This is a genomic window from Halomonas sp. IOP_6 (genome assembly GCF_021151565.1).
Taxonomy (GTDB): domain Bacteria; phylum Pseudomonadota; class Gammaproteobacteria; order Pseudomonadales; family Halomonadaceae; genus Vreelandella; species Vreelandella alkaliphila.
The window spans coordinates 687,256-744,926 of record NZ_JAIRBO010000001.1 but is presented as its reverse complement, the minus strand read 5'-3'; the positions used below and the strand labels follow the sequence as shown (position 1 = coordinate 744,926).

The window sequence follows — 57,671 nt, the reverse complement described above, 5'->3', positions numbered from 1 at the left end:
TTATATCCATGTCGAAGATTTGTGTTCTGCTCATGCTCTTGCATTACATGCATTGAACGCTCAACAGTTGCAGGGAGCGCTTGCATATAACTTGGGTAATGGGCTGGGATATTCTGTTCAACAAGTGATTTCTGCTGTGCAAAAGGTCGTGGCTGAAGATGGTAAAGAGGTTATTGTCGAAGAAGGTCTGCGTCGTCCTGGTGATCCTGCAACGTTAGTGGCAGATGCTACCCTGGCAAAAGAAGCTTTGGATTGGCGTCCGCAATATGCTGATTTAGAGACAATTATTCGTCATGCATGGGCTTGGGAAAAGAAAGTTGTTCTTAGCGAAGAATAGTATTTATCCGGCCTGTACAGGTTTTATGTGCAAAATAATACGTTTATCGTTCTTAGCGATAGTGGCCTGCCCACAGAAGATATCTACTTTCTCGAATCAGCAGCTCCGGTGCTGCGACGTCAGGGGGCAACGGTTGAGCGCGCTGTTACTTCGCGCTCTTTTGGTGCAGCTTGGCGTCATGGCCGCTCTTTTTTGCACCAGTATGCTGGCGCAAATGTGTTGTTATGCCGCTCGTTACCGTTGAGTTGGCTGCGCTGGCTAGAACGGCATCGCCAAGCATTTGGCTATATCGGTTATCTAATTGATGATGATATTGAGGCGGCAGCTAGCGATCCAGCGCTTCCGCCAGCTTATCGGAAACGTATGGCGCGTATCGCTAAGCTTCAACCCCGCTTAGTGGCATTAAGTAATGAGGTAATTGCTTGCAGCGATATGTTGGCTGAGCGTTTTCGTCCTCATCACCAGTGCGTATCAGTCTTAACGCCGCCTCTTATTGCTACGCTGCCAATAAAGACTCACTTTGAGTCATCTCCTTCATCCTCAGCACCGTGGCGAATTGGTTTCCACGGTACTAGAGCGCACCTGAATGACTTAATGCACATTGCTCCTGCACTGCAGGCTATTCAGCAAACTCGCAACGACACACAGCTTGAGCTGATGCTGGGTAAGCATACGCCAAAGGCCTTGGTAGAATTACCTAATGTTTTGGCACCAGACCCGCTACCTTGGCACGCTTTTCGCAATTATCAGGCTAAGTGTCAGCTGCACATTGGTCTAGCGCCGTTATTAAACACACCCTTTAATCAGGGCAAGTCATTTATTAAGTTTCTCGATATAGCTGCGATGGGCGGAGTAGGTGTCTATTCTAATCGTTATCCTTATACCGATGTGGTGAGCGACGGGGTCAATGGGCTGTTGGTAGAAGATGTCCCAGAGGCTTGGCAAGCTGCTATTGAGCAGCTACTTAATAATCCAATGGCGACGGCTAAAATGGCGCAGCAGGCCGCAAAAGACGCCAGTGAAATCGGTAATCCGCAGCGTGCACTAAGGTTCTGGCAAGCGCGCGCGAACCAATCAAATGTAAATGAGGGAGCAAGTAGAATGGATGCCATCGTTAAGGCGTTTTTTGATGAAACCCCAGATGCCAATATCACAAAAGAGCGAGTGGCATTTGGAACCTCAGGTCACCGAGGACGGGCTACAGATCGCACCTTTAACGCTGCGCATATTTTTGCAATCACTCAAGCGGTGGTGGATTACCGCTCTGAGGCAGGCTATCAAGGCCCTATGTTCCTTGGCTACGATACTCATGCACTTTCAAAACCCGCATGGGAGTGTGCGTTGCGGGTGCTGGCCGCCAATAAGGTGCCTGTATTCATTGAAAAAGATAATGGTATTACGGCTACACCACTGGTCAGTCGTGCAATTTTGCAGCATAACCAACTCAATCATCAAGCAGCACCAGACACTGCGTTAGCCGATGGTTTGATTATTACCCCTTCCCATAATCCACCTGAAGATGGCGGTATTAAGTACAACCCGTCGCATGGCGGGCCAGCGGATACCGAAGCAACAAAATGGATTGAGCTTCGCGCCAATGCCTATTTGCTACGTCAGTTATGTGATATTACACCGGTGCCGTTAGAGCAGGCGTTGGCGCATGCGCAAGAGTATGATTTCACCGCCCACTATGTAGCTCAGTTGGGCGACGTGGTGGACATGGCTGCTATCCAAAACGCTAATCTCACTCTTGGCGTTGACCCCATGGGTGGAACAGCGCTGCCAGTATGGCAAGCAGTGGCTGAGTACTATGGCTTGAATCTTGAGGTGGTCAATACATCAACAGATGCCAGTTTCGATTTTATGCCGTTGGATCACGACGGTAAGATTCGTATGGATTGCTCTAGCCCTGATGCCATGGCTAACTTGTTAAAGATCAAAGATCGCTTTGATCTCGCTTTTGGTAACGACCCTGACGCTGATCGCCACGGCATTGTGGATGCCAACGGGTTGATGAATCCGAATCACTTTTTAGCGGTGTGCGTGGACTATTTGATTGGCCATCGTCCTGAGTGGGCGGAAACGCTCAACGTAGGTAAGACGCTGGTGTCTTCTTCGATGATTGATAGGGTTGTGGCTGCCCATCAACGTGAGCTTTATGAAGTGCCGGTTGGCTTTAAGTGGTTTGTTGAAGGGTTGCACGATGGCTGGCTCGCCTTCGGTGGTGAAGAGAGTGCTGGTGCGAGCTTGTTAACGCGCGATGGAAAGGCTTGGTCTACTGATAAAGACGGCATTGCGCTTTGCTTGTTAGCGGCTGAAATTACTGCGGTCACAGGTAAAACGCCCAGTGAGTACTACCGTTCATTAACCGAACGCTTCGGCGAGCCGTTCTACAAGCGCGTCGATACTGCCTGTACAGCTGAAGAAAAAGCAGCTTTTAAGAAGCTTACTGCTGACAGTGTTACGGAATCCACGTTAGCCGGTGACCCGATCACCGCGGTATTGGTTAATGCCCCCGGCAACGGCGCAGCCATTGGTGGTTTGAAGGTAACAACTGACAATGGTTGGTTTGCGGCCCGCCCCAGTGGTACTGAATCGCTCTATAAAGTGTACGCTGAAAGCTTCAAAGGCTCGCAGCATTTGGACGAGTTAATTGAAAGCGCCACCGCGTTGCTTTCTGGTGTGCTAAAGGGCAAGTAGTGGGCGTTGTCACATGTTACATAACCTGTTGAATATACGAATGTTGTAGTGCGTGGTAAGCGAAGCGCACCCGCAAAGGCAGCGCGAAGCGGTGCTGGGGTGGGTTGATTTCGACACCTCTGGATGTCGTTCCGCCGCCTCCCGCGGGTGCCACCTTCGCTCGTTCCTCGCGAGAGGCGTTACCACGCGCTACATAACTTATAGAATGCTGATGTTGTAGTGCGTGGTAAGCGAAGCGCACCCGCAAAGGCAGCGCGAAGCGGTGCTGGGGTGAGTTGATTTCGACACCTCTGGATGTCGTTCCGTCGCCTCCCGCGGGTGCCGCCTTCGCTCGTTCCTCGCGAGAGGCGTTACCACGCGCTACATAACTTATAGAATGCTGATGTTGTAGTGCGTGGTAAGCGAAGCGCACCCGCAAAGGCAGCGCGAAGCGGTGGTGGGGTTGATTTCGACACCTCTGGATGTCGTTCCGCCGCCTCCCGCGGGTGCCGCCTTCGCTCGTTCCTCGCGAGAGGCGTTACCACGCGCTACATAACTTATAGAATGCACTGATGTTGTAGTGCGTGGTAAGCGAAGCGCACCCGCAAAGGCAGCTATCGGAGTACGAGATTGCTACTCTTACTTAACAATTCTTTGTCATCCTATTGTAAACTCTCGCGTTGAATGTGATGAGGGGTGATTTGGCTTGGCTTTTGCCTTGTATATTTGTCAGGTCATCCCTTAATTTATCAAGGAAGACAATATGAACTCACCGCTTTCTAACGTAAATCCACGTGTTTATACACCCGTAAATGAACTGCATGTGCATGCAGAACATCTTTACGCCCAGTCCTTAAGTGATCTTTTAGGTAATGATTCTGCCTGTGCTCAACAGCGTGCCCGTGCATTGGCATTCACCTTCGGTAGCCTGCATATTGATTTCAGCAAGCAGCGTTTAACGACTGAAACCATCGAGCTTTTAACGGCATGGGCAGAAAGCTGTGGGCTAACTGCTAAACGGCAGGCGCTGTTTGCTGGTGAGCAGGTCAATACGTCTGAAAGGCGTGCTGCCCTGCACATGGCTGCAAGGTGGCCAGCTAACGAAGAGCCGCCAGAGGGGATGGAAAGTGCAGCGGCTTTTTGTCAGCACCAGCGTGAGCGTATGTCGGAGATGGTTAAGCGGGTTCATCGTGGTGAGTGGTATGGCGCTACCGGGCAAGCGATCACCGATATTGTGCATATTGGTGTGGGTGGTTCTGACTTGGGACCGAAACTGATCAGTGAAGCGTTAGCAGATCGCCCCAGTATTACTAAAGTGAACGTACATTATGTTTCCACGATGGATGGCGCGCAGCTGCTGCCCTTAATGGAGTGCTTAAACCCTGCGACCACGCTATTGGTGCTGGCCTCCAAATCTTTCACTACCGCAGATACTCAGTTTAACGTACGTACGGCGCTTGCGTGGTTAAGTCACGCACTAGAGGTAGATGAAGCGACCGTTTGCCGTTACCAGTTGATTGGCGTGTCATCTAAGCCTGAAAAAATGACAGATTTTGGCATTCCAGAAGCGCAGCAGCTGGTGTTCAAAGAGTGGATCGGCGGGCGCTTTTCGCTGTGGTCGCCTATTGGAATAAGCGTGGCGATGCAACTGGGAGTGGAGTACTTCGATGCTCTGTTGGAAGGGGCGCATGCCATGGATAAGCATTTTCTGGAGGCGCCGTTAGCATCAAATTTACCAGTATTGATGGCCTTGGTTGGGGCGTGGAACTCGCAGTTTTTGAATATTCCCACTCATGCCGTGTTGCCATACGATGGTCGTTTAAAGAGCTTAGCTGCGTATTTGCAACAGTTAGAAATGGAATCTAACGGTAAAAGTGTTGGCTTGGATGGGCGTTCTGTTTCCCATGCAACATGCCCCATTTTATGGGGAGATGTGGGGCCTAATGGCCAGCATGCGTTTTATCAACTTTTACATCAAGGTAGCCATACGGTTAGTGCTGATTTTGTGGCTGTTGCACAGCGCCCAGTGGCGGCCTGTGAAAAAATCAGCCGTTCACTCGAAGCCCAGGAGCAGTTAACCTTAGCCCACTGCCTAGCTCAATCCCAGCTGTTCGCATTAGGTGATGATGCTATCCCTCAATCACTTCGTGGTTATATGGCGCAGGGGTATCGCGGCAATCAGCCCAATTCTGTTGTATTGTTGAAAACGTTAAATGCATGGTCAATTGGTGCCTTGTTAGCGCTTTATGAACACAAGGTGTTTGTTCAGTCGGTATTGTGGAATTTAAATCCCTTTGATCAGCCAGGTGTAGAGCTTGGCAAGCGATTGGCAACAAGTTTGTATCAAACGTTGGCTGATGAGCCGGTTGAGCATCAAAATGTAGAAGATCCGAGTACTACTCAACTGCTGCATAAAGTGAATGAGTGGCGTAAGCAACGAAACGATAAAGGAAGTAATTAATGACTCAAGTGCGCAAAGCGATTATTCCGGTCGCCGGTTTTGGCACACGCCTGCTGCCCATCAGCAAAGCGATCCCTAAGGAGATGGTGCCCGTTGTGGATCGTCCATTGATTCAGCATGTGGTGGAAGAAGCGCTGGCGGCAGGCATCAATGAAATAATCTTGGTGACCAGAGCGGGTAAGTCGGCCATAGAAGACCATTTTGATGCGCACTTTGAGCTTGAGCATTCACTTGCCAGTAAAGGTAAAGATGCGTTATTGGAAACACTGTCTGCTATTTCTCCCAAAAAACTTAAAGTGACCAGTGTTCGCCAGCCCAACGCAAAAGGTTTAGGCCATGCAATTTTCTGTGCTGCGCATCTATTGGATAAAGACGAGCCATTTGCCGTCATTCTTCCTGATGTGTTGGTAAAGCCCCAGGTTGGTAGCAATATCTGTGATTTAGGTAGCATGGTAGAGCGCTGGGGTGCCAACGATGCTTCGCAAATTATGGTGGAAGCGGTACCTCAGGAGGATGTTGATCGTTATGGTATTGTGGACTGTGATGAGCCTGCCGCTGGCGAAAGTGCAACTATGCGTGGCGTCGTAGAAAAGCCATTGCCTGAAGAAGCACCTTCTCGTCTTTCAGTCATTGGTCGTTACGTGCTTCCTTATCGCGTCATGGAGCTGCTACGTGATCAGCCGCCTGGTGCGGGTAATGAAATTCAGTTAACGGATGCTATCGACCGCTTGATGCAGGAGGGTAAAATTGTACAGGCGTTCCGGATGCATGGCCGGACTTTTGATTGTGGACACATTGAAGGGTGGCTAAAAGCCAACACGACGCTCGCTCGCGAAGCGGGCTACGACGTGTAAGGTTAGACAGAATCGTATTAGTAAATAAAGCCGCTCAGCTCATGCTGCAGCGGCTTTTTTTTGGTCGTGCTCAAAAAGGAAACACCATCGGTGTAATCACTAAGACTGCGGCCGAGTAGGTGATGCTGACGGGTAAACCAATCTTGAAGAAATCAGTAATCTTATAGCGGCCCGGTGAATACACCATCAGGTGGGTCTGATAGCCAAAGGGAATTAAAAAGCAGGCGCTGGCACCGTAGGCAACTGCCATCACAAATGGCAAGGGGTCGACACCAAAGGCTTGGGCGGTGCTCCAGGCAATAGGGAAAGCCAGGGCGGCAGCGGCGTTATTGGTAACTGTTTCGGTTAGCAATAGGGTTAGTAGGTAGCAGCCAATAAAGGCAGCGTAAACGCCGTAACCGCTAAACATCCACTGCATTCCCCCTGCCAGAACAGCGGCGGCCCCTGAATTTTCTAACGCTTGCGCTATCCCCAATGCAGAGCCAATAATCAGCCAAAGCTCAAACGGAAAGCGGCGGCGTAATTCTGCCAAGCTAATCACTTTTAATAGCAATAGGCCGCCCAGCAACAGTAGCAAGCCATGAAACAGCGGTAGCAAGTTGGCCGTCGCCAGTGCGATAACCGTTGCAAATCCGCCCAGGGTAATAGCGCTCTCTTTTCGCGTGAGCTGCGGGCGTGTGAAACTGCCACTGAGCAGATGGAAGTTACGGTCTATATTGCGGTGTTGACGAAAGTCGGCACTCACAGCTAGGAGCAGGCAATCGCCCACCCGCAGGGGGATTTTGCCAAGCTGACCCTCCAGGCGTTTCCCGCCACGGCGTATGCCGACAACCCCTGCACTAAACATACTGCGGAAATCGACGTCCTGTAGGGTTTTGCTGGAAAGTTCTGATTCGTGGGAAATAACCACTTCTACTAAATTGGTGGCGAGTAGGTTATCGGCTTGATGGCCAAATAGATTGAGCCCAGGAAAGCGTTGTAGTGCCTGAACTTTGCTCACTTCTCCAGTAAACACCAGCGTATCGGCCGCTTGAAGGCGTTCTTCTGGCGCAACCGGGCTGATTAGGCGGCCTTGGCGTTCAATTTCTAATAGATAAAGCCCATTTAGGCTTCTTAAGCCGTTCTCTTCAATACTCTTGCCAATCATCGGTGAGTCGGCTTCTACATCTGCAGCAAGAAAGTAGGAGAGCTTTTCGTCGGTGTCTTCCAAGCGATGGTGAGGTAGGGCATTCGCCCGCCAAAGCAGTATGCATAGCGTAATTAATGCGACAGGCACGCCCACTAAACTAAATTGAAACATGCCTAGCTCACTACCGCTGGCGCTAAGATTAAATGAGTTCACCACCAAGTTAGTGGATGTGCCTACCAGCGTAGTGATCCCTCCTAAAATCGAGGCGTAAGAAAGCGGAATTAATAGCCGTGATGGTGCAATCCGCTGTTGGCGGGAAATAGCCCCTAAAAAAGCTGCAACGACTGCGGTGTTGTTCAAAAATGCAGAAAGCACTGCAGTGCTGCCCATTAGCCGAGCCGTGGCTAAGCGGGGGTGGCCTTTGAGTAAGTGGCGGGAAAGCCAGTCCAGCAGTGGCGAGCGCTCTAATGCAAGTGATACCAATAGTAGTAAGAGTAGCGTAGCCAAGGCGGGGTTGGTGTATTGCATTAGCAACGTGCTGGTATCAACAAACCCAAACAGCAAAAACAGGCCTGCAAGGGTAACAAAGGCAATCGCAGGCTTAACCTTGCCGCTGATTAGTAGGACGAGCAAAACAGTAATTGAAAATAAAACGGCCCAGGGAGTCATTGTGGGTCCTTATAAAACCAAAAAATACGCTAGGTGCTTGCTGGATTTTACGCAGGCTTTTATGATGGTGTCTAATAATTGCTTTAAATAGTATTTTCCAATGATAATTATTTTTTAAAAATCAAAAGGTTAAAGGATATATTGAGCACTAAACATTTATCGCCTGAATTGTTGAATGCACGTCGTAAGCAGGCTGTTCAGCTACGCTTAGATGGCTACACCGTCGCGGTGGTCAGTCAACAAACAGGGTTGTCAGCGCCTACTGTTTCGGCAGCGTGGAAAGCCTTTCGTGAAGGCGGGTGGGCGGCTGTTCCTGTTAAGCCACGTGGGCGGTTAAAAGGTCAGGCAAACGTGCTTAGTGCGGATGTTCAATCGTTATTGTGGCAGGCGCTTTTTCAACAACCTGCTCAAGTATCAGATCAAGTTCCAAGCCAATGGGCAGCAGAGACGCCGCATTTGATTGAGCCAGGCTGGAGCAGTGCCGGATTAGCCGAGTGGTTGGCTATTCAGCATGGTGTTGTGCTCTCTCAGCGGGCCATTGAACATTGGTGGGAAGCGCAGGGGCTAAAGCATGAGCCTTGGAAACTAAGTGCCTTAGCAACGCAGCGCTCACAACAGGGTCGCTGGTTTCGAACCGCAGTAGCTCCGCGCTTCAATAAGCTGAAAGAGGCTGACCAGCGGTGGCAGGGGGGCGTTCGACATGTTGCTCATCCTACGAAGTCGCTGTTCCAGATTTATTTGCATGGGTCGAGAGGCCGTTTGCTGATGCGCTGCTTTGAAAGCCCGCCAGACGCCCAGGCATATCTATCTGTATTTGCTGCCTTGAACGCCAATGGCGTGAAGGTGCTGGTGTTTCAGGGAGCGTTGCTAACCGCTAGCCCTGAAATTACCGATTGGTTGGCGCAGCAGACGCCGTTTTGTCTAGTGCCTGTGCCTGCTAATTTAGCGCTTAGTGCCTAACAGCACCTGAGGTAAGCAAGGTAAATCGTTATTCAGCATCAACATGCTGCTAATTTTGCAGGGTTTTTAAGGCGGTGCTGCGAGCGACCACTTGAAAACAGTTTTTAACACAACGTCGGGAAAGATGATGACATCACTCACCCATTTACAGCGACTGGAAGCGGAAAGCATCCAGATTATGCGCGAAGTGGTCGCCGAGGCCGAAAACCCGGTAATGCTTTACTCCGTAGGTAAAGACTCTGCGGTCATGCTGCACCTGGCACGTAAGGCGTTTGCGCCTGGGCCGCCGCCGTTTCCATTGTTACACGTGGATACGCGCTGGAAATTCCGTGCGATGTATGAATTCCGCGATAAAATGGCCGAAGAAATTGGTATGGATCTTCTGGTGCATATCAACCCAGAAGGCATTGAGAAAGACATTAACCCGTTTACGCATGGCTCGGCGATTCACACCGATGTGATGAAAACCGAAGGCCTGAAGCAAGCACTTGATAAGTACGGGTTCGATGCGGCCTTTGGCGGTGCTCGTCGTGATGAAGAGAAGTCTCGTGCTAAAGAGCGCGTGTTCTCTTTCCGCTCTGCTCAACACCGTTGGGACCCGAAAAATCAGCGTCCTGAGCTGTGGAAGCTGTACAACACGCGTAAGAATCCTAAAGAGTCTATTCGTGTGTTCCCCATCTCTAACTGGACCGAGCTGGATATCTGGCAGTATATCCATCTGCAGAATATTCCCATCGTGCCGCTTTACTACTCGGCAGAGCGCCCTGTGGTTGAGCGTGATGGTGCGTTGATCATGGTGGATGATGAGCGCATGCCGCTGGAGCCGGGTGAAGTCCCGATGATGCGTAAGGTTCGTTTCCGCACGCTTGGCTGCTACCCCCTAACAGGGGCGGTGGAGTCTGATGCCGATACGCTGCCAGCCATTATCCAAGAGATGCTGCTGACTAAGACCTCTGAGCGTCAGGGGCGTGTGATTGATCATGACAGCGCAGCGTCCATGGAGAAGAAAAAGCAAGAGGGGTATTTCTAATGTCGCACTCATCTGAACTGATTGCCGAAGATATCGAAGGTTATTTGAAGGCTCATGAGCACAAAGGCCTGCTGCGCTTTATTACTTGCGGCAGCGTCGATGACGGTAAAAGCACCCTGATTGGCCGCTTGCTGTTTGAATCCAAGCTGCTCTTTGAAGATCAGTTGGCTGCTATTGAAGCTGACTCTAAAAAGTTCGGTACTCAGGGCGGCGACATGGACTTCGCGCTGCTGGTTGATGGCTTGGCAGCAGAGCGCGAGCAAGGCATCACTATCGATGTAGCGTATCGCTTTTTCTCCACCGAAAAGCGCAAGTTTATCGTTGCTGATACGCCTGGGCATGAGCAGTACACCCGTAACATGGTGACCGGTGCTTCCACGGCAGACGCTGCTATTTTGATGGTTGATGCGCGCCACGGCATTTTGACACAGACTCGTCGCCACAGTTTTTTAATGTCTTTGATGGGCATGCGGCATGTCGTCGTTGCCATCAATAAAATGGACTTGGTGGATTACTCTAAAGCGCGTTTTGACCAAATCGTTGAAGAGTACCGTACGTTTGCCAAACAGCTCGGTTTGGAAAATATTACGTTTATCCCCATGTCGGCGTTGAAAGGCGATAACGTTATTGAGCCAAGCCCGCACATGCCTTGGTATCACGGCACTACGCTGATGGGCTATTTGGAAACCGTAGAGCTAGATGCCGAGCATTTGCAGCGCTCTCCCTTCCGGATGCCAGTGCAGTGGGTGAATCGTCCTAACCTGGATTTCCGTGGTTTTTCTGGGATGGTAGCCAGTGGTGTTGTTCGCCCTGGCGATCAGATTCGTGTTCAGCCTTCTGGTAAAACCAGCACGGTGTCACGCATCTATACCTTTGATGGTGATTTGGATGAGGCGGTGGCAGGACAGTCGGTAACACTGTTGCTGGAAGATGAAATTGATATCTCTCGGGGTGATGTCATCTCCGGTGTAGAGCAGCCTGCGCATACGGCTGATCAGTTCGAAACAACGTTGGTGTGGATGCATGAGGCGCCGCTGCTGCCGGGTCGCCCTTACTTAATGAAGCTAGGCACCCAGATGGTGTCAGCGACCGTTACTGATATTAAATATCAGGTTAACGTTAATACGCTGGAACACACGGCTGGCAAACAGCTTGATTTGAACGGCATTGGTGTCTGTACGATTAGCCTCAACCGTGCGGTTGCTTTTGATGCTTATCAAGATAACCACGATACCGGTGGCTTCATCCTGATTGACCGTATGACGAATAATACGGTGGGTGCAGGTATGCTGCATTTTGCCCTTCGTCGTAGCCAGAATATTCATATGCAACATGTGGATATTGATAAGCAGGCACGTGCGTTGGCGAAGGGCCAGAAACCGGCAGTTCTATGGTTTACAGGCCTTTCTGGTGCTGGCAAATCAACGATCGCTAACCTGGTTGAGAAAAAGCTATTTACCCAGGGCCAGCATACCTACTTACTGGACGGTGATAACGTTCGTCATGGTTTAAATCGTGACTTAGGCTTTACTGATGCTGATCGCGTTGAAAACGTGCGTCGCGTAGCGGAAACTGCCAAGCTGATGGTTGATGCTGGGTTGATCGTTATGTCCGCGTTTATTTCGCCTTTCCGTAGCGAGCGTCAACTAGCGCGAGATTTGCTGGAAGCAGGTGAATTCATCGAGATTTTCGTAGATGCACCGCTAAATGTAGTAGAAGCTCGTGATCCTAAAGGTCTTTATAAAAAGGCCCGTCGAGGTGAGTTGAAAAACTTCACAGGCATTGATTCAACGTATGAAGCACCTGAGTCGCCAGATGTTCATCTGAAGACCTCAGAAATGAGTGCCGAAGAAGCGGCTGATAGCGTGATTAAGACGTTGCGTGAGCGTGGCCTAATTAGCTGATTTCCATGCAGTGTAGGTTAAACACGTAATGTAAATACTGATAAGCCACCAAGCAGCCAGTCGTTGTTTGGTGGCTTAATCATAAGGAAATGACAAAATGATTGATCAAGCGTTATTGGATTCTGTGGAACGTATTGCTCGTGAAGCGGGCGATGCCATTATGGCGGTTTATGCACGCGAATTTAGCGTGGAAGAAAAAGAAGACAAAAGCCCATTAACTGAAGCGGATCAAGCTGCTCACCATGTGATTGTAAGCGGCTTGCAGGCGCTTTCTTTACAGTTGCCTATACTCTCTGAAGAAGACGCAGAAGGCTTTGCCGGTGTAGACGGCAATGGCCGCTATTGGTTGGTAGACCCGCTTGACGGGACTAAAGAGTTTATCAAGCGTAACGGTGAGTTCACCGTTAATATTGCGCTGATTGAAAACGGTAAGCCCGTGTTGGGTGTTGTTACCGCTCCGGCGCTTGAAACCGCTTATGTTGCCGCTGAAGGTTTAGGTGCATTTAAAGTGGAAGCGAATGGCGAACGCCATGAGATTCGTGTTGCGGGCGAGCCGGAAGCTGCTTCCACTTGGCGTGTTGTGGGTAGTCGCTCGCATCCCAGCCCGGACTTGGCAGCGTGGCTTGAAAAGCTAGGTGAGCACGAAATGTTGCCCATGGGCAGTTCGCTTAAACTATGCTTAATTGCAGAAGGTAAGGCCGATGCTTATCCTCGTTTAGGCCCTACCTGTCTTTGGGACACTGGCGCCGCTCATGCGGTCGTGCTTCAAGCGGGTGGCCGAGTTGAAACGCTAGAGGGTAAACCGCTTAGCTACGCCAACCCCAGCGAAAAGCTTAATCCGTATTTTGTTGTTTGGGGAAATGTGTGAAGGCCATGTTTTAAAGACCGAGCTTTGAAGACCGAGCTTTAAAGACCGAGTTTTAAAGACTCTGAGCTACGGGGGAGTGTAATATGCTCCCCTTTAAGAAGAGCCAGTTCACGGGATGCTCGCTATGACGGGTCTTTGTAAATAGCTCTCTGCAAATGGCCCTTTGCTAGTTGTGTTTTGCAAATAGTTCTTTGCACATGGCTCTTTACATACGATGAAAGCTATCGTCGTTATAAGTCGTTATTAAAGGATTGAGTATGTGCGGAATCGTTGGCGCCATTGGCGCAATGGAATGTACCCCGTTTTTGCTTTCAGGCTTGAAAGTACTTGAATACCGTGGCTATGACTCTGCTGGGTTAGCTGTGCTAAGTGACTCTGGTACGCTATCGCGTGCCCGCGCCAAGGGGCGAGTGTCAGTTCTTGAAGCCCGCGTTGAAGAGGAGGGAGTTGAGGGGAAAGTGGGCATTGCTCATACCCGTTGGGCAACTCACGGTGTTCCTGCTGAACGTAACGCTCATCCACATATTTCGAGTGGCTTGGCGGTGGTGCATAACGGCATCATTGAAAACTATGAAACCCTACGTGAAAAGCTTCAGGGGTTAGGGTACGAGTTCACTTCAGACACCGACACTGAAACCATTGCCCACCTGATTCAAGCGTGCTTTAAAGGCGAGATTGGCGAACCAGCCGAAAATCTTTTTTCTGCTGTGCGTTGTGCCGTGGCGCATTTGCATGGTGCTTTCGCGCTGGCGGTGATAAGCGAAGAAGAACCAGGTTGCTTAGTCGTGGCTCGTGAAGGTTCGCCGCTGATGTTAGGTATTGCTGATGACGGCCACTATGCCGCTTCAGATGCCTCGGCGCTGCTGTCGGTCACCCAGAAGATGATGTACCTGGAAAATGGTGATGTGGCGCGCCTAACGCGTGACTCGATCACATTAGTCGATGCGCTTGGTCAGCCCGCTCAGCGGGAAGTGATTACCTCTAGCCTTGCTGCGAATGCAGTTGAGTTAGGTGAGTTTAATCACTACATGCAAAAAGAGATATTTGAGCAGCCACAAGCGTTGGGGAATACGCTGGAAATGCTGAGCGGCGCAGGTCAGTTGCAGCCGGGTATTTTTGGCGCAGAAGCGCAAGGTGTTTTTGAGCAGGTTGATTCCGTATTGATCCTGGCCTGTGGTACGTCTAGCTATGCGGGTATGACGGCTAAGTACTGGATTGAGCAAGTGGCCGGTATCCCGTGCAATGTCGAAATTGCCAGTGAATACCGTTATCGCCAAAGCGTAGCGAATCCTAATCAGCTCGTCGTGGTTATTTCTCAGTCCGGTGAAACCGCTGATACCCTTGCCGCGTTACAGCACGCTAAATCAATGGGGCACATTCATACGTTAGCAATTTGTAATGTGCCTGAGTCTGCCATTGTGCGTGAAACACTGTTGCGCTTTATTACCCGTGCTGGCCCGGAAATTGGTGTTGCCTCTACTAAAGCCTTCACCACACAGCTCAGCGCACTATTTTTGCTTACGCTCTTGTTAGCAAAAGCGAATCAGCGGCTAGATGAAGCAGATGAAAAAGCTTATCTGGATGAGCTGCGCCACTTGCCCATCGCGGTTAAAAAAGTGCTGGCACTAGAGCCAAGCATCAAGGCGTGGTCAAAGCATTTTGCTAATAAGCAGCATGCGCTTTTCTTAGGCCGAGGCCGCCACTTCCCAATTGCATTGGAAGGGGCGCTGAAGCTAAAAGAAATCTCTTATATTCATGCAGAAGCTTACCCTGCTGGGGAATTGAAACACGGCCCGCTAGCATTAGTTGATGCTGATATGCCTGTGGTGGTAGTGGCGCCTAACGATGAGTTGTTAGAAAAGCTAAAAGCCAATATGCAGGAAGTGAGTGCCCGTGGAGGTCAGCTTTATGTGTTTGCCGATGGCGGCAGTACCGTTAAGCCAAGTGAGGGCATTAATGTGCTGGTTATGCCGGAAAACTACGGTTTGCTTTCCCCTGTGCTGCATGTCGTGGCACTTCAGTTGTTGTCGTACCACGTAGCGCTGGTAAAAGGTACGGACGTAGACAAACCACGTAACTTGGCGAAAAGTGTCACCGTGGAGTAATTCAGGGGCGGCTTAGCCGCCTCTGCAGGTGCCTTAGTAGGAATGTGGGGCATTTCCGCTGTTCTATCATCCCCGCATCCCCGCATCCCCGCATGCCCGCTGTTCTGTCATTCCCGTATGTCTGCTGTTCTGTTATTCCCGCATGCCCTTAGCGGGAATCCAGTTTGGTTCAGGCATTCGGGGTCCCAGCGGGTAAGGTCAAGGTGGATTCCCGATAACCCCACTCGGGAATGACGGTTGTGTGGGGAGCCGATATTTTGGGGTCGAGAAGAGCCTTGCCGGGATCTCATGCTCTGGTTCGCTTTGGTAGGTAAGACAGAGAGGAGACCGACGCTAGCCCTCCTGTCTCTACCTTGTGATCTAAAGTGCTGCGCTTATTCTATGAATCCAGGCTAAAAGTACTAGGTTTTTCGCGCTTACTGATAAAGAAAATTAGGTGATAACTATCTTGACACTGGAGGTTGCTAGTTAAAGATATCAATTTAACTAAATTCCAACCTGTATAGTGAAATCTTATTTGATGCTAAGTTATTCATAAAAAATACAACATGTTGTTCGTTTTTTGAGAGGTTGTATTATTTTTGTTTGCTGCAATATTTTTATAATATGTGTTTTTTTGATTCTTGAAGGTATAGCTTCATGTTATAGGTTAATAATCTTAATGGGCTTTCAAGTTATGAGTAATGGCCATAAAATGTTCGGACATCAATAAACAATAAACGGGTGTTCTATGAGCAATATTGACTGGGCTATGATAGCCCTGTATTTCCTGCTTATGATTGGCATAGGGGTTTATAGTGCTTTCAGAGTAAAAGATAGCGATGACTTCGCCGTTGCAGGGAATAAAATAATTTGGCCAGTGCTTTTCGCTACGCTCTCTGCGTCTTTTTTAGGCGGCGGTTCAAGTATGGGAAGGGCTGGACAGACTTTTAACGATGGATACGTATTTCTCTTTGCAGCGTCTGGATTTACTATTCAAACATTCCTAACCGGTTGGTTAATCGCACCAAAGTTAAAACGCTATCCCGGCGCTCAAACGTTAGGCGATATAATGGAAGTTCATTATGGTGGGTTTGCGCGTTTGCTTAGTGCGGTTTTATCTTTAGTGTTTTGTATAGGCATACTGGGTGCTCAAGCACTTGCCATCGGTACTATCTTCCAAGCAATTCTAGGCATCAGTATTACTGCTGGAATTTTGATCGGTATGTGTATTGTAATGGTCTACTCGGTGGCTGGTGGTATGTGGGCAGTCATTCAGACTGACGTAATTCAGTTCATGCTTCTAGGTATCTTCTTGCCTGTCACGCTCATCATCGGTCTATATCAGATCGGTGGGCCTGCTGAACTAGTCGCAGCTCTACCAGTGGGGCACTTCAGCGTTATAGGTAGTTATGAAATTGCAACATTTATAACAATATTTGTTGCCTTTATGCTCGGGGAGGCGCTTGTTCAGCCCTATGCCCAACGTGCTTTCTGCGCGCCAGATCCTAAAAATGCGCAGAAAGGGTACATGCTCTCAGGTTTGTTTGGTTTACTTTTCTTCACTATTACAGCCACTCTGGGTCTAGTCGCTGTTGTTCTATTCCCAGATATTGCACCAGATCAAGCACTGCCTACATTAGTCAAGAGTATCTTACCTATTGGTGTCACAGGGTTGGTGTTAGCCGCACTATTGGCGGTAGTTATGTCAACGGCCGACTCTTACTTGAACTCAACAGCTGTTGTCTTTGTAAGAGACATATACTCTAAGCATGTAAATACCAAGGCGACCTCTAAACAGCATTTGAAAATTGAACGTTGGGTTAGCTTGATAGTGGGCGTTGCAGCTACTCTATTCGCCTTAACAGCGACTTCTATCGTAGATGCTCTACTCATGAGCTATGCGCTATGGGCACCTACCATGATTATTCCACTTATCGGTGCGGTTCTATTTGACGTAATGAGCAAACGTGCTGCTATTTCAGCCATCGTTCTTGGTGGAGCAACCACAGCACTATGGAATTGGGGGCCATTTCCGCTTCAGGAGTTAACCGGATTTACGCCTCTACTTGCTGGTGTGTCTGTGAACCTAATAGTTTTTGTACTGCTTGCGATTACTGACAAAAAAGTTATTAGTATCAATACTGTTCTGGGGAGTGAATCATGATTTTGTACTCAGCGGTTATCTACACTTTCAGCGCTCTATGTATTGCTACTTCTTTATATATTGGGATTGTTAGTCTCAAGTTTTATATAGATGATGCAAAAAATATAAAATAAACAATAGTGCGGATGAGCAATGCTTTTCCGCACTGTTTTTGGAAGAATAAAGTTATGGATTATACTGTCATTGTAGTCGGTGCTGGTGTTGTAGGGCTGAGTAGTGCTATTTCACTTGTAAAGATGGGATATGATACTTGCTTAATCGACAAAGGTCTCCCAGGGGCAGACACATCCTATGGCAATGCGGGTATCATCGCTAATTATGCTGTTATGCCATTAATTACCCCCAGCTTGCGAAAAAACTTAGTACCAATGGTGCTTGATAAAAATAGTCCTCTATCTATTCGTTCAAGCTACGCGCTGAAATTATCGAAGTTTGGTAAGTATTTCTTACGTGCTACGAGGCAGCGAGAATGGGAGTCGAGCGGTTACAGTATGGGGTCAATGATGAAGGATGCCTGGAACTGCTGGGAAAACTTGCTCGATGATGCAGGCTGTGCATCTTTAGTAAAGTCGTCTGGTGTTGTCGTTGCATTTGATAAACCCGGCACCTTTCAGGACTTTATGAAAATTGAAGCACAGTACAAAAAAGCTTTTAATATCCCATACTCTATCTTGAGTGGTAACGAAGTAAAGGAGAATGTCATAGGGCTAAGGAGTCATTATAGTGGTGGCGTTTTTTATCCAGACGCTCGCTTTTCTACTGATCCTTATGAATTAAGTAAAAAACTATTTGACCATTATTTATCTATTGGTGGCAGGTTTCAGAAATCTGAAATTGAAACAGTGCGAACGATAGAGGGTGGGCAAGCTGTCACTGCTAAAGGTGGTGAGTTTTGTGCGAAACATGTAGTTCTTGCAACAGGTACCTTTACCGGATACCTGCTAAAAAAAATGGGGATAGATTTGCCCATCGTATCTGAACGCGGCTACCATGCGATTGTTGACGAGCCAATTGAAATATCTCGGCCTGTAGGGCTAGCTAATCATGGTGTTTTTGCTACTCCTATGAATGGGGGCATAAGAATTGCTGGATTATCAGAGTTTGCGTCGCATAATGCGCCGGTGAACAACGATCGAATAACTCAACTTGATAGGATTGCGAAGCGTCACTTAGGAGCAGGTGTTCGCGAACCATGGGTAGGGGCTAGGTCTACCACGCCGGATGGTGTTCCCTATGTTGGTGGTTTGCGGCATCACCCTGGGCTTTGGGTCAATACGGGGCATGGTCACTTGGGATTGACCCTTGCGGCAGTCACGGCTAAGACTCTTACTGACGAGATAAAGTCAGGCTTTAATATGTTAAATCCACTTTCCCCACACCGACACCTTTAGCAGCCCCACAATATGTTAAATCCCCGACAATTAACGTTGTTTCAAGCGATTGCCATGACTGGAAGTATCAGTGGCGCAGCCAGACAGTTGGGTATATCACAGCCTGCAGCGAGTAACATGCTGGGCAGGCTAGAAGAAACGGTTGGTTTTGTATTATTTAAACGAATGAAAGGTAAGCTGGAGATTACTCCTGAGGGGGCGACACTTCTAATTGAGGTGACGCATGCCTTGGATGTGCTGAATACCTTGGAAGTTAGGGTTGATCAGCTAGCCAAGTTAGAGTACGGAATGCTGACAGTAGGAGCGCTAGGTTGGGTGTCCATGGGGGTGTTGCCTTACGTAATTTCCGAATTTATGCGAGAACATCCTGGCATCAATGTTTCGCTCCAAACGCATGCCTCAACGAAAGTTATAGATGCGGTCCTCGCCGGGCATTTTGACATAGGTGTTGTAGAGACGCCGTCGCCAACACCATCGCTAAGAATAACGCCTTTTCAAGTCAATTTGATTGCCGTGTTGCCCAACAAAAGTGATCTTTTTGAATTGGAAACGTTGACGCCGCAGCATCTAAGTGGTCTTCCACTGGTTACATTAGATCGTAGGCATGCAACAACCCAGCGTTTAGTACAAAATTTTAATTTAGTTGGTGCTGAATGTAATATTGTCGCTGAATCACATCTTTTTTCGCCAGCGTTAATCATGTGCCAGGAGGGTGTGGGTATAGCGATTGTCGCTGAGCATACTGCAAAACAGCACCAAATCGAGAGCCATAGGTTAAAGAAGCTGTCGCCATTAATACCATTTCCTATCTCTGTTATTACTGCAAGATACCGTCCGCGATCGCGAATCTCTCATGCGTTTGAAAAATATCTGATGCAGTATATGGAGAATATCTCTATTCGTTGTTAGTACTGGATTTGGTTGTTTTAGATAAATTTAATTGATTGTTGTAAGAGTTTCTATCTACGATAAATGCTATTTTTTGTCTAAGTTTTGATGTTGTAGAGAAAACGTGCGCCTGGTAAAGAATCCTTCTGTTTAATAAATTACCAAAGTGAAAATTATCTTTCCTAAGTTTCGGTGAACTACTCCAGGGCGGCATTCGATAAAGGCATTTGTAATGGCAATGGTTGGGGCGGTTGCATAGTAATAATAGTATCAGGCTGCCAAACAACAGGAATCAGCGGATTCAATTAGATTCGCGGTAATCCCCCTGAAAAATAATCGCGTTGCTTACGTTGCCATGACGCGGGTGCCTCATTGACTCGTTCCTCGCGAGATTCGTTACACCGCGCTATGGTAAGTGCAGTTGGTTAGCCGGTATTTTGGGTTCGAAAAGCGCCTTGGCTAAAAAATAACATCGACAACAATCATATCGGTGTAGGTACCTGCCGGTGGTGTGTTTTGCCCCGGTAGAATGTCGCCTCGGTAAGTGAAGCCCTGGCTTGTTACGCCACTGGGTGTGCCGGGGTTGGTATCGGCGGAGGAGGAGGGGCGTCGTTCGCTGCCAGTATTGCCCCAGCGGTCGTTGCCGGTAGTGCCTTTGTAAAGTTGGTATTCCAGGTAGTGACCATTGTTCTCCATGCGGCGGATGTTGGCAGCAGGATGCTGACCATCACTCAATCCTACTGAGTAGTCGCTGCCTTTTGTGCAGGTAATATCGATGGTTTGCGTTACTGGGTTGAATCCGGCGACCAGTGGGGAGCTTCCGAAGTTCAGGTCGGGTGCTTGAATGGCGCAGTCGGGGGTAACCGTCAGGCTTAGGTTGATCGTATTGGTGTCGGTGCCTGTCCTTGCCAGACAGATCCCTAATAGGCCAATGTCGCAGATTCGCCAGTCCCAATTAACGGTTAGTGTGTCCGTGTAAGTACCGGCTGCCACGTTATTAGTGGGCAAGGTGCGAAACTCCATGGGGATGTCGATGCTTTGGCCGCCGATAAGCCCCAGCAGGTCGATAAGCACCGAGTTAAAGTAGTTATACGGTGTGTTGAGAAATATCTCTTCGTTTTCTGTGGCTAGGGCAAAGATGCGAAAAGGGATTGCATCGCCGCTTGCAGTATTAGCGAGTGTTCCAGCGTTGGCGCTCGACACCGTGGCGGTGATGCGCTGGTTGCTGGCGAGTGCTAGTAAACTACCATTACAGACAATGCCTGCATTGGGTTGGGCGGATGTGTCGTGTGGTGTATTAGTGATGGCAAAGGAACTGATGTTACCAAAGTTAGCGCTGGTGCTTGGGCTTACCGTGCACGCCCAAGCCGTAGGCGTAATCAATAACAAAACCAGCAATAGAGCTCCGGCCAGCCAGCGGTGATAGCAGCGATGAGTTGTGAGTGGCATTGGTTGGCGCTCCTCTAAGTACAGGGTTTAGGCCCTAGCTGCTGGATATCATCGATGTGGGTATCAATAGATAGGCTGAGCACGCACGCGCTACCGTCGGGCAGTGTCACTTGTAATTGGTTGTCACTCTGTAGGCCTTCGAGATACGTCAGTCCATCCCAGCCCACCAGCGCGCTTGAACCGTTGTCAGTGATAACACGAGAGCCTAACGGCAGTGGCTCGCCTTGCCTGTCTAGAATGGCCATCGTTGCGGCAATAACACGTTCAACCGGGAAGCGCAGCAGGTAGCCGCTACCTGGGTTTATCGCTACGCGCTGCTCAATTGTTGGGACATTGAGGTTGGCGGAAAGAACCAGTGGGTCGATCTCGTATTTACCAGCGTAGTAGGCACGGGCCCAGGGGACGAGTAGGTGGCCGCTATCACGGGTATGGCCGACTAATTGATTCTCGTAGCGAACTGGCACGCCTGCCTGGCCATCGGTACTGACGACGACAAATCCATCGCGCACGTAATTGGTCGCGAACCACTGATTGTCCATGTATACCAGCGATCCTCTGGCATCGGCATAGCGTGTGTCATTGTCGCCGGTGCCGAAAATGCCACCTCGTAATTCAGTGGAAGCTCCCCGCCAAGCCACTTCAGCCTGACGGTAGTTGCTTTCGGTGTCGCGGTGTTCATAGGCGAGGTTCCAGCCCCAGCCGCCTTGTATGGGTGGGGTGTGGGCATATTGGATTCTGCTGGTCATTTCTCCGTTATTGTCTCGGCGTACGCTGGTGCTTAATGTGCCAGGACGGCTGCTTAGCGGCACTGTTATCTGGGCTAGGGTGTTCCAGCCGCCGCCTATCTCACGGTTGGCAGAGAGCGAGAGATGCATGCGATCCCATAGAGAGCGGTTGTACGACAGGTTAAACAACTGAGTACGGCTATCGTCACCGGTCTGGATGTCAAAGTAGCCGCCAGCAAGCGACCCATGCGTGCCAAGGTTTAAACCCCCGGTAACCTGGGTAACTTTCGCTGCGTATTTTCGCGTGTCGCGCTGTGAATGTGGCGAGATAGATCGGTGAAACCAGCCTGCTCTACTTGGTGGCGCAGAGCGATGTTAAAGCGGCGGCTCCGGTAGCGGTATCCGGCCGTGTAGGCATTACCGGTGACGCCTTCGCTGCGGCTTTGGCGGTAGGCTGTCTCTAGCGTGCCTAGCTGCCATAAGCCAAACGTGCCGCCAGCGCCTGCAGTGGTTAAATCGTCGCTGACTTCAGTTTGCAATTCCATGGTGAATTGATTGTTGATGCCGCGCCGATAGCTGCCGGTGGCGGCCATTCCGCTATAGGCAAAATCACGCTGGCCGAAGTGGCGGCGCGGGGCACCTGCACTGAAACTGAAGGTGCTTAAACCGGGTTGTAGCAGTTCGCTGGAAACGTAAAACGGCAGGCTAGTGGAAACTCGTCTTCCCAGGCTATCGGTGGTCACAATGGTGGCTTCGCCAGCGCCGGTGACCATGGGCATATTGGTGACAGTGAAGGGGCCCGGCGCTAGTTCCATTGAGGATTGCTGCGCGCCATCGATGAACAGATCGAGGGTCGTGGGAATCGCTACTTCGCCGCTGAACTCAGGTAGTGGGTGGGTGATGATATCGGGACGAAGGGCAAAGTTTCGAGAAACCTGAATGCCGCCAAGACGAACTGCATTTGTCCAGCCCAGTGGTCTGGTGATGACGTCTCCTGCGCTGTACTGAAGCATACGCTGTTGATCGGCGTACTCCCAGCGGGTGTCGAAGCGCCGGTAGCCGTTGTCTTGTCCACTCTCTCCCGTCACTATCTCGCGGTAAATGCCAGAGGTGCTTAGTGTCCCCGCTGCACCAAACAGTCGCGCTTCGTGCCCTAAGCTGGCAAGTGTCGCGCCACCCTGAGTGTCGCTGATATAAGCGTCGTAGTTAAGCAGTGCGCCAGGACTGGTGTTAAGTGCGAATGTCTCGTTTTGAGGTAAATTAGTATGAAACTGATGTGGTAGCCAATGGGAAGGTACTTCCAGATATAGCCGTTGGCTGGGGCTGTGATAGCGCGCTTCTAATCCATCTAATTGGCTGATATTAATGATGTTATCTTGACGCTGCAGGTGTTCATTAGGAAGGCCTAGTTGTTGGAGTACCTCACGCTTGATGAACAGTTCGCCATTCTGCTGGGTAACGTGCTCGATACGCTGGGTGGAGCGTTGATTGACGATGATCTCCAGGTGGAGTTCCGAAACTGCCTGGAGATCACCCGCGCGTGGCGGTGGCGGCAATGCCTGGCCGATAGCAGGAAAAGACACCGCCGTTAAAAGTAAAGCGCAACTGCCCAACATGAGCCATGCCGGGAAATGCCAATGGATACGCGGGAGCATGCTGGCGCCTACTCGGCCGAAATGCGATGACTGACTCCCGAAATATGAGCGCGAAGCTCGCCAGTAGGTCTTATGTTTTGGGGTAGTGGCCAGCGTCGTACCTGCCTGGGCAGTACATAGCCAAGCAGCCCGTTGGTGACTTCGTTGCGCTGCCCTGGTTGCTCAAAGGTAACTTGGCTTAGGCGCACATGATGCTGACCCGCGTTGTGTATTTCTAGTTGCGACTGTCCCTCATGTGTTACGAGTCTCCAGGTTAGGCCGGGGTAGGGGATATTACTGGAGGCGATACGTTCAGGGGGCAGTGCTCCTTCACCATAAACGAACAGGGGAAGAGAGTAGCGCATTTGTAATTGCACAGCGGCACGAGGCGAGCTTTCTCCTCCGCTATTAGGTGCTAGGGCCGGAATTTCGTCAACAATAATGCGATAGGCTTGCTCTTCGCCAATTGGTGAGGGTTCTTGGCGGATCAGGCGCACTATCTGGCGTTCCCCGGGAGCAATTGCCGTCATGGGTGGGCTACCCACAACGCTTTGTTGAGATTGGTAGTGATTTTCTCCTCCTACCTGAGACCAAGAAAAAATCCGCACCTGCATATTGACCGTTTCGCTACCTCTGTTTTCCAGCCAAAGTGCACTTGCCTGCTGGTGACTCTCAATAACAGGGTAAATGGGCCAAATCAACAGAGAGTTAGCTGATGAAGGGCCCGCAAGAAGGCTTAGCAGGATGAAAATACCAATGATGTGGCCGAAGCGCTTTTCCAGCATAGATGTTCTCCTAAATCGAGCTTGTGCCCTTCGCTGCGATGTCACCACTCCAGCGTTACTACGAGTTCGTCGCGGTAACTATCTGCTGGGCGGTTGCCTGGCAGCGTTAACCTGCCCCAGATGGGGAGGGTAATATCATTAGGACTGGTCGTGGTTTCTAAGGTGATAGGCTGGTCAATACCAATCGCGTTCTGTGAAGCGGCATCCTGGTAGAGTTGGTAGGCCAGCGTTTCGCTGCCATTTTCCCGCTTGAGCTGTCGATCACCATCCGGCTGAAGTCCACCATCAATACGCATGCTTAATGAAATTCCTGGTGTACAGCTGAGCGTAAAAGACCCGGAGGCAAGCAGCGATACATTACGCGTTTCCTGTGAAAGCGCTGAGGCGGTGCCAAAGGCTAGGCTTCCTAGTGCCCCAACCTGGGTGCCTGCCGGAGGAACTTCGTTATTGATTAGGCAGCCAGGCGTAATGGTAGCTGAAACCATGAACGTGTCGGTGGGAGAGGCCTGCGTTAGCCCCGCCACTATCATCATCGGGGCGATGAGTCTCAAGCGCCGAGCCATTCGAGAAGCTACCAGGACAGCTCAACATTCAGTGTGTCTTCGTAGGTGCCTGCAGGTAGGTTGCCAGGGTCGCCAAAGGCTCTTCCGTAAAGATCGATTGTCTGGGGAGTGCTGGCGAATGCGCTGAGTATGATGGTGTCGTTTACAGCCAGCGCCTCCGTTCGTGCTGTATCTGTGTACAAGGTGTAGCCGACAAATGCCGTTGCGGCAGTATCTTGCATGGCATGGGTAGCAGGTGAGGCTTGGTTATCATGAAGGCCGCTGAGCAGAGTGAAGGTGGGGGTTACTCCAGGTGAGCAGAGCACTGTAATACCACCTCCGCCAGCTACTTGGGCATCTGCCTGATCGAATAGGGCAGAGTGGGTGCCGAATGCCAAGCTGCCGAAGTCGACTGCAGCGCCTTCTTCCCCATTAACTGAACAAGCGTCTTCAAGAGTAATTGAAGCGTCGATGGTTCCGCTAACGGTCTGGGCTTCTAAAGTGGAGTTAGAGAAAGTGAGTGCGGCAATGACAGTGCTTAATCCAGTGATTCGAGAGTAGCTTGTGCGAGAGTAGTTTAAGGTCAGCATAATCAACTCCTTAGAGATTAATTGCTTATAGCGTTGCCCGCAGAAAAGAGCATTTTGCTTTATTACCTCAAGGTCTAACTCAAGACCTGACTCAAGACCTGACTCAAGACCTGACTCAAGAACTAAAATGCTCAGTAATATTTGTTAAAGTTCACGCCTATTTTTAAGTTAGCACGTAATACTAAAAAAGCACCGTTGGAGTATTAGGGAATTAAAAAATGGATAGGCGGCATCAACTGTGTTTAAACACTTACTTAAACTGACTTCCAAGCAGCAATGTCGTTTATTTTTCGTTTATTAGTATTTATTGATTGCACCAAAACTGGGCGGAAAAGCTAGCACTTTAGTCTATTGTTGATGTGTTTCTGGCCTATACCGAACCTGCATAGGGTATGCATATATTCGTTGCCGCAGTTAAATACGTCATCGCTCTGGCCAGCAAATCGACGTTTTTAACTATAAAAGGGTGACTGTATATGCCTTATGTTCACGATACGCTGACACGTTTAGCGAAAAGTAGCCCTGCACAAACTGAGTTTTATCAAGCCACTGAGGAAGTGCTTGAGTGTCTTCGCCCATTGTTCGAGCGTGCGCCGCATTACCATCAGCACAGTATTATTGAGCGCATTGTTGAGCCGGAGCGTCAAGTTATGTTCCGGGTGAGCTGGGTGGATGATGCTGGTCGTGTACAAGTCAACAAAGGCTATCGCGTGCAATTTAATTCGGCGCTTGGCCCTTATAAAGGCGGTTTGCGTTTTCATCCCAGCGTGACGTCGGGCACCATTAAATTTTTAGGGTTTGAGCAAATCTTCAAAAATGCGTTAACGGGGTTGCCGATTGGCGGTGGTAAGGGCGGCGCTGACTTTGATCCAAAAGGGAAGTCTGACAACGAAATCATGCGTTTCTGTCAGGCATTTATGTCGGAGCTTTATCGTCATATTGGGCCACATACCGATGTGCCCGCTGGGGACATTGGCGTTGGTGGACGAGAAATTGGTTATCTATTTGGTCAATATAAGCGTTTAACGGGCCGTTACGAGGGCGTGTTGACGGGGAAAGGCCTAAACTGGGGTGGTTCCCTCGGTCGCAAAGAGGCGACTGGCTACGGTGCGGTTTATTTTGCCGAGAACATGCTGGCAGCGAAAGGCGAAGCTTTGCGTGGTAAAACCTGCTTGGTATCTGGCGCGGGTAATGTGGCGATTTATACGATCGAGAAGCTCTATGAACTGGGTGCCAAGCCCGTTACCTGTAGTGATTCCAAGGGGACTATTCACGACTCTAGCGGTATCGATTTAGGCCTGCTAAAACAGTTAAAAGAAGTCCAGCGTGTATCGTTGGAAAGCTACCTGCATGAGCACCCGGAAGCTCACTATATTTCGGCTCGGGATTACCCGCAGGATGGCCACGCGGTTTGGCGTATTGAAGGCGAGGCAGCGTTCCCTTGTGCGACGCAAAACGAGCTGACCGAAGCCGATGCCAAAACACTATTGGCGAATGGCGTTACCTGCGTGAGCGAGGGTGCTAATATGCCTTCCACCAAAGAGGCGGTAGATGTCTTTTTGGAGGCCAAAATTGCCTATGGGCCCGGCAAAGCAGCGAATGCAGGTGGCGTGGCGACGAGTCAGTTGGAGATGGCCCAGAACAGCAGTATGGAGCAGTGGCCGTTAGAGAAAGTTGACCAGAAGCTTAAACAGATTATGGCGGATATTCATCGTCAGTGTGCGGATACGGCAAGTGAGTTTGGTGAACCTGACAACCTTGTATTGGGTGCCAATATTGCGGGCTTCCGCAAAGTGGCCGATGCGATGATTGAGCAGGGCGTTATCTAATCGCTTTTATTAGCTAAACCACATACACTGTTGTGACACAGTCCTTTCCCTCTGGGGAAGGGCTGTTTTCGTTGGTGCGTTTTATGCTCACTAACATCACTATTGATTGCTTTCCAAGGAGAGTAGAGATGGGGCAGCGTCCTTCTATTATCATTAATCGTCTTGATGCTGAACGACTTCAGCGCCTGATTGATAATGCATCTGAAAAAGACATGATGGTGGCGGAGCTACTGGAAGAGGAGTTGGAGCGCGGAGAGGTGCTTGACCCTCAGGATATCCCTGAGGATGTGGTTAGTATGAACAGCCAGATACGCTTTACTGACCTGACCCGCGAACGTCAGATGATTCGAACGTTGGTGTATCCTCATGCGCTTGAAAGCGTTGAGGATGGAATTTCGGTGATGGCACCAATAGGCGCAGCGTTAATTGGCTTGCGCGTGGGCGATGTCATTGAGTGGCCGCTACCCAACAACACCGAAGTACGCCTACGCATTGATGCGATTTTCTGGCAGCCCGAGCGGGAGAAGCAGTTCCATCGCTAAGTAAGTAGTGACAAGTAAGTAGTGACTACTCTCCGTCCTGGAGGGGAGTGTTTCATTAAAGCTTTCAAGTACGAACTGATGCCTAATGGCGAACGGGTCGCAAAGCGTGCCAGTTCGCCGTGTCCTTATCACGACTGTCCTTAAACTACTGGCCTTATCACTACTGTCCTATCAGCTCCGCTAGCTGTATCGCGGAAATCTTTACCTCGCGAATTGCTCGCTCACTATCCAAGTCATCCATCGCGACGACCCCAACACACGCTTCCATACCACTACGAGACTGGGTAGTCGGGATGTGGGTGGCTACGCCAACCGCGCCGCGCTGAAGCTGTCCCCGCGTAAGGCTATAGCCATCAGCGCGGGCTTGCTTGACCTCTGGGCTGTCTTCTTCCTTTGGTGCTCGTCCTGCCAGGATTGCGATACCAGCCGCGCCTTGTGTTAATGGATGGCGGCTGCCAACGCGATATCCCACACGCAGCATTCCTTCTTCAGGCTCAGCGACCAGCGTCACCATGCACTCTTCCCCTTGGGCTAGAGAAATAAACGCAGTCGCACGTGTTGCTTTGGCCAGGGTTTTTAACAATGGCAGGGCGACCGTATGGAGCTGAGGTTCAAAACGCGAAGCTAGCAAAGTAATGCCTGCGCCTAACCTAAGGGTGCCTCCCTGTGTGCGGGTAAGCAGGGCATGTGACTCGAGCGTCGCGACGATGCGGTAGGCGATAGTCCTGTGGACTTCAAGCTCCTCAGCAAGCTTAGCAATGCTGATACCTTCATTATGCTTGGAGACTATTTTTAAGGCGAGCAGGCCGCGATCAAGCGTTTGAAGCGTGGACGACATCAGTGGAGAACCTCGAACAGACGTTTGCGTATGGACAATGAAGGACCGACAAGTATGGCGCAGTACCTTGGGGCTGCAAACATGTATTGACGGTGCGCGACACTTCATCTATTTTTTGTTTCTATAATAGATAATTATTGTGCGTTAATAGAGACAAAAATAAAACCAACGTCTTGTCGAGCGTTCCCCCTTGGAGACATCATGACCACACCTGCACGCCAACCCGATAAAATTTCAGAAGGCTGTCCTTTTCATCAGCCAGCTTATGCAACTAGCCAAGCAACAGTGACATCACCAACGGGGTGCCCCGTCTCGCGTGATGCTGCTGCTTTTGATCCTTTCGGCGCGTCTTACCAGCTCGACCCCGCCGAGGCGCTACGCTGGTCTCGCGAGCAGGAGCCGGTGTTCTTTAGCCCTAAGCTTGGGTATTGGGTCGTAAGCCGCTATGAAGAGGTAAAAGCTGTTTTTCGTGACAATCTGACCTTTTCGCCCGCTATCGCGTTGGAGAAGCTGACGCCAGCGCCACCCGAAGCGGTAAAAATTCTCGAAAGCTACGGCTTTGCAATGCGTCGCACCATGGTCAATGAGGATGAGCCAGACCACATGGAGCGCCGCCGCCTACTGATGGATGCTTTCCTGCCTGAAAACCTCGAGAAGCATGAGGTATGGGTTCGCGAGTTAGCGCGTAGCTATATGGATCATTTCATCGATAAAGGCCGCGCGGATCTGGTGGAGGAGATGTTTCGGGAAATTCCCATGACCGTGGCGCTGCGCTTTCTGGGGGTGCCCAGCGAAGATGCCAAAGAACTTCGCAAATTCTCGGTCGCCCACACGCTCAACACCTGGGGCCGCCCCTCGCCAGAACAGCAGCTGAAGATTGCTGAAGACGTGGGACAATTCTGGCAAACGGCGCAGGCTATTCTCGATCGCATGCGTGAAGAGCCAACGGGTGAGGGGTGGATGTATGATTCGATTCGTATGCACAACCAGCACCCCGAGATTGTGCCTGAGAGTTACCTGCGCTCAATGATGATGGCGATTTTGGTAGCTGCCCATGAGACGACGGCTTTCGCCACCACGAATGCTTTCCGCATCCTGCTATCGAATCGTGCTTCTTGGAATGATATCTGTGAGAACCCGACGCTAATTCCCAGTGCCATTGAGGAGTGTCTCCGTGCCGCTGGCTCTGTGGTGGCTTGGCGCCGTATCGCTACTGAGGATGCTGACGTAGGGGGTGTGACGATCCCCAAAGGTGGCAAACTGTTGTTGGTACAGGCATCGGCTAACCGTGATTCACGACATTTTGAAAACCCTGACGAGTTTGATATATACCGCCATAACTCAGCAGAGCACTTCACCTTTGGTTATGGTGCGCATCAATGTATGGGTAAGAATATTGCCCGCATGGAAATGCGGATTATTCTAGATGAGTTTGTCCGCCGTTTACCCCATATACATCTCATCGAGGACCAAACGTTCGAGTATCTGCCGAATACGTCTTTCCGTGGTCCAACCTCGCTTTGGGTGGAGTGGAATCCTGAGCAGAACCCAGAGCGTCGTAACCGTGCGGTGTTAGAGAACCCGACGCATTTCCATATTGGTGCGCCTATTAAAGAGGATATTTTGCGTCGGGTTGTAGTCGCTGAGGTGGAGCGTGAAGCCGAGGAAGTCGTTCGGGTTGATCTTGTCGATCCCTATGGCCGTGAGTTGCCGGACTGGTCACCTGGCTCACATATCGAGCTGGTCTCAGGCGAATGGCGGCGCTATTACTCGTTGTGTGGAAAGCGCAATGACCAGCATCGTTTGTCTATTGCTATTTTACGTGAGCCTACGGGGCGTGGCGGGTCATTATATTTCCATGAAATGATCAAACCAGGTGACGTGCTGCATATTGCTGGCCCAAAGAACCACTTTCACCTGGATGAGACGGCAGAACGCTATACCTTGATAGCCGGCGGTATTGGTATTACGCCGATTCTTACCATGGCGGATCAACTTAAGGCATTAGGCAAACCTTACACACTCCACTATTGCGGCGCCGGGCGGCAAACCATGGCCTTTTTGGAGCGCGTCGAGCGTGACCACAGCGAAGCGCTAACCGTTCATGCAAGCGATGAGGGCTGTCGGCTTGATATCTCGACCGCACTTAGTAACGTAGCCAAGGGTGACCAGGTCTACTGCTGTGGCCCTGAACGAATGTTAGAGGCGCTCGAGGTATTGGCGCAGAACTGGCCTGAAGGCGTCTTACATGTTGAGCATTTTTCGGCTCGCTCAAACATCCTTGATCCTGAGCAAGAGCATACCTTCGAGGTAGTGCTTAGCGACTCTAACGTGACGCTTCAGGTCGGGAATGATCAGACCTTGCTGGAAGCACTGACGGCGTTTGGCGTGGATGTGCCCAGCGACTGCTGCGAAGGTTTGTGTGGTACCTGTGAAGTCGCTGTTGTCGAGGGGGATATTGATCACCGTGACGTGGTACTCAGCCGTGCTGAGCGGGCTGCCAGTGATCGGATGATGGCCTGCTGTTCGAGAGCTAAAGGGGAGCGTCTTGTTCTCGCTCTCTGACCGCTAGCAATTTACAAACAGCAACTAACAATATTAAAACGCATTACGTTGCACGCTAATCCTGTAATCAAAGAGAGGAAATTAATAATGAAAAAACTCGCTACACTGACAACGCTTTCTGCCTTGGTGGCATTAGGCACTTTACAACATGCCGCCGCCGCGACTGAATTACAGATTAGTACTTGGGCGGGCCCTAATCACGGCGTTAACACTATTGTTTGGCCAACATGGGGGAGTTGGGTTGAGGAAGCTACCGAAGGGCGCGTCACTGTTAACGTTGTTCACGATATGGGGCCGCCAGGCTCGCAAATGGAATTAATCGCAGATGGCGTTGCCGACGTTACTTGGCTTTTTCATGGATTAATGCCGGGGCGTTTCGAGCTGACCAAACTGCCCGAGCTACCCACGTTTGAGGATTTCTCGTCCGAGTCTGCGTCGGTGGCTTATTGGCGCACCCATAACGAGTTCCTAGCCGAGGCTAATGAACACCGAGGGGTTGAGGTGATTGGGGTTGGGGTACATGGGCCGGGTGCGCTTTATCTTACCGAAGAAATTGATAGCCTTGATGACCTAGACGGAAAGCGTGTTCGTATCGGTGGCGGCATTATGGCGGACATTTCGAATGCACTTGAGCTTACCGGCGTAGCACTACCCCCCGCTAGCACTTATGAGGCTGCTACACAGGGCGTTATTGACGGCGCAATGCTAACACTTGAAGGGCTCAAAAGTTTTCGTCTAGCGGAAGTGTTGCCCTACACCGTTCAGATGCCGGGTGGTTTTTATCGGGGGAGTTTCTCGCTGGTCATCAACCCTGATACATGGGCCTCGCTTTCTGAAGAAGATCGTGCGGCCATTGAAGACGTGTCGGGAGAAAGACTCTCTCGCTTGTTTGGCTACATGATGGACGTGGTGGATGAGCGTGGCGTCGAGTTTGCGCAACAGCAGGGCAATACGTTTGTGGAACTGCCGGCCGAAGAACTTGAGCGCTTCCAACAAATAGCCGCAGATCTTCCAAGTCAGTGGGAGGCCGGGGCTAAGGAGAGTGGCGTTAACGGTGAAGCCGCGCGCAGCTTCTTCCTGGAACAGCTCGACGTTGTAGATAGTGAAGAAGGATTGAGTGCTGAGGAAGTGGTTGACCAGAGCATGTAATGTATCCCTGCCCGAGGCGCTGTTTTGCCTCGGGCAACGGGTTATTTTTTCTGTAAGTTATCGACAGATATCTCGACATCCTGTGGGCGTTGTAGCACGTTAAGCAGCACAATGGCGCGCTCTTCGCCTTTGCAACGTTTGAAAACGGCTTCTAAATCTTTGAAGGGGCCGTCGGTGATCGTCACTTTTTCCCCTGCGCAGAAGTAGCTGTGGCTGCCTTCTTGATGATGCGGCTGTGCGCGAAGGGTATCTACCAGGGCATTCGGTACGGCGATGGGCGTGTTGCCAAAGGTGAGTAGGCGCAGCACACCGCGGGTAGAGCGAATTGGCCGCCAGTTGCTGACGGTCTGATCTAGCCGAATAAACAGGTAGTAGGGGAAAAGTGGCTCGGTCACCAGGGTAAGCTTGCCTTGGCGCTTACGTTTAGCGTTAAGCACTGGATGGAACACCTCATAACCTTGGTTGGTGAGGTGTTCTGCGGCGCGAAATGATTCGCCGCCTTTGCATTGAATTACATACCAGCAGGGGGTAGCCCGCTCTGCTTGGGTTTCGAACTCCTCCATAAATCACCCTTTGGCGTTTGCGAGCAGTAGCGCGAGTGCATCCAGCGTTTGGTCAACATGGTCTTTCGTGTGTTCACAGGAAAGAAAAAAGCGTAGCCGAGCACTTTTTTCAGGAACCGCAGGATACAGAATAGGCTGCACGTTAATGTGCTGTGCAAACAGCGCATGGGAGAGGTGTGCCGCGAGCGGCGAGCTACCCACAATAACGGGTACGACGGCAGAGCCAATGCTATGACCGGTGTCCATTCCCCTAGCTTGCGCCTGCTCCAGGAAGTAGTGCGAAATTGCCTGTAGCTGGGTAACCCGCTCGGTTTCCTGGGGCATTAATTCCAGTACTTTAAGCGATGGCGCGGCCACTTGAGCGGGCATGCCGACGCTGTAAAGAAAACCGGGTGCAAAGTAGCGCAGTGTTTCGACCAGCGCTTTATTGCCTGCGATATAGCCCCCGCAGCCTGATAGCGTTTTGCTCATAGTGCCCATCCATATATCAACATCGGTTGGGTCAATCGCAAAGTGCTCTCGTAAGCCTAGGCCAGTGTCACCCATGACGCCAAACGAATGCGCTTCATCGACCATCAGCCACGCCTGATGACGCTGCTTTAGTTCAATAAAGCGGGGTAGGTCGGGGATATCGCCATCCATGCTGTAAAGCCCTTCAATGACGACAAGAACGCGTTCAAATTGATGGCGATGACGGCTTAACAGAGCATCGAGTGCGGCGGGATCGTTATGGCTGAAAGATATACGCTTGGCGCCGGAAAGCTGTGCGCCGACTAACGAGCTGTTGTGGATGTACTCGTCGTGAAGCACAAGGTCTTTCGGGCCCAATAGATAGCCAAGGGTCGACACATTGGTTGCGTGACCGCTGACAAAAACAACCGCGTCTTCAACACCATAGATGTTGGCGATCGCTTGCTCTAGTTCGCCGTGAATAGGTCGTTCACCCGAGACGACGCGACTGGCAGAGACGGAGGTGCCGTAGTGAGCCGCTGCGTCGGATGCCGCTTGAACAACCCGTGGGTCACCGGAGTAACCCAGGTAGTTGTAGCTGGCGAAATTAATGCACTCATGTCCATCAATCACGCTGGTAGCACCGGCGAGGCCGTCATGGACTTTAAAGAACGGGTCTATAAGCCCGAGCTGTTTAGCGCCCTGGCGCATCATGACTAGCTGCTGATAACCCGGGTGGGCATCAAATCGTGTAAAGCGCTCGGGAACAGTCCGAGTTGCCTCGACGCCTGAGATAGCAGGGGCCTGGGTGCTGGTGGCACGGGGCGTTGGGCGCTTGCGTGCCTGTTCCAGCAGCTGTCGTTTCAGTTCAGAGCGCTTTACGGTCATGGTGTCTCGGTGGTAGATGTTGAAGCCGACTCATTGTTGAGCCCGTCCGCCCCGTGGCGAGCGGCCAGAGAGGCTAACGCATCTTGTGGCGCTTCTTCAACATCATTGTCATGCTGATGTAATTTTTGAATCAGCACACCTGCCAGTTTGTTCAGCGTTGACGCTTCACTCAACACCATCACCGGTACTTGCACGTTCAGGCGGTTCTCGATGGCGGTCATCAATTCAACGCCCATGAGCGAATCAAAGCCCATATCGTATACCGAACGGTTGATGTCGATTTTCTCTTCATCAATCAGCAGGATACTGGCTAGTTCTGCGCGCAGTAGGTCGATAATGGTGCTATGCAGCTCTTCTGGCGAGAGGTCGGCCAGTAGCGCACTGATATCGTCATCGTGGTCAACGCTGCCATCATCATCGCTGGTGCGGGCAATTTCGTTAAACCGTGGTGCCTGGGCGGTGGGTAAGAAGCGTGCCAGTGCGCCCCATTCAAGTTCAAGAACACCAAGGCTTGGCCCTGGGGTCAGCAACATTTGTTCGAGCACTTTGAGGGCGTCATCAGAGCGCAGCGCAGAACCGCCTAAGCGCTCTTGCAATGCATCTCGTGTACGCGTATTGCGCGCCAGGAAACCGACATCTTCAATGGCCCCCCAGCGTACGCAGGTAGCAGGAAGACCCGCGGCGCGACGGCGGGCAGCAAAGGCTTCTAGCCAGTGGTTGGCGGCAACGTAATTGGCCTGTCCTGGGTTACCAAATAGCGTCGTCGCTGAGGAGTAGAGCACAAAGAAGTCGAGTGGGATGTCCTGGGTGAGAGCATCCAGGTGACGGGCACCGTCAATTTTAGGAGCCAGCACCTTTTGAATACGCTCGGCATCTAAGTTACGAATCAAGCCGTCGTCGATCACTGTGGCGGCATGCACGATGCCACGCAGCGGGCTAAGCTCGCGTTGCACGCGCGCCATAACGCTTGCTAGCGCATCGTAATCGGTAATATCGCAGGCCGCAGCCAGTACTTTCACGCCTTGGGCTTCAAAGGTTGCGATAGCGGCTTGGGCTTCTTCGCTAGCGGGGCCGCTCCGGCTTAGCAGGATAAGCTGACGTGCGCCCTTGCTGACTAACCATTGAGCCGTTTTTAGGCCAAAGCCCCCCAAACCACCGGTCACTAGATAGCTGGCGTCGGCTGCTAGTGTCATAGCGCCGGTGCCTAATAGCTCGTTACGCGGTGGAGCAATAGGCTGTTCGTAGGTGACCACCACTTTGCCGATCTGGCGTGCTTGCTGCATATAACGGAAGGCATCAATCACTTGGTTGTGACTGAACGCCGTGAACGGCAGCGGGCTGAGTGTGCCATCGTTAAATAGCGCCATCATTTCACCGAACAGGCGCTGGGTGAGGGCAGGCTGCACTTTCATCAACTGGTCAGAGTCGATGCCGAAGTAGCTTAAGTTGTTGCGGAACGGACGTAGGCCAATATGAGTGTTTTCATAGAAGTCCCGTTTACCTAATTCCAGGAAGCGACCAAACGGGCGCAATGCGCGGAGGTTTTGGTTAATCGCTTCGCCTGCCAATGAGTTCAGTACGACATCCACGCCTTCGCCTTGCGTGTCCTCTAGGATCTCTTCGGCAAATGTCAGCGAGCGGGAGTCGTAAATACGCTCTTCACCCATAAGGCGCAGGAAGTCGCGCTTCTCTTCAGAGCCAACGGTGGCGTAGATATCGGCGCCCAGCCACTGGGCAATTTGCAGCGCGGCAATACCCACACCGCCAGCGGCACCGTGAATCAGTACTTTCTCACCGGGCTCCAAGCGCGCTAGATGTTTTAGCGCGTAGTACACGGTGAAGAAAGTGGTCGGTATCGTCGCGGCAGCAGCAAAGCTGACGCCTTCCGGCAGGGGCGCGACGGCATTCTGGCTAGCAATGAGACGGTCGCTGAAGCTGGCGGGTCCAAAGCCCACGACCGCCTGACCGGGCGCAACGTGCTGAACATTGGCACCCACCGCGATAATCTCACCCGAGAACTCAAGCCCTAGAGTCGGGCCAGCGAAGCCATTTTCAATCGCTTCATCAGACAGTAAGCCAAGGGTGTACATGACATCGCGGAAGTTGAGACCGGTCGCTTTGACGCGAATTTCAACGTCATCCGCGCCAAGTTCAGGCAGTGGGCGTGGCCGCCACTGCAGCTGACGCAGTTGCCCTGGTAGGGCAAAGCCCAGCGTCATTGCCTGATGAGGCGCAGCGCTTGCCTGCTTGACTGGGTGAGGAGCGGGCAGGGTACGAAGGCGGGTAGCAAACCGCTCGCCTTCAACCGTTATTACCAGCTCGTTTTCGCTATCTGGCGTAGCAAGCGACGCTGCAAAGGCGTTTAACGTCGCATCGCTGGGAACGTTTGGTAGATCGATCAGCGTGACGCTATGGCCAACCGCTTCATTGGCGAGCGAACGACCAAAGCCCCATAGCGCGGCGTCATCGCCTGTACTGGCAGACTGGGTCGGTAGCCAAAGCGTGACACGGCTGCCTTGGCTTTCCAGCCCGCTTGCTTCTAATGCCAGTGACCACTGTTGTGCCATGTAGCAGAGTTGGGTTTGAGCGGCGGTTGTACAGCCCTTAAGCCCACGCAGATCAATCACATTGAGTGCAGCAGGTACGTCTTCGCGTTCACCTAGCGCTGTATTTAACAGTGCTTGCGGGGTTGCGTCGCTGACGGTTAGCCATGTGTTGGCGGTGCCTAACCGCTCTGCAAGCTGGGCAGCAAGTGCTTCGTGCTCCGCGTCAGAGACAAGCAAATGGTAGGCCTCTGCTGCCGTTTGCGTCAGCGAGTCATTGCTTGCTGCGTATTGGCCATGCAGTAGGTAAGCACCATTCTCTTCCAGCTCAACCGGCGGCGAAACGCTGAGGCCTTGTTGCGCTAACCACTCGACTAGGTTGTCTTGTTCCAGGGCGGTTTGGTCGATGCCGGGTGTGGCCAGTAAGTCATCAAGCCAACGGCTCGGGTGAACACCAATCACCATTACCTGAGCGCCTGGCGCAAGCTGGCCTGGCAGCGCTTCAATCAACTGGCGGGTGCGTTCAGGCTGGGTCACGTCCACGCTGATAAACGCCAGCTGGGCTTTCTCTGCAGGACTAAGCGTCGGCAGTGAATCTTCCAGTGGCTGAATATCCATCAGCGGGAAACGTTCTTGAAGCTGTTCCGCTTGATGGCGAGCCGTGTCGCTGGTGGTGATGGCGCGGTAGTGGTGCGCATCTTTAGAGATAGTCGTATTCGCTAGCTGTTCGAGCAGTCGCTGGCCCAGAGCGGGAGTACAGGGACCTGCTTCTAACAACTGCAGCCGCTGACCGGTGGGCATCGTGGCTAGCGTGGCTTCCATTAATGCGCCAAGCTCGGCGGCTAACACTTGCCAGCCGTTTTCGCCGATAAGGACGCGATTAATGCCTGCTAGGTGCTCAGTGGTAATGCCTAGGCTTTCAAGGGTGTCGTTGCCGCTGGACAATTGCTCACGGTGTAGCCCTAAGCGACCCACCATATGAATCGGGGCAAAATAGTCGGGGTAATCCTGTACCAGTAACTGCCAAATGGTTTCCGGTGCGAGCTGATCTTCGCCGACGTTAACATTAACACCAGTAAAGGCTTCGCTAAGGCTATCGAGCAGCGGTGATACTTCTTGGGCATAGCGTTGGCCGGTGCTGGCGGTAAACGCATCGCTTAGCCCAGCCAGCCGGGCGAGTGCACTGCCTGGCAGCGAAAGCGTCGCCGCGTTTAGCGGAGCAGGCGTTAACTCAACATCCAGGTAGCTAAAATGCTGGTGATGAGCGCGGTTTAAGCGAATCGCCTTGAAGCGGGTTTCACTAAGCACGGCCACGGCGTTACCGGCGGCGTCATACAGTTCGAAGTCGGCGGTGAAGGAGTGGGGCGCGCGCTTACCCATTACTGCTCGCGCCAGCACCGGTGCACCGGCTTCAGCGTTCACCTGGATGCGCCCAACACGAACTGGCACAAAGGCTAGCTGGGCTGCAAACTCGTTGTGTTGAGCTAGCAGCGGAATGAACATCTGAAAAGCACTATCCAAAATGCCCGGATGAACGTGCAGCGTATCGAGCTGCGACTGGACACTATCGGATAGGGTAATTTCACCAATGACGCTGTCGCCTTCAATCCAGCCACGGCTAATGGCTTGGAACGCAGGCCCGTAATGCAGTCCGATACGTTCGGCCATCTGCAAGTGCTCGGCCAGGGTATAGTCTGGCGCGCGGCTTGGCAGGCTTGGTGCTTTTCGGTTGAGCAAGAAGCCGCGGCTTTCGCGCATGCGGCGAGCAACGGCATTTAGCTGCCATTCGCTACCGGTGGCTGGCTCGCGGGAGTGGATGGCTAAGCGGCCGTCGTCTGGATCCAGCGTCAAGCGCATGGTGCGCCCATTGGGCCCATCCAACAGTAAGGGAGCGCGAATCTCCAGCTCTTCAATGTCTAAAAGCGGTGTATCTTTCTGCTGTAGGGCTGCTGCTAGCGTAAGTTCCACAAACCCCGCACCCGGGAAGACTGCACCTTCGCCAACGACGTGGTCGGCCAGCCATGGCTGGCGCTTGGTATCCAGCTGGCTTTCCCAGGTGTGATCCTGCTGCGCCAATGGGTAGCCAAGTAATGGGTGCTGATAATAGCGGGAAAGCAACCCTTGGCCATCGTTGGTGCCTTGCACCCAAAGTTGGGTGCGTTGCCAGGCGTAGTGTGGCAGCAGGACGCGCTGGCCTTCTACAGGGAAGAAGTGGTGGCTATCGAGGCTTAACCCGCTTAGCAATAATTGGCCGAGGCAGCGGGTTAAACCATCTGCGCCTGACTTATGCCGTTCAATGGTGCCTAGCACTAATCCGCTACGCTCTTGCTGGCGTAAGGAGTCGTTCATATAGCGACGCAGGATGGGGTGCGCGCCGACTTCCACAAATACGTTGTAACCCTGCTCAATAAGCACCGTAGCGGCGTTGTCAAATAGGACGGGTTCACGAATATTGAGCCACCAGTAATGGGCATCCAGCTGTGTGCCTTCACTGATGGTGCCGGTCACGGTGGACACATAAGGAATCTGCGTGGTGCCTGGACGAATGTCAGCCAGGGCTTCCACGACGCCTGCTTTGATACTGTCCATGGCGGGGCTGTGGAAGGCGTAATCCAGTGGCAGGCGCTTTGCAAAGGTGCTCTGCTCGCTAAGGGCTGCCTCAATGGCGCTTAGTTGGTCACGATCACCTGCTAACGTAATGCCTTTGGGACTGTTAATGCCTGCCAGGCTAATGTTGCTAAATTCGGGTTTTTCAAGCCAGGAAGCGATCTCTTCCGCGCTGATAGCGACAGCCGTCATTTCCCCAAGACCACGGGTTTTGCCCTGGTAGAAACTGCGGTAATAAATAACTTTAACGGCGTCTTCTAACGTTAATGCGCCGGATGCCCAGGCGGCAGCAACTTCGCCAACGCTGTGGCCGAATACGGCGGTGGGCACGATACCGTTGGATTTAAGCCATTCGGTTAACGCGACCTGCAGTGCAAACAGGGCGGGTTGAGCGATTTCGGTGCGCTCAAAGCGGCCTTCGCTGGACTCTTCCTGGTTACGGCCCGCAAGCTCGTCACGCAGCGAAAAATCACCATGCTTCTGGAACAGGGTATCCACACGATCAATGGCGTCGCTAAACACGGGGTCGCTGTCTAGCAGGTCATGACCCATGGTTTCCCATTGGCAGCCGTTACCGTCGTAAACAAACACCGGGCCTCGGGCGTTAGCTAAGCGCTCCAGTGTCACAACGCTGTTGGTTTCACCTTCAGCAAACTGGCTGAGCGCGCTGGCGGCGGCTTCCGATGTTTGGGCGAAACAGAGCGCGCCAAACGTGTGTTGTTCGCGGTGGCTGTTCAGCGTGTGGGCGGTATCATAGAAAGCATGGTCGCTTTCGCGTAGGAAATTAGCTAGGGCACGGGCATTAGCCGCCAGTGCTTCCTGGCTTCGTGCGCTTATACGAACGGGTAGCGCAGCATCGGGCACTTGGCGAGGTGCTGGTGCTTTTTCGGGGGCACTTTCCAGTATGACGTGAGCATTGGCGCCACCAAAACCAAAGGAGTTGACGCCAATGACCAAGCGGCCCTGTTTTTTGAGCGCTTGGGCTTTGGTGACAACGCTAATGTTCCACTCATCAAATTTGATGCGTGGATTAAGATTGCGTATACCAATCGTAGCAGGCACTTCGCGGTGCTGCAGGCTGTACAGCGCTTTAGCAAGCCCGGCAACGCCAGATGCCGTTTCTAAATGGCCGAGATTACTTTTCACTGAGCCAATCAGCAGCGGTGTTTTACGATGCTTGCCGAGTGCTTCGCCGATAGCCCGGGTTTCAATGGGGTCGCCAACGGCGGTGCCGGTGCCGTGAGCTTCAAGGTAGTCGATCTCGTCCGGCGAAATGCCAGCCTGTTCGTAGGCGCGGCGCATTAATTCAATTTGGGCGCTGGGGTTGGGCACCGTAAGGCCAGATTTGTGGCCGTCAGTGTTAACTGCTGAGCCTGCTACCACGGCCAGGATATTATCGCCATCGGCCACGGCTTGATCATTATCTTTTAGCAAAAACAGCCCAGCACCTTCTGAGCGAACGTAACCATTACCGGCTTCATCGAAGACTTGGCAGCGGCCAGTGGGCGAGAGCATGCTGGCCTTAGAAAAAATAATAAAACCATAGGGGTGCAGGTGCAGGCTGATGCCACCTGCTAGCGCCATATTAGTTTCGCCGCTGCGTATCGATTGGCATGCCTGGTGGAATGCCACCATGGAAGATGAGCAGGCGGTATCCAGCGACATGCTGGGGCCATGTAGATCAAAGACGTAAGAGAGCCGGTTAGAGGCGATGCTTGATGTATTGCCTGTCGCGGTCGAGGCATCAATCGCCGACATGTCATCGGCAAGACGATAGGAATAATCAAGGCTGGCGACGCCAAGGAAAACGCCGCATTGGCTACCGCGCAGGGTGCTGGGCACGATGCCCGCGCTTTCCATGGCTTCCCAGGTAAGTTCTAACAGCATGCGCTGTTGCGGATCCATGTTCGCCGCTTCACGGGGCGAAATGCCAAAAAACTCTGCGTCGAATCCGCTTATATCGCCTAGGCTACCCGCGGCAAACGTGACGCTGGTGCCGGGATGGCGTTTGTCGGGATGCAGGAAAGCATCGTGGCTCCAACGGTCGGAGGCCACTTGGGTGACGAGGTCTTTTTCGGCTTGCAGGTCCTGCCAGAACGTTTCAGGTGTGGTGCCGGGGAAACGATGGGCGGCACCGATAATGGCAACGCGTTTAGTCATTCTTGCTCCTGAGGTTCTGGTTCTGCCTTGATCACATCGCTACTTATATCGCGTCCAAACGCCCGTTTAAATAGGTGGACGCCAAGTTCGTTTGCTTCCAGCATGTACGACGCGCGCTCAATTGGCGGCTGGTCGCATAAATTACGATCTACTTCCGTTGACCATATCATGTACGGGGTGCTGCTAGCAGGAGGCGAATAGTGCCTATATGCGGCAGGCAGTATGGGTACGTGGTCACCGTACCAGCCCAGCAGCCCTGGTCTTATAGCAGAGTTTAGCGCTGCTTTAACGCTTCCGAGCATTTTATCTGATTCACCTAAGTGGTGCAGGTAAACGGCCAAATCGCGTAAATGATGCGGTAGTGGCCACGGCGCTGCTGGCAATGTTGACGCTACTCTGGCCTTTTCCGGTGCTTCTAAGTGTAAAGGGCCGTGATTCTCCATGGTAATAACAAACACAAAGAGTGGCCTATTATCGTTATCTTCAAGCAGGCGTCCAACTCTACGTGCAACGGCTTGGTCACCAATATATTGACCATGCTTATCCTGGCTTTCGAATGCGCGAATGTCGATAAACGTCTCAAACCCTAGTTTGGGAATAACGCTGTCACGCATGTAGAAGGTAGCCGGGTAAGGGTGAACACAAACAGTTCGATAGCCTTGGGCTTTGAATGCACTGGCAATGCTGGGCAGTGTGTGGCGCGACAGCGTACGATAAGGATTAAACTGGCGCGGTCCCCAGGTGTCAGGCGCTATGCCAGTTAAAACGGCGCATTCGGTGCGCACAGTGTTTGCGCCCCATGCGGGCACATTCAGCGCTCCCTGCACGACAGCTTCCTGGCAGGTAGCGTCATAATTCGGCAGTAAGTCAGCGGCAATCTCGCTACACCAGGGGCGAGGATCAAAAAACGATTCACTTTGTACCAGCACAACGTTTGGCTTTGCCGCATCGGCTTCTAGCTCAAGGCTATGTTGAGCAAGTGACTGATGTTGAGAAAGTGGCTGAAAGGGCGATGCGTCGGGCGTGGGCGGTTGTGAGCGCATCAGGGCAATGCCGTATGCCCACAGGCTTGAAAATAGTCCCAGTCGATCTAGGTCAATGTTAGGAGTCAGCGTGATAGGCGGCAGTTTTCGCCACCCCAGCCAAACGAGCAGCGCACCGATTGCTATCAGCATTAGGCTATTCACTAGAAACGCAGTGCCGCCCCATTGGCGAATTAGCGATGGTTCAAAAACCAAAAAGCTACCAATCGCAACCGCACCGGCGCTGCTGGCAGCAATGGCGAGACCAATGCCGAAAAAAGGCACATACAGACGCGGGTGCAAAATAGCATCCCAGAAGTATTCAAAATCATGGCAGATAAAGGGTTCGTTCAACGTGCGTGATTTAGTATTGCTGGACTGCACGACCACGAGTTGCAGCGATAAGATGAAAACAACAGCAAACCAAGGGCGTTGCAGAAGCAGCATAAAGGCGCCAAACAACAGTAACCAGCTACCAAGGTGCAGCGTGTTTGCGGCTATGCCGCGTTTCCAAAACGGTTGTGGGCGAGGGCTCAGCAGTGCCTCGAATAGCACGCTACCTAACAAGCCTACTAAAAGTGGGCTAATAAATGTGGATGATAGAAAGAACTCCACGCTACGCGCCCCCGGTATGATTGAAGCCAAGGCGTTTGATGAGCCATTGAGAAATGCCCGCCGGTAGCACGGCCAGCCACCAAGTACCGAAATTCAGCGGGAAGGGAAAACTGATGCGGGCGCGGTTAGCGGTGATACCACGTTGTATGGCGTTGGCGGCCCGCTCTGGCGGCCATTCCCAAGGCTTGGGGCCAGGCATGGCATTGCACATGGCGGAAGTGACGTAGCCAGGCATTACCACGGTCACACCAATGCCATGGGGTTCGAGTAAGCCTCTTAGGCCTTCTCCATAGGCTTTGATGCCCGCTTTGCTGGCGCTGTAGCTTGGCGTTGTCGGTAGGCCGTGCCAGCCCGCCAACGAGCTAATAAATACCAATTGACCGCTGCCGCGTGCTTGCATGGCAGGAACCAGACGCTGGGCCATTGCAATGGGGGCTTTCAAGTTGACATCGAGTAGCGCTTGAACCTCGTCCCACGGTTCTAGCGTGCTTGCGCTTGGATGAGTATTAATGCCCGCGTTGGCAATCACAATATCTGGAACGTGCTCGGCACATAGCGCATCAAGCCATGCGTTGAGTTCGCTTTCGTCGGTCAAGCTGGCTGATGATAGCGACACCTGTGCGCCTTTTTCTCGACACGCCATCGCCAACCCTTCAAGCGCCTGCTGGTTGCGGCCATGTAGCACCAAGTGCGTTGTAGGGGCTGCATAAGCAAGGGCTAGCGCCCCGCCTATTGCACCGGTGGCACCGGTAATCAATACGCAGCGGGGGGCATTAGAAGAGAAAGAGGTCGTTACATCAACGTTCACACCAACGCTCACAGCAACGTCTCCAGTGGTGAAGGGCAAGCTTCTAGTATACCCGCTGCATTGTTCACCGCTAAATCGATACTGGGTTGGCAGTAAAAACCACCATTAATTTGCGTCGTGTACATCACTGTGTTGCGAAAATAGCCAAAGAGCGCTTGGCTAGGCAGCGGCGGTTGGTGCCAAAACTCGTCTAGAGAGCCTTCGTAGGTGAGGCCCGCTAAATTGTAGATGGGGTCGCTGAGCGCAAAGGTAGGGCACTGTTTTTCAAGGGAAACAATGCCGACCGTGCTGTTTACTGTGACGGTGCCCGTGGCGTGTTTCAGCAATGGATTGAGATTGCCTGACTCCAGGTAAACGATGCGCCCATGTAGGCCGTAAAAATCTTCCAGCCTTTTAATGATGTTCGGGTAATTAACCAGCCCCATATCCAGCGGGTGATTTTTTATACACAGCAGCGCATCACTAGGGGCATGTAGCGCAAATGATCCCATCACGTGATCCATCACCTCTTCCATATTGGCATAAGGTGAGTGGTCGCGAATCTGCGCATCGGTGTTGAGCTGCAGCGGCAACATAAAATAAGGCTTTCCGCCTTCTATAAGGTTTTTAATCCGCGCTGCATCGCGCTTTTTCCAGTATCGAAGTAAGGTAAAGCGTTTGGCGTAGCCCGCATACTCCACCGGCGCAGTGATGGGTGCATGGTTACGATAGTGGGGAGCCACCAGGGGATTCGCTAACCCCGCTAGGTGATAGCACATGTCGTGAGCGGCACGGATTTTAAAAGACGAGCGAAAGCGAACCGGTGCAGGGAGTTTGGGCAACGCTTTGCCAGTTTCAAAAAACCACTTGGGGTCTCTGGGCAGCAGCGAGTGACCATTAACACCCTCGCGCTCAAGGGTGACCCAGAAAGGGCGAAAGTAGCCTTCTTCAAAGACGTGGGTGCGAATGCCAGCCGCGGATGCTAAGTCAACCGCGGGGCGGTGAATCGGACGCCGGTCACCAAACAGCACCTGATCGGTAATGTCGTAACGTTGCCACAACGACTGGATATAAGCCGGTAGCTCGCTTAGCGGGCCGCGAAACAAATGGTTCTGGCTGTGGGTGCGCTGCCAGTAGACGATATCGCCAGCGTTGAAGTTAACCTTTACCACGCGGTGACCATCGTCGGTTAGCCGACGGGCGAGACGCTGGTAAAAGGGCGAGCAGACGCCTTGGAGAAATAAGAATGCACGCTTTTGCTTCAACTTAATGACTTCCAATGAATAAGTTACGATAGGAGCGATATAGCCGCTGTTTCCATGTAAGCATGTGTTTTTGAGATTTAACTTGTTCTAATTTAGCCTGTTCCAACAGGCTGACTACCGTTTCAGCATTACACAGCTGCCGAGAGCCAGGATCGACATAGTTTGGGTATAGCAGCAGTGTTCCTGCGACTAGCGCATCCAGCGTCAGCGCTCGGTTGCGTCGCGGGCAGTGCATGGCATCCTGGGTTAACCCCCAGCCAGCGTAAAACGGAAGACCATAGGTACACACTTGGCGTCGACGAAGTAGCGCTTCAAAGCCAGTGAGCGAGCTCATGGTATGCACTGCATCAACGCGTGCTAATAATACGGTGATATCGATATGACTAGCGTCGAGATCATACAGGCGTTTGGCGTTGGTATCGAGTGCTCCGATACGCGCACCGGTAATCACGTCAGGGTGGGCTTTGTAAACAATAAAAGCATCGGGGTTGGTGTCCCGTACGGCGTTTAACAGCGCACTGTTAGTACTTATTTCTGGCGAACCTGTGGCAATGGACGCATCGCTTTCTACCTGACCAGGCACCAAAATAATGTGCTTGTTAGCGGGTAATTCAATGGCTTCTTTGCCCGGTACATTATATTTGGAAAGCTTCAATGCGACCAACCGTTCGCGCAGTTGTGCCGCTCGCTCTAGTAAGTCATCGCTGAAATCGGCGGTATTCAGCAACGTTTCTAGCTCGCTGGGCTGGCTGGGGTCGTAGTATATGCCCTGGCGATCAATGACCAAAGAGAGTGGCTGGGTGAGGTCTACCCCAAGGCCTACGGAGCGTATAAAGCCGTCTTCCATTCGCCATAATGCCGCTATATGGTCACGGTGGCGGGCTTTAAAATCATCGTTAATACGGCTGGACCACACCAGCAGATTGGGTTTTTCAACATCCGCTGAGAAAGCGGCTGGCAGCTCTTTTTGATAACCAACCTTTGCCGCGGGGCCAAGAAAATGGCCAATGAAGCGCTTCTTCCATGAAGAGAAGCCACAGGCTAACCACTCACCACGCAGGCGCTCTTGCTGGCGCTTTTGGTCGGCAATCAGGGCAATCGTTTCTTCCAGCGTCGCAGCCTTGCCCGTATAGGGGTTGGCGTATCGGGTGTAACGAAGATAGGCGGCGGCAAATACCTCTTCTAAGCGCCGAGAGACTCTTCTACGTGTACAGCTGAGCTGATCCTGCGTTAATCCCCATCCTGCATAGAAGGGCAGGCCAAAGCAGTGTACTTTCTTACCTGCCATCAGGGCTTCGAAACCTAACTGGCTGGTGACTACATAAACGGTTTTAACTCGGTCAAACAGTGCCCAGGGGTTAATGTTATCGCTGATGATATGGCAACGAGGGTGATCGTGAGCGTCTGCTAGATGCCCCTGCTTTTTACCTGCGATAACGTCAGGATGTACTTTAATAAAAATATCGGCATCAGGATGGTTGTTTATAGCGCAGGCTAACATTTGCCGAAAACTGTCTGCGTTAGCGCCGCCATAGTGAATAGAGGCATCGCCTGCCGTTTGATCCACGACTAATACATGGTTAGTCCCAGATACAGTGTCAGTCCCAACATTGTCAGTTCCAGCAACGGGAAACGAGCAATCAGGCGCGTGGTTGTATTTCGATAAGCGATAACGCGATAGTTGCTCAATGCAGCGCGTGGCCTGGGCAAGCTCTTCGGCGTCGAACGTGGCATGATTGAGCCAGTTTTCTAAATCACTAGGTCGAGAGGCGTCATAATAGATGCCCGTGTAATCGACGACCATGCTATGAGGCTGATAGCCTTCGACGCCTAGTCCTAAAGAACGAAGAAAGCCATCCTCAAGAGCGACATACGGTAGGCCATGACGAGCGGCATAATTTCGCGCGCCATCACTTGTGGGCTTAAGCCCCCAGCCAATAACCGCATTCGGTTTCGAGCTCAGTGGCCTAATGCGTGAAAAATGCGAGTATTCAGGCAAAAAAGAAGCAAGCGCGTTGATCTTGGTAATACCGGGAGATGTATAGCCTGCTATTAGTTTTGCCATGAAAGAGCCGAATTAGTGTCAAAAACAAGCGGAAATATAAACGCAAATAATCAAAGCGGCGAACATACGTGAAAAGGTCTAGCTTATCAATTAAGCCTAAAGTGGTCTTACGGTAAGAGGGCTCCTTGTTACATAATGATACATATCAACAGTACAACCACGTTGAATTTCACCAACGCGCACTTCTTCCTCTATTTTGGTAAGTTGTCGGTTTATAACGCGATTGGGACAGGCTCATTGGACGCAAAGGTAGCAAACGTTAATAAGAAGGTGGTGATTGGTGCGTCAGGCTCCTGCCTGCAAAAGATCGATGTTTAGGGAATCGATGCTGAGTAAGTCAATCCTTAGCTCTTTAAAAGGCCGGCTGCTGCTGGGGCTTTTGTGTGCGCTGTTGATACTGGCTGGGTTAGTATTGGGGATGGCGTGGCAGGTGGGAAAAACCATGGTGCAAGAAGCTAATATGGCCCACATGCGTTATGAAGCCGACCTGATTGCGGATGAAGTTACCCAGCAAATCGATCACCGTTTTCAAGCGCTAGAGCGACTAAGCGATGTCCTTGGTATGTCCAATGACCCTGAATGGCTTGGTTATGAACTGCGCAAGAACGATGCACTATTGGCGTGGTTCGACGCTATCGTTGTTAGCAATAGCAGCGGCAGAATTGTGTCTGATTGGCCAACGGTTGTCGGGCGTGTGGGCCTCGATACAGCGGAGCTTGAATATTTTAGAATGCTCAGAGGCACGCGAAGGCCTTATGTGAGCGAGCCGTTTGTTGGCCGAGCAAGCGACATGCCAATGGTGTTAGTAAGTGTGCCCCGGTTAGACAGCGACGGGCGGTTCGCGGGCATGATTGGCGGGGTCGTCAGTTTAAATAGCAGCGGGTTATTCAAACGCCTAGCAACCATTCGATTAGGTAGTGAAGGCTATGCTGCGGTTTCTACTGCAACTGGCCAAATGTTATATCACCCGAATAGGGCGCTAATTAATAACGATAGCTTCGATGCAACGGCTATCCCGTTGTTGGACTTAGCGCTCGATGGCTGGCAGGGCGATGGCGTTGGTAAGTTGCTTGATGGCCGAGTTGGTCTACAGTCCTATGCACAGGTATGGTCTGCGAACTGGGTGGTAGGGCTTTATCTTCCTCTAAAGCAAGCTCAATTACCGTTATCTGGTTTTATCCATAAGCTATGGTGGATTTGGTGCGCCGCTGCGGTCTTAATGATGCCTGTTTTATGGTGGTTGCTGGCACGTATTTTAATGCCATTAAATCTTCTGGAAACACAAATTGGTGAAGTAGGGCTTGGACGCCGTTCTGGCGTTGATCTTGCGACCAATATGCAAGAGCTAAAACAAGTAGCCAGTACCTTTAATCGTGTTGAGAATGAGCGTCAGCTGCTAGTAGGTCACCTTCAAGAGCGTGAAGCATTTTTGGATTCGGTGCTCAATGCCTCGCCCCAAGGAATGTTTGTGGCTGACTTTGGCGGCAACATCACCTATATGAACCCCGCGCTATTAGATATCTTGGGTATTGAGCCTGATATGCCTATGGAAGCCTGGCTTGAGCAAATCCATATAGATGATCGTTCCGGCGCGAAAGATATGTGGATGCATAGCTTAAAAACCGGCAATGACTACGTGCGTCAACTGCGCTTTATACGCAGTGACAAAGAGATGCTTTGGCTTGAGATTCACGCCCGTGTGGTTATGCTTTCCCAGGGTGGGAACTCGCTTGGCTTGGTGGGTGTGGTAAAAGACATTACCGAACGGCGTGAGCAGGAAGCGCTTCAACGCTGGGAGGCAGAGCATGATCCATTGACTGGCTTGCTCAACCGCCGTGGTTTTGAGCGTCGTCTTGAAGAGGCCTTTGCCGACTTCCGGAAAACCAGTACACCGTCAGCGCTGCTGCTGTTCGACCTTGATCACTTCAAACCCATTAACGATGAAGGTGGACATGCGTTAGGGGACGAAATGCTGCGCCGTATTGCCCAGGTAGTCGCGTGGGAGGTTCGTCGCAGCGACCACGTGGCACGTCAAGGTGGTGACGAATTCGGGGTGTTGCTGCCGAGTTGTACCTTAGGCCAGGCGCAACGCATTGCTGAATCGCTACGCCAAGCGGTGAGCGAAGTGTCGGTTTCCCATGAAGGCAAAGAGTACACCGTGACGTTGAGTATTGGTGTGACCAGCTTTGATGAGAATGACACTAACTACAACGTGGCACTTTCCCGAGCGGATGCCGCCAGTTACGAAGCCAAAGGGCATGGGCGTGACAGTGTGGTGGTCAAACTGCCAAAGGCACTAGACCCAATGTCGTTATTTGAATAACACGTGGTCTTTGGGTTCGCCTTCTATATTGCGTCTCTTATTCATTCCCATTAGTCGACAAACCTTGGTTGACAGTAGAATATAAGCGTCTGCTTATTCGAATGAGAGTGCTTTCGTGAACCTACTTGAGCTATTTTCCCGCACGCTGGATATCACGTTGCCTGTTTTTGCCATGGTGTTCGTCGGTATCGGCTTAAAGCGCCTAAAGTGGATCGACAGGGAATTTGTCTCTACAGCGTCAGCCCTCGTCTTCAAAGCAACGCTTCCCACACTGATTTTTTTGAGTTTAATAAAAGCCGATCTAAGCGTTGCATTAGATGTGCCGTTGCTGCTGTTTTTTGCCGCCGCGACACTCGGCCAGTTCCTGATCAGTTGGCTATGGGCGAGCTATCGGGTGCCTAAAGCCGACCGCGGTATTTATGTTCAGGGCGCGTTCCGTGGTAACTGCGGCATCGTAGGGTTAGCACTGGCGGCGGGAATGTACGGTAACTACGGGCTTTCTGCCGGTAGCCTGCTGCTTGGCGTGGTGATTGTAATGTATAACGCACTTTCGGTAGTGGCGCTGGCAGCCTACCAACCTGGGCAATCGACAAATTGGCGTAGCCTGTTAAAGCATATCGTCACTAATCCACTGATTATTTCTGTGATCGCCGCGCTGCCATTCACAGCGTTTTCGATTCCGCTGCCCAGTTGGCTAATTACTTCCGGCGATTACTTCGCCTCGTTAACGTTACCGCTGGCATTGATCTGTGTCGGCGCCACACTCTCGGTGGCCACCATGCGCAGCGGCAGCCAAATCGCATTAAGCGCCAGTAGCATGAAAATGATTGTGCTGCCGCTGCTCTCCACGCTAGCCGCATGGGCCGTGGGGTTCTCTGGAGAGCAGTTGGGGTTGTTATTTCTATTCTTCGCCAGCCCAACCGCCGCCGCCAGCTTTGTAATGGTAAAAGCAATTAACGGCAATGTAGCGCTGGCCGCCAATATCATCGCCATAACCACCTTAATGGCCAGCGTCACCGTCACCAGCGGTATCTTTGTGCTGCGCCTGCTAGGATGGATTTAACTGCGCGGTTGGCTGACACTCTCCGACACGCTATACTATGCGCCCCATAAGTCCCTGTAGCTCAGTAGGATAGAGCAGCCGCCTCCTAAGCGGCAGGTCGCAGGTTCGACTCCTGCCAGGGACGCCAATAAAATAGTTATGTTTTTCATTCCTTTCTAGAATTCACCTTCTTTGTGTTTCGACCCCACAGACGACACCATAAGAAACGCTTGCTTAAAAGCTCGTATAAGCTGCTTCCATCAGCAGGGCTAATTAAGTACGAGTGCCAGCCAGACGGCCAGCCCTAGCTTATTTTGGGATTGGGCATCATGTGGTTAATCGTTAATAACCGCACTACACTTTGACCCACGTTGGGTTTTTCAATGGGCCTAGTCGCATTAATGGTGTGCTCAGCATCACTTTGGATACCGCATGACTACTCCCAATTGATCCAACCATACGAAGTCCTTTAACTCCACGCGATTGAAGTCTCCTGTTTTGGCCGTTCTTTCTTGCGATTAGCTCTCTGTTTTTAGTAAGCAGATAATCGGTTTTTCCGAGTATCAAACACATCCATGAGGATAGGAGATACGTCCTTGAGCCATCACGAAATTCATAGAACTAATCGCGTCGGGTGGTTGCGTGCGTCTGTGCTTGGTGCCAATGATGGCATCGTTTCTACAGCGAGCCTTATTATTGGCGTGGCAGCAGCTTCAGCGTCACAAGAGAGTATTCTTTTAGCAGGCGTTGCTGGTTTAGTGGCAGGCGCTATGTCCATGGCAGCGGGTGAGTATGTATCCGTAAGCTCCCAGTCAGATACTGAAAATGCAGACGTAGCACTGGAAAGAAAATCGCTGGAAGATGATTTTGAGTTCGAGCAGCAAGAGCTTGCCGACATCTATGAACAAAGAGGTGTAGAGCCTCGGCTGGCACAACAGGTTGCAGAACAATTAATGAAACACGATGCACTTGGTGCGCATGCCCGGGATGAAATTGGCATTTCTGTCGATGGCAACGCACGGCCAATACAGGCTGCTTTGTCGTCAGCAGGGTCTTTTTTAGTAGGTGCGGCGTTGCCGTTAGGGATCGCATGGTTAGCACCTGTGCATCTACTTATTGTGCTTGTCGCACTTTCATCATTAGTTTTTCTGGCGGTTCTGGGTAGCGTGGCTGCTCGTGCAGGCGGTGCCTCCACTATGATTGGCGCTATCAGGGTAACCTTCTGGGGGGCTTTAGCCATGGCATTAACGGCAGGTGTCGGGCGGATTTTCGGCGTCGTTGCATAACGTTAGTTGGATAAGGCTGGTTTTCGTTCAAGGCGGTGCTTCGTGGTTATGGATAAGCAATTGCCAGCCCTAGACTGAACACCGTTGGCTGATGTCCAGCTCGCTCTGGTAGACCATCGTCGATATATCCAGCAGTTCCAGTACGCTGTGAACAGGTTGCCATGCGATGCAGGCGTTTCGGCAATCTGGCTTAAACACTCGATATCAATATTCCCGCGTTGAACAAAATCAGATGATAGCTACAGAGTACCAAAATTAACGGACGCTTAGCGCAAGAGTTTCCTAGTTAAATTTAGCTGCTGTAGGGTGCTTTATTAATTTTTTATTTTGCATCGGCGATATTAAGATCAGCTTCGAATCCATCTTGTTTGCCTTTTGCAGGAGACTGCAGGTGTAAATGTATGTTGGCACCTGTGGCAATGGCATCTGCAATAGCGAGACCGAGACCAGAGCCAGACGCATCGGTTTTTGAGCGAGTAAAGCGGTTACGTAGCAGGTTGAGTTCATCTGCTGGCACGATATTTCCGCTATTGCGTACCCGAAAGTTACCGTCAGCGGATAGGATGACCTCCACAGGATGTTGGTGTGAGCCATGTTTGATCGCATTCTCGATCAGATTTCGAACCAGAATGGCGAAGGCATCAGGGTCGAGAAAAGAGTTCATTTCTCCCGCGGGCAGTGTCAGTGAAATTCTTCCCGGAGTCTGGCTTTCAAAATCCGCCACTATCAGGGCCAGAATGGGCACCAAGTTGTGCGTACGTTGCGCAATAGCGCCACCGCCTTCGGCTTTGGCCAGTTCGAGTAGTTTCTCCGAGAGTGCTGATAGGCTACGCAGTGCGACCTCTACTTCAGTAACATTATCCCTTAGCGCGTCACTATGGAGCAGGGTTTTCAAACGTTGAACCTTGGCAAGCGCCGTTGCCAAAGGGGTGCGTAATTCATGGGCACTATTAGCCGTAAAGCTGCGCTCAGCCTCAAGCGCACGCTGTAATCGTTCCAGCAAGCGGTTGACTGCGGCGGCGATGGGTTCAAATTCTCTAGGTAACTGATCAGCCGCTAAGGGAGTAAGATCTCCCGCCCCTCGGGATTCTATCGATTGCTTGAATTCAACCACTTGCCGCAACGAGCGGCGGACAATCCACCAGACCCCCAACAGGCTAATCGGAATCAACAATATCAGTGGCAGTAGCAATGCCAAGCCTGCTTCCAGGGCGGCTTCGTGTCGGTGGGTTAGCGGCTCGGCTACTTCTATGAAGAGGGTGCCACTAACAGCGGATGCTCCGTATATCCTGTGTGTAGAGGTATTTGAAAATCCTTCCAGAGGAGATGCGTTAAAAGCGCTGAGGTCGGCATCGTGAGATTGTAATAATAGGTTGCCTTGACTATCTCTCACCAAATAAGTGAGGTATTCGTCGTGCTTTTTTAGGGTGGGTGCTATTCGATTTCTCGAATTGTTTTCTCGGTTCAGAATGTCAGTAACGGCCAATGGCAGAATGCGTTGGGCGGTTTCTTCAAGGGCGCTGTCGAAAACTTCATTCATTTCGTGTTGTGCGATAAGTCCAGAGGCCGTCACACCGCACAACCAGAGTAAAGTGACGCCCAGGGTGAGGCCAACGCCGAGGCGTTTTTGTAAACTATTTTTATTGGCCATGTATTTCCAGTCGGTAGCCCATACCTCTCACCGTGACAATAGCATCGTGCCCCAGCTTTTTACGCAAACGGCTGACATAAACTTCGATGGTATTACTTTCTATTTCTGCCCCGAATGCGTAGAGGCGATCCTCAAGCTGTGAGCGTGACAATAAAATGCCGGGTCGCTGGATGAAACCTTCGAAAATCGCCCACTCTCGGGCAGTAAGTTCGACAGGCTGACCGTTGCGATGAATGCGGTGATCGTTCAGATCCACCACCAGGTTCCCAACATGGATGATTGGATTGGGATTGCCCCGGTAACGACGAGCTACCGCTGATACCCGAGCAGAAAGTTCAGAAAGATCAAAGGGCTTTATCAGATAGTCGTCGGCACCGGCGTTAAGTCCTTCTACTCGGTCAGAGACTTGGTCTCTGGCCGTTAGAATAATGACAGGTGCTGAATTTCCAGCGGTCCTGAGCTTGCGTAAAAAAGTCAGGCCATGGCCGTCCGGCAGCATAAGGTCGAGCAGGATAAGGTCGTAGGCAGTGGCCTTAACGCTGGCATCGGCAAAGCCCAGGGTTTGTACCCAGTCTACTGCGTGACCGTCATCGGCGATCTGATCGCGAACCGCTTCGCCAAGGCCGACCGTGTCCTCAACCAGTAGTACCCGCATTATTCACCTCTTATCTCACTTTCATATCTTCTTGTGGAAAAGATATTACCGCAAGTACCTGACATTGGCCTGAACAACACGGCCATGTCTGTTCTTTTGTCTGTCTTGCTTACAGCCTGCATTTCAGCTTTCTGCGGATTATTAGCCGCGTTCAGGTCAGTGTCAGGTAAAGCTCATAACGTACGCGTTGTGACCTCTCGAGGAGATATCAAATGAAGACGAAAACAGTGGTTTTAAGCCTTGCCTTAGCCTTCATGAGCGCATCGCTGCTGGCAGATGATGACTGTAATGATCCGATGACCAACTGGCAGCCCCAGGAAAATTTACGCCAAAAACTGGAAGCTGAAGGCTGGACGGTATACCGCATCAAGGTGGACGACGGTTGTTATGAAGTGAAGGGGGAGGCACCTGGGGGCTTTCGTGCGGAAGCATCGTTTTCTCCCGCATCACTGATGTTGATGGAATTGGAACGAGAGGATGACGACGAAGATAACGATGACGATCGTTACCGCAATAACAGCGAAAAACGTGAAGGTACGCCGGGCAGTAATCCTTCGGCAGTACCTCGTAATGGCATTGTCAGTGGACGCCCCAGCGTAACGGTTGAATGACCGGAAAGATTTTTGCTGACCACCCTTTTATCAGGAGAGCGAAGATGAAACAGATTTTATCAGCCGTTGGCTTGGTCATCGCACTCGCCAGCGCTTTAGCCATGCCTGCTTTTGCTCAGGCGCGTGAAGTAACTTTTACGATTGAGATGAAGAACTACGGTGGCGATGGTGCGTATCTGGCTCTGTACCTTGCTGATGGGGAGGGACAGTATCAAGGGACTCTCTGGGTAGCTGGGGAAAAATCCAAATACTACAGTCACTTGAGTGGCTGGGCGCGTGGGAGTGGGTTGAATGCGGTCGAATATGATGGTCTAACCGGTGCGAGTTTAGCCAGTGGGCGCACTCTGAAAATCAACCTAGATCTAGATGATGCATTGATCGACAGTGGCTACGAGATACGGATTGATACTGCCGTTGAAGATATGCGCGATCATCGTGACGACATCGCCGTGCCGCTAACCAGCGAAAGCGCCGGACAACCGCAGGCAGGGCGTGGTTATATTCAATCGTTTCAATATGACCTTTGACAAGTGTGAGCAGGAGATAGCGCTATGTTACGACGGCTGCATGGACTCCCTGGTCTGCTTGTCGCATTGATTCTTACGGTGCTGACCATTTCGGGAGCAATTCTGGCACTAGCACCTGCGATGGATCGCGCTGCAGTAATGATTCCTGCTGCTGGTGAAGTGAGCGTGGCTGAACTGGCAGGGCGGGTGGTGACCCATTACCCGGGAACCGAGCAGATCGTGCGTGGCGCGTCTGGTGAGGTGATCGTCTATTACTACCGCGATGGCCAGCCTGGAGCAGACCTAGTTAGCCCGTTGACCGGAGAGGGCATTGCACCCTTTGAGCCTTCGGTGTTTTTTATCTGGATGAAGGATCTGCATCGTTCGCTTCTGCTTGATAACGCCGGGCGAATGCTGGCTGGAATCATGGCCGCGGTGATGGTACTGCTGTGTATATCGGGAGTTTTGCTACTGGTTCGGCGTAGCGGTGGCTGGAAGGGACTGTTAAAGCCATTAACCGGTTCCGGTGGCACACGTATTCACGCTGAACTGGCGCGATTTGCCGTTCTTGGGTTGCTGTTGTCGGCATTGACTGGCAGCTATATGTCAGCACAGCGTTTTGGTCTATTGCCCGAACCTATTGAGGCCGAGCCCATCTTTCCGGCTGAGGTCTCGGGCGGGCAGCCAGCACCGGTGGCAAGCCTGAATGCCCTCAAGAATGTTGACCTCAGTGATCTGCACGAATTGGTGTTTCCTTATCAGGGTGACATCCAGGATGTCTATTCTCTAACGACCCGAAAGGGAGCTGGGTTTGTCGATCAGGCGAGTGGCGAGCTGCTGAAGTATCAGCCGCGCTCTAAGGGTAGCGTGTTCCAACAATGGATGGTCAGTCTGCATACCGGTGAGGGGCTGTGGTGGTTGGGCCTAATACTGGGTGCGTCGGCGCTTACCGTACCGGTGCTTTCATTGACTGGGGTGAGCATCTGGTGGCAACGGCGGCGGTCATCAGGGCTGATGCTGGATAACGCCGATGTTGCTCAGGCGGATATCATTATTCTCGTCGGCTCTGAAGGTAACACCACCTGGGGCTTTGCCCGTGAGCTTCAGGCGAGCCTGAAAAAAGCAGGTTTTCAGGTGCATTGCAGCGAGATGAACGCATTGGCTGATCACTATCCACAGGCGTCCATGCTGTTTGTGCTGACGTCGACCTATGGTGACGGCGATGCACCTGGGACAGCACAGCGGTTTATGACCAAGCTTAATGATTTCGAGGATAAGAAAGCGCTGAAATACGCGGTGTTGGGTTTTGGCGACCGCCAGTTCCCGAAATTTTGTCAGTTTGCTGTGGATGTGGATGTCGCGCTGGATAAAAAAGGGCTGGCACGCTTATATTCCCTCGAACGGATTGATCGGTGCAATGCTGCGCAATTCAGTGAATGGGGCGACAGAATCAGCGAGCAGATAGGCGTTCCATTTACGCTTACCTATGAGCCATTGCCACCAGCGACGGTAACGCTGGAATTGGTAGAGCGCGCGGATTATGGGCTGGCTGTTCAGGCGCCGACCAGTATCATGCGTTTCAAAGCGACAGGCGCGAAGCAGGGTCGGTGGTCGACGTTTCTCTCGCGAAAAAGCTCGCTACCGCTATTTGAAGCTGGCGATCTGCTTGGCGTTATACCTCCTAATGGGCAGACCGCTCGGTTCTATTCTTTGGCATCTTCTGATTCAGACGGGCTACTGGAGATATGTGTCCGCAGACAGCCCGGCGGCTTGTGTTCTGGTTATCTTCACGGGCTTAAATCGGGGGACTCTATCAATGGCTTTATTCGTCATAATCCCGAATTTCGACCAGCGATGGGGAGTCATGCGACTATCTTGATTGGGGCGGGGGCTGGGATTGGCCCGCTGGCGGGGTTTATTCGCCGTAATACCGCCCGCAATCCGATGTATCTATATTGGGGTGGGCGCAATGCAGAATCGGATTTTCTCTATCAACCCGAACTGGGTAATTATCTCAACGACCGCCGTTTGACCGGGCTCAGTACGGCATTCTCTCAGTCTGATCAGCGAGTTTACGTTCAGGATAAGCTTAGACAGGATCAGATAGCGGTGCGTCGCATGGTCGATGCTGGCGCTCAGATTCTGGTTTGTGGTGGCAGAGGGATGGCTGCTGGGGTTAAGCAGGCTCTGGAAGATATTCTCAGGCCGTTAGCTATTGACGTTGCAACGCTAAAGTCCCAAGGACGATACCTTGAAGACGTTTATTGAAATGATGAGGCAACTGATACGCCGATATTGATCTCGATCAACTAACGGTGCTGCGCTGATTGAAACTCCTCGTACAAGTGCGGTCGGTGAACTATCTTTTTCAAGCAGATTTGAGCTGGGCAATGCCGCTGACTGCCGAGTTGTTTAGAAGCTCAGAAAGGCTTTGAGTGTGAAGTTGACGAAAGGAGACGCACCATGGCTAAGGATGATAAGTCAACGCCTGTATCGGAAAGTGATCTCGCCTCGCGGTTCCCGACTGCCTATACCATCCTCTTCGGCCTGATCATTGTCGTCG

40 protein-coding genes and 1 tRNA gene (2 of these 41 only partly in view) are annotated in these 57,671 nt (G+C 51.6%); 24 read left to right on the top strand and 17 right to left on the bottom strand.

Going from position 1 to position 57,671, the window contains the following annotated elements:
• From galE to K7H08_RS03435, 4 genes are all read left to right on the top strand, one after another.
• Positions 1-337 carry the 3' end of a UDP-glucose 4-epimerase GalE gene (gene galE / locus K7H08_RS03450; protein WP_231657198.1) on the top strand. It extends 662 nt beyond the left edge of the window, so the window shows 337 of its 999 coding nt (coding positions 663-999); its start codon lies off the left edge, out of view; it ends in the stop codon at positions 335-337.
• A 1,023-nt stretch (positions 338-1,360) separates the two neighbouring features.
• Entirely contained in the window at positions 1,361-3,037 is a 1,677-nt protein-coding gene (pgm, locus tag K7H08_RS03445) for a phosphoglucomutase (alpha-D-glucose-1,6-bisphosphate-dependent) (protein WP_442908334.1), read from the top strand.
• Positions 3,038-3,779: 742 nt separating this feature from the next.
• Positions 3,780-5,477: a glucose-6-phosphate isomerase gene (pgi, locus tag K7H08_RS03440; RefSeq protein WP_231657197.1), complete on the top strand. Its 1,698-nt coding sequence runs from the start codon at positions 3,780-3,782 to the stop codon at positions 5,475-5,477.
• Complete coding sequence (locus tag K7H08_RS03435; RefSeq protein WP_231657196.1) at positions 5,477-6,331, top strand: UTP--glucose-1-phosphate uridylyltransferase; 855 nt, start codon at positions 5,477-5,479, stop codon at positions 6,329-6,331. The genes pgi and K7H08_RS03435 overlap by 1 nt, the downstream gene beginning before the upstream one ends.
• A 70-nt stretch (positions 6,332-6,401) precedes the next feature.
• On the opposite strand, the gene K7H08_RS03430 is transcribed toward K7H08_RS03435, so the two are convergent.
• On the bottom strand, positions 6,402-8,129 hold the full coding sequence (locus K7H08_RS03430) for an SLC13 family permease (RefSeq protein ID WP_231657195.1): 1,728 nt from the start codon (positions 8,127-8,129) through the stop codon (positions 6,402-6,404).
• A gap of 141 nt (positions 8,130-8,270) precedes the next feature.
• On the opposite strand from K7H08_RS03430, the gene K7H08_RS03425 reads away from it, so the two are divergent.
• The 8 genes from K7H08_RS03425 to K7H08_RS03390 all read left to right on the top strand — a co-directional run bounded on the left by K7H08_RS03425 (position 8,271) and on the right by K7H08_RS03390 (position 19,442).
• The gene (locus tag K7H08_RS03425; protein ID WP_231657194.1) at positions 8,271-9,089 is read left to right on the top strand and encodes a helix-turn-helix domain-containing protein; all 819 of its coding nucleotides are present in this window, start codon (positions 8,271-8,273) and stop codon (positions 9,087-9,089) included.
• Between the two features lie 127 nt (positions 9,090-9,216).
• Entirely contained in the window at positions 9,217-10,119 is a 903-nt protein-coding gene (cysD, locus tag K7H08_RS03420; RefSeq protein ID WP_193085503.1) for a sulfate adenylyltransferase subunit CysD, read from the top strand.
• A complete protein-coding gene (gene cysN / locus K7H08_RS03415; protein ID WP_231657193.1) occupies positions 10,119-12,023 on the top strand; it encodes a sulfate adenylyltransferase subunit CysN in 1,905 nt (634 codons plus the stop codon). The genes cysD and cysN overlap by 1 nt, the downstream gene beginning before the upstream one ends.
• Positions 12,024-12,120: 97 nt before the next feature.
• The gene (gene cysQ / locus K7H08_RS03410) at positions 12,121-12,891 is read left to right on the top strand and encodes a 3'(2'),5'-bisphosphate nucleotidase CysQ (protein ID WP_193085502.1); all 771 of its coding nucleotides are present in this window, start codon (positions 12,121-12,123) and stop codon (positions 12,889-12,891) included.
• A gap of 257 nt (positions 12,892-13,148) precedes the next feature.
• Positions 13,149-14,996 carry a glutamine--fructose-6-phosphate transaminase (isomerizing) gene (gene glmS / locus K7H08_RS03405; protein ID WP_231657192.1) on the top strand — a complete coding sequence of 616 codons (1,848 nt, stop codon included), beginning with the start codon at positions 13,149-13,151 and terminating at the stop codon, positions 14,994-14,996.
• 730 nt (positions 14,997-15,726) lie between these two features.
• Positions 15,727-17,142, top strand: coding sequence for a sodium:solute symporter family protein (locus K7H08_RS03400; RefSeq protein WP_231657191.1), 1,416 nt, complete (start codon positions 15,727-15,729; stop codon positions 17,140-17,142).
• A 125-nt stretch (positions 17,143-17,267) separates the two neighbouring features.
• Entirely contained in the window at positions 17,268-18,533 is a 1,266-nt protein-coding gene (locus K7H08_RS03395) for an NAD(P)/FAD-dependent oxidoreductase (protein ID WP_231657190.1), read from the top strand.
• 12 nt (positions 18,534-18,545) lie between these two features.
• The gene (locus K7H08_RS03390) at positions 18,546-19,442 is read left to right on the top strand and encodes a LysR family transcriptional regulator (protein WP_269438761.1); all 897 of its coding nucleotides are present in this window, start codon (positions 18,546-18,548) and stop codon (positions 19,440-19,442) included.
• Positions 19,443-19,880: 438 nt separating this feature from the next.
• Here the strand turns inward: K7H08_RS03390 and K7H08_RS03385 are convergent, their stop codons facing one another.
• The 6 genes from K7H08_RS03385 to K7H08_RS03360 are packed head-to-tail and all read right to left on the bottom strand — an operon-like array spanning position 19,881 to position 25,146.
• Complete coding sequence (locus K7H08_RS03385) at positions 19,881-20,870, bottom strand: Csu type fimbrial protein (protein WP_231657188.1); 990 nt, start codon at positions 20,868-20,870, stop codon at positions 19,881-19,883.
• 14 nt (positions 20,871-20,884) lie between these two features.
• A complete protein-coding gene (locus tag K7H08_RS18455; protein WP_231657232.1) occupies positions 20,885-21,925 on the bottom strand; it encodes a fimbria/pilus outer membrane usher protein in 1,041 nt (346 codons plus the stop codon).
• On the bottom strand, positions 21,856-23,250 hold the full coding sequence (locus K7H08_RS03375; RefSeq protein WP_231657187.1) for a fimbria/pilus outer membrane usher protein: 1,395 nt from the start codon (positions 23,248-23,250) through the stop codon (positions 21,856-21,858). The genes K7H08_RS18455 and K7H08_RS03375 overlap by 70 nt, the downstream gene beginning before the upstream one ends.
• Positions 23,251-23,258: 8 nt before the next feature.
• The gene (locus tag K7H08_RS03370; protein ID WP_231657186.1) at positions 23,259-24,014 is read right to left on the bottom strand and encodes a fimbrial biogenesis chaperone; all 756 of its coding nucleotides are present in this window, start codon (positions 24,012-24,014) and stop codon (positions 23,259-23,261) included.
• Positions 24,015-24,055: 41 nt separating this feature from the next.
• Positions 24,056-24,565, bottom strand: coding sequence for a Csu type fimbrial protein (locus K7H08_RS03365; protein WP_231657185.1), 510 nt, complete (start codon positions 24,563-24,565; stop codon positions 24,056-24,058).
• A 20-nt stretch (positions 24,566-24,585) separates the two neighbouring features.
• Positions 24,586-25,146, bottom strand: coding sequence for a Csu type fimbrial protein (locus K7H08_RS03360; protein WP_051626506.1), 561 nt, complete (start codon positions 25,144-25,146; stop codon positions 24,586-24,588).
• A gap of 476 nt (positions 25,147-25,622) precedes the next feature.
• Between K7H08_RS03360 and gdhA the strand changes: the two genes are divergently transcribed.
• Together gdhA and rnk are read left to right on the top strand one after the other, a co-directional pair.
• On the top strand, positions 25,623-26,975 hold the full coding sequence (gene gdhA / locus K7H08_RS03355; RefSeq protein ID WP_231657184.1) for an NADP-specific glutamate dehydrogenase: 1,353 nt from the start codon (positions 25,623-25,625) through the stop codon (positions 26,973-26,975).
• Positions 26,976-27,103: 128 nt separating this feature from the next.
• Positions 27,104-27,517 (top strand): nucleoside diphosphate kinase regulator, encoded by a 414-nt coding sequence (gene rnk / locus K7H08_RS03350; protein ID WP_095603255.1) that lies wholly within the window; start codon positions 27,104-27,106, stop codon positions 27,515-27,517.
• A 160-nt stretch (positions 27,518-27,677) separates the two neighbouring features.
• Here rnk and K7H08_RS03345 read toward each other — a convergent pair whose 3' ends face one another.
• The gene (locus K7H08_RS03345) at positions 27,678-28,355 is read right to left on the bottom strand and encodes an IclR family transcriptional regulator (protein ID WP_231657183.1); all 678 of its coding nucleotides are present in this window, start codon (positions 28,353-28,355) and stop codon (positions 27,678-27,680) included.
• A gap of 201 nt (positions 28,356-28,556) precedes the next feature.
• Between K7H08_RS03345 and K7H08_RS03340 the strand changes: the two genes are divergently transcribed.
• Together K7H08_RS03340 and K7H08_RS03335 are read left to right on the top strand one after the other, a co-directional pair.
• The gene (locus tag K7H08_RS03340; protein ID WP_231657182.1) at positions 28,557-30,920 is read left to right on the top strand and encodes a cytochrome P450/oxidoreductase; all 2,364 of its coding nucleotides are present in this window, start codon (positions 28,557-28,559) and stop codon (positions 30,918-30,920) included.
• Between the two features lie 87 nt (positions 30,921-31,007).
• Complete coding sequence (locus K7H08_RS03335; RefSeq protein ID WP_231657181.1) at positions 31,008-32,069, top strand: TRAP transporter substrate-binding protein; 1,062 nt, start codon at positions 31,008-31,010, stop codon at positions 32,067-32,069.
• A gap of 41 nt (positions 32,070-32,110) precedes the next feature.
• Here K7H08_RS03335 and rfaH read toward each other — a convergent pair whose 3' ends face one another.
• From rfaH to K7H08_RS03300, 7 genes are read right to left on the bottom strand one after another with little or no spacing between them, the layout of a single operon-like run.
• The gene (rfaH, locus tag K7H08_RS03330; protein WP_038485859.1) at positions 32,111-32,632 is read right to left on the bottom strand and encodes a transcription/translation regulatory transformer protein RfaH; all 522 of its coding nucleotides are present in this window, start codon (positions 32,630-32,632) and stop codon (positions 32,111-32,113) included.
• 3 nt (positions 32,633-32,635) lie between these two features.
• Positions 32,636-33,970 carry an aminotransferase class I/II-fold pyridoxal phosphate-dependent enzyme gene (locus K7H08_RS03325; RefSeq protein WP_231657180.1) on the bottom strand — a complete coding sequence of 445 codons (1,335 nt, stop codon included), beginning with the start codon at positions 33,968-33,970 and terminating at the stop codon, positions 32,636-32,638.
• Positions 33,967-41,280, bottom strand: a complete 7,314-nt coding sequence (locus tag K7H08_RS03320) for a type I polyketide synthase (RefSeq protein ID WP_231657179.1) — start codon at positions 41,278-41,280, stop codon at positions 33,967-33,969. The genes K7H08_RS03325 and K7H08_RS03320 overlap by 4 nt, the downstream gene beginning before the upstream one ends.
• Positions 41,277-42,917 carry an LTA synthase family protein gene (locus K7H08_RS03315; RefSeq protein ID WP_231657178.1) on the bottom strand — a complete coding sequence of 547 codons (1,641 nt, stop codon included), beginning with the start codon at positions 42,915-42,917 and terminating at the stop codon, positions 41,277-41,279. Before K7H08_RS03315 ends, K7H08_RS03320 begins: the two co-directional genes overlap by 4 nt.
• Before the next feature lies 1 nt (position 42,918).
• Complete coding sequence (locus K7H08_RS03310; RefSeq protein ID WP_231657177.1) at positions 42,919-43,737, bottom strand: SDR family NAD(P)-dependent oxidoreductase; 819 nt, start codon at positions 43,735-43,737, stop codon at positions 42,919-42,921.
• Positions 43,734-44,969 (bottom strand): capsule biosynthesis protein, encoded by a 1,236-nt coding sequence (locus tag K7H08_RS03305; RefSeq protein ID WP_095603250.1) that lies wholly within the window; start codon positions 44,967-44,969, stop codon positions 43,734-43,736. Before K7H08_RS03305 ends, K7H08_RS03310 begins: the two co-directional genes overlap by 4 nt.
• Position 44,970: 1 nt before the next feature.
• Complete coding sequence (locus K7H08_RS03300) at positions 44,971-47,034, bottom strand: capsular polysaccharide biosynthesis protein (protein WP_231657176.1); 2,064 nt, start codon at positions 47,032-47,034, stop codon at positions 44,971-44,973.
• A gap of 325 nt (positions 47,035-47,359) precedes the next feature.
• Here K7H08_RS03300 and K7H08_RS03295 point away from each other — a divergent pair, with 325 nt between their 5' ends.
• From K7H08_RS03295 to K7H08_RS03280, 4 genes are all read left to right on the top strand, one after another.
• A complete protein-coding gene (locus tag K7H08_RS03295; RefSeq protein WP_038485839.1) occupies positions 47,360-49,357 on the top strand; it encodes a sensor domain-containing diguanylate cyclase in 1,998 nt (665 codons plus the stop codon).
• A gap of 115 nt (positions 49,358-49,472) precedes the next feature.
• Entirely contained in the window at positions 49,473-50,420 is a 948-nt protein-coding gene (locus K7H08_RS03290; protein ID WP_038485835.1) for an AEC family transporter, read from the top strand.
• A gap of 50 nt (positions 50,421-50,470) precedes the next feature.
• Positions 50,471-50,547 (top strand) — tRNA-Arg (locus K7H08_RS03285).
• A gap of 448 nt (positions 50,548-50,995) precedes the next feature.
• Positions 50,996-51,685 (top strand): VIT1/CCC1 transporter family protein, encoded by a 690-nt coding sequence (locus K7H08_RS03280; RefSeq protein WP_231657175.1) that lies wholly within the window; start codon positions 50,996-50,998, stop codon positions 51,683-51,685.
• Between the two features lie 322 nt (positions 51,686-52,007).
• Here the strand turns inward: K7H08_RS03280 and K7H08_RS03275 are convergent, their stop codons facing one another.
• Both K7H08_RS03275 and K7H08_RS03270 read right to left on the bottom strand, forming a co-directional pair.
• Positions 52,008-53,336: a sensor histidine kinase gene (locus tag K7H08_RS03275; RefSeq protein ID WP_231657174.1), complete on the bottom strand. Its 1,329-nt coding sequence runs from the start codon at positions 53,334-53,336 to the stop codon at positions 52,008-52,010.
• Entirely contained in the window at positions 53,326-53,991 is a 666-nt protein-coding gene (locus tag K7H08_RS03270) for a response regulator (protein WP_089037517.1), read from the bottom strand. The genes K7H08_RS03275 and K7H08_RS03270 overlap by 11 nt, the downstream gene beginning before the upstream one ends.
• Before the next feature lie 212 nt (positions 53,992-54,203).
• Here K7H08_RS03270 and K7H08_RS03265 point away from each other — a divergent pair, with 212 nt between their 5' ends.
• The 4 genes from K7H08_RS03265 to K7H08_RS03250 all read left to right on the top strand — a co-directional run.
• The gene (locus tag K7H08_RS03265; protein ID WP_198349199.1) at positions 54,204-54,602 is read left to right on the top strand and encodes a PepSY domain-containing protein; all 399 of its coding nucleotides are present in this window, start codon (positions 54,204-54,206) and stop codon (positions 54,600-54,602) included.
• 44 nt (positions 54,603-54,646) lie between these two features.
• On the top strand, positions 54,647-55,129 hold the full coding sequence (locus K7H08_RS03260) for a DUF2271 domain-containing protein (protein WP_231657173.1): 483 nt from the start codon (positions 54,647-54,649) through the stop codon (positions 55,127-55,129).
• Positions 55,130-55,153: 24 nt separating this feature from the next.
• A complete protein-coding gene (locus tag K7H08_RS03255; RefSeq protein WP_231657172.1) occupies positions 55,154-57,376 on the top strand; it encodes a PepSY domain-containing protein in 2,223 nt (740 codons plus the stop codon).
• 195 nt (positions 57,377-57,571) lie between these two features.
• Positions 57,572-57,671: the 5' portion of a YfcC family protein gene (locus K7H08_RS03250; RefSeq protein WP_198349195.1), read on the top strand. It continues 1,349 nt past the right edge of the window; 100 of the gene's 1,449 nt are visible here — the first part of the coding sequence; the start codon lies at positions 57,572-57,574; the stop codon falls past the right edge of the window.

Bases quoted from the DNA above. Each gene is read 5' to 3' on its own strand.
- pgi (WP_231657197.1), top strand. From the start codon at position 3,780: ATGAACTCACCGCTTTCTAACGTAAATCCACGTGTTTATACACCCGTA.
- K7H08_RS03435 (WP_231657196.1), top strand. From the start codon at position 5,477: ATGACTCAAGTGCGCAAAGCGATTATTCCGGTCGCCGGTTTTGGCACA.
- K7H08_RS03430 (WP_231657195.1), bottom strand. From the start codon at position 8,129: ATGACTCCCTGGGCCGTTTTATTTTCAATTACTGTTTTGCTCGTCCTA.
- cysD (WP_193085503.1), top strand. From the start codon at position 9,217: ATGACATCACTCACCCATTTACAGCGACTGGAAGCGGAAAGCATCCAG.
- cysN (WP_231657193.1), top strand. From the start codon at position 10,119: ATGTCGCACTCATCTGAACTGATTGCCGAAGATATCGAAGGTTATTTG.
- cysQ (WP_193085502.1), top strand. From the start codon at position 12,121: ATGATTGATCAAGCGTTATTGGATTCTGTGGAACGTATTGCTCGTGAA.
- glmS (WP_231657192.1), top strand. From the start codon at position 13,149: ATGTGCGGAATCGTTGGCGCCATTGGCGCAATGGAATGTACCCCGTTT.
- K7H08_RS03400 (WP_231657191.1), top strand. From the start codon at position 15,727: ATGAGCAATATTGACTGGGCTATGATAGCCCTGTATTTCCTGCTTATG.
- K7H08_RS03395 (WP_231657190.1), top strand. From the start codon at position 17,268: ATGAGCAATGCTTTTCCGCACTGTTTTTGGAAGAATAAAGTTATGGAT.
- K7H08_RS03390 (WP_269438761.1), top strand. From the start codon at position 18,546: ATGTTAAATCCCCGACAATTAACGTTGTTTCAAGCGATTGCCATGACT.
- K7H08_RS03385 (WP_231657188.1), bottom strand. From the start codon at position 20,870: ATGCCACTCACAACTCATCGCTGCTATCACCGCTGGCTGGCCGGAGCT.
- K7H08_RS03375 (WP_231657187.1), bottom strand. From the start codon at position 23,250: ATGCTCCCGCGTATCCATTGGCATTTCCCGGCATGGCTCATGTTGGGC.
- K7H08_RS03370 (WP_231657186.1), bottom strand. From the start codon at position 24,014: ATGCTGGAAAAGCGCTTCGGCCACATCATTGGTATTTTCATCCTGCTA.
- K7H08_RS03360 (WP_051626506.1), bottom strand. From the start codon at position 25,146: ATGCTGACCTTAAACTACTCTCGCACAAGCTACTCTCGAATCACTGGA.
- gdhA (WP_231657184.1), top strand. From the start codon at position 25,623: ATGCCTTATGTTCACGATACGCTGACACGTTTAGCGAAAAGTAGCCCT.
- rnk (WP_095603255.1), top strand. From the start codon at position 27,104: ATGGGGCAGCGTCCTTCTATTATCATTAATCGTCTTGATGCTGAACGA.
- K7H08_RS03345 (WP_231657183.1), bottom strand. From the start codon at position 28,355: ATGTCGTCCACGCTTCAAACGCTTGATCGCGGCCTGCTCGCCTTAAAA.
- K7H08_RS03340 (WP_231657182.1), top strand. From the start codon at position 28,557: ATGACCACACCTGCACGCCAACCCGATAAAATTTCAGAAGGCTGTCCT.
- K7H08_RS03335 (WP_231657181.1), top strand. From the start codon at position 31,008: ATGAAAAAACTCGCTACACTGACAACGCTTTCTGCCTTGGTGGCATTA.
- rfaH (WP_038485859.1), bottom strand. From the start codon at position 32,632: ATGGAGGAGTTCGAAACCCAAGCAGAGCGGGCTACCCCCTGCTGGTAT.
- K7H08_RS03325 (WP_231657180.1), bottom strand. From the start codon at position 33,970: ATGACCGTAAAGCGCTCTGAACTGAAACGACAGCTGCTGGAACAGGCA.
- K7H08_RS03320 (WP_231657179.1), bottom strand. From the start codon at position 41,280: ATGACTAAACGCGTTGCCATTATCGGTGCCGCCCATCGTTTCCCCGGC.
- K7H08_RS03300 (WP_231657176.1), bottom strand. From the start codon at position 47,034: ATGGCAAAACTAATAGCAGGCTATACATCTCCCGGTATTACCAAGATC.
- K7H08_RS03295 (WP_038485839.1), top strand. From the start codon at position 47,360: ATGCTGAGTAAGTCAATCCTTAGCTCTTTAAAAGGCCGGCTGCTGCTG.
- K7H08_RS03275 (WP_231657174.1), bottom strand. From the start codon at position 53,336: ATGGCCAATAAAAATAGTTTACAAAAACGCCTCGGCGTTGGCCTCACC.
- K7H08_RS03270 (WP_089037517.1), bottom strand. From the start codon at position 53,991: ATGCGGGTACTACTGGTTGAGGACACGGTCGGCCTTGGCGAAGCGGTT.
- K7H08_RS03265 (WP_198349199.1), top strand. From the start codon at position 54,204: ATGAAGACGAAAACAGTGGTTTTAAGCCTTGCCTTAGCCTTCATGAGC.
- K7H08_RS03260 (WP_231657173.1), top strand. From the start codon at position 54,647: ATGAAACAGATTTTATCAGCCGTTGGCTTGGTCATCGCACTCGCCAGC.
- K7H08_RS03255 (WP_231657172.1), top strand. From the start codon at position 55,154: ATGTTACGACGGCTGCATGGACTCCCTGGTCTGCTTGTCGCATTGATT.